The 54,412-nt window shown below is 72.3% G+C and carries 57 protein-coding genes and 1 pseudogene (2 of these 58 cut by a window edge); 27 read left to right on the forward strand and 31 right to left on the reverse strand.

Translation table 11 applies throughout. The annotated features are described in order from the left end of the window. Together ACZ6TI_RS15820 and ACZ6TI_RS15825 are read right to left on the reverse strand one after the other, a co-directional pair. Positions 1-449: the start of an ABC transporter ATP-binding protein gene (locus ACZ6TI_RS15820; protein ID WP_465345759.1), read on the reverse strand. The gene continues 1,261 nt to the left of window position 1, outside the view; the window shows 449 of its 1,710 coding nt (coding positions 1-449); the start codon lies at positions 447-449; the stop codon falls past the left edge of the window. Further along, positions 446-2,038, reverse strand: a complete 1,593-nt coding sequence (locus ACZ6TI_RS15825; protein ID WP_465345912.1) for an ABC transporter transmembrane domain-containing protein — start codon at positions 2,036-2,038, stop codon at positions 446-448. Before ACZ6TI_RS15825 ends, ACZ6TI_RS15820 begins: the two co-directional genes overlap by 4 nt. Positions 2,039-2,154: 116 nt before the next feature. Between ACZ6TI_RS15825 and folP the strand changes: the two genes are divergently transcribed. Beyond that, positions 2,155-3,006 (forward strand): dihydropteroate synthase, encoded by an 852-nt coding sequence (gene folP, locus ACZ6TI_RS15830; protein ID WP_465345760.1) that lies wholly within the window; start codon positions 2,155-2,157, stop codon positions 3,004-3,006. Here the strand turns inward: folP and ACZ6TI_RS15835 are convergent. After that, positions 3,003-3,572, reverse strand: a complete 570-nt coding sequence (locus ACZ6TI_RS15835) for a TetR/AcrR family transcriptional regulator (protein WP_465345761.1) — start codon at positions 3,570-3,572, stop codon at positions 3,003-3,005. The genes folP and ACZ6TI_RS15835 overlap by 4 nt on opposite strands. Positions 3,573-3,643: 71 nt before the next feature. Between ACZ6TI_RS15835 and ACZ6TI_RS15840 the strand changes: the two genes are divergently transcribed. Then, the gene (locus ACZ6TI_RS15840) at positions 3,644-5,065 is read left to right on the forward strand and encodes a DHA2 family efflux MFS transporter permease subunit (RefSeq protein WP_465345762.1); all 1,422 of its coding nucleotides are present in this window, start codon (positions 3,644-3,646) and stop codon (positions 5,063-5,065) included. Positions 5,066-5,125: 60 nt separating this feature from the next. Here the strand turns inward: ACZ6TI_RS15840 and ACZ6TI_RS15845 are convergent, their stop codons facing one another. The 3 genes from ACZ6TI_RS15845 to ACZ6TI_RS15855 all read right to left on the reverse strand — a co-directional run bounded on the left by ACZ6TI_RS15845 (position 5,126) and on the right by ACZ6TI_RS15855 (position 11,686). Continuing rightward, positions 5,126-6,907 (reverse strand): LamG domain-containing protein, encoded by a 1,782-nt coding sequence (locus ACZ6TI_RS15845; RefSeq protein WP_465345763.1) that lies wholly within the window; start codon positions 6,905-6,907, stop codon positions 5,126-5,128. Positions 6,908-7,031: 124 nt separating this feature from the next. Beyond that, the gene (locus ACZ6TI_RS15850) at positions 7,032-10,274 is read right to left on the reverse strand and encodes a hypothetical protein (RefSeq protein WP_465345764.1); all 3,243 of its coding nucleotides are present in this window, start codon (positions 10,272-10,274) and stop codon (positions 7,032-7,034) included. Beyond that, positions 10,271-11,686, reverse strand: coding sequence for a hypothetical protein (locus ACZ6TI_RS15855; protein ID WP_465345765.1), 1,416 nt, complete (start codon positions 11,684-11,686; stop codon positions 10,271-10,273). Before ACZ6TI_RS15855 ends, ACZ6TI_RS15850 begins: the two co-directional genes overlap by 4 nt. 198 nt (positions 11,687-11,884) lie before the next feature. On the opposite strand from ACZ6TI_RS15855, the gene ACZ6TI_RS15860 reads away from it, so the two are divergent. From ACZ6TI_RS15860 to ACZ6TI_RS15870, 3 genes and pseudogenes are all read left to right on the forward strand, one after another. Then, positions 11,885-12,877 (forward strand): LacI family DNA-binding transcriptional regulator, encoded by a 993-nt coding sequence (locus ACZ6TI_RS15860; RefSeq protein WP_465345766.1) that lies wholly within the window; start codon positions 11,885-11,887, stop codon positions 12,875-12,877. Continuing rightward, positions 12,865-13,071, forward strand: a pseudogene (locus tag ACZ6TI_RS15865) (GrpB family protein); the annotation flags it as partial. The gene ACZ6TI_RS15860 and the pseudogene ACZ6TI_RS15865, both read left to right, overlap by 13 nt. A 130-nt stretch (positions 13,072-13,201) precedes the next feature. Next, entirely contained in the window at positions 13,202-13,393 is a 192-nt protein-coding gene (locus ACZ6TI_RS15870; protein ID WP_465345913.1) for a GrpB family protein, read from the forward strand. A 4-nt stretch (positions 13,394-13,397) separates the two neighbouring features. Here the strand turns inward: ACZ6TI_RS15870 and ACZ6TI_RS15875 are convergent, their stop codons facing one another. Continuing rightward, complete coding sequence (locus ACZ6TI_RS15875) at positions 13,398-14,693, reverse strand: hypothetical protein (RefSeq protein ID WP_465345767.1); 1,296 nt, start codon at positions 14,691-14,693, stop codon at positions 13,398-13,400. 257 nt (positions 14,694-14,950) lie between these two features. Continuing rightward, positions 14,951-15,928: an alpha/beta hydrolase family protein gene (locus ACZ6TI_RS15880; RefSeq protein WP_465345768.1), complete on the reverse strand. Its 978-nt coding sequence runs from the start codon at positions 15,926-15,928 to the stop codon at positions 14,951-14,953. Between the two features lie 92 nt (positions 15,929-16,020). Between ACZ6TI_RS15880 and ACZ6TI_RS15885 the strand changes: the two genes are divergently transcribed. Beyond that, positions 16,021-16,797, forward strand: coding sequence for an LLM class F420-dependent oxidoreductase (locus tag ACZ6TI_RS15885; protein ID WP_465345769.1), 777 nt, complete (start codon positions 16,021-16,023; stop codon positions 16,795-16,797). On the opposite strand, the gene ACZ6TI_RS15890 is transcribed toward ACZ6TI_RS15885, so the two are convergent. After that, the gene (locus ACZ6TI_RS15890; RefSeq protein ID WP_465345770.1) at positions 16,798-18,357 is read right to left on the reverse strand and encodes a GntP family permease; all 1,560 of its coding nucleotides are present in this window, start codon (positions 18,355-18,357) and stop codon (positions 16,798-16,800) included. Beyond that, complete coding sequence (locus ACZ6TI_RS15895; protein ID WP_465345771.1) at positions 18,354-18,818, reverse strand: MarR family winged helix-turn-helix transcriptional regulator; 465 nt, start codon at positions 18,816-18,818, stop codon at positions 18,354-18,356. The genes ACZ6TI_RS15890 and ACZ6TI_RS15895 overlap by 4 nt, the downstream gene beginning before the upstream one ends. A gap of 88 nt (positions 18,819-18,906) precedes the next feature. On the opposite strand from ACZ6TI_RS15895, the gene ACZ6TI_RS15900 reads away from it, so the two are divergent. Next, entirely contained in the window at positions 18,907-19,527 is a 621-nt protein-coding gene (locus tag ACZ6TI_RS15900) for an FMN-dependent NADH-azoreductase (protein ID WP_465345772.1), read from the forward strand. On the opposite strand, the gene ACZ6TI_RS15905 is transcribed toward ACZ6TI_RS15900, so the two are convergent. Together ACZ6TI_RS15905 and ACZ6TI_RS15910 are read right to left on the reverse strand one after the other, a co-directional pair. Next, a complete protein-coding gene (locus ACZ6TI_RS15905; RefSeq protein WP_465345773.1) occupies positions 19,524-20,147 on the reverse strand; it encodes an acyl-CoA-like ligand-binding transcription factor in 624 nt (207 codons plus the stop codon). The genes ACZ6TI_RS15900 and ACZ6TI_RS15905 overlap by 4 nt on opposite strands. Beyond that, on the reverse strand, positions 20,116-21,627 hold the full coding sequence (locus tag ACZ6TI_RS15910; protein ID WP_465345774.1) for an MFS transporter: 1,512 nt from the start codon (positions 21,625-21,627) through the stop codon (positions 20,116-20,118). The genes ACZ6TI_RS15905 and ACZ6TI_RS15910 overlap by 32 nt, the downstream gene beginning before the upstream one ends. A gap of 64 nt (positions 21,628-21,691) precedes the next feature. On the opposite strand from ACZ6TI_RS15910, the gene ACZ6TI_RS15915 reads away from it, so the two are divergent. Genes ACZ6TI_RS15915 through ACZ6TI_RS15935 form a run of 5 tightly spaced genes read left to right on the forward strand, consistent with a single transcriptional unit; the run spans position 21,692 to position 24,768 of the window. Beyond that, a complete protein-coding gene (locus ACZ6TI_RS15915; RefSeq protein WP_465345775.1) occupies positions 21,692-22,573 on the forward strand; it encodes an amidohydrolase family protein in 882 nt (293 codons plus the stop codon). Positions 22,574-22,604: 31 nt separating this feature from the next. Then, complete coding sequence (locus ACZ6TI_RS15920) at positions 22,605-22,760, forward strand: hypothetical protein (RefSeq protein WP_465345776.1); 156 nt, start codon at positions 22,605-22,607, stop codon at positions 22,758-22,760. A 24-nt stretch (positions 22,761-22,784) separates the two neighbouring features. Next, positions 22,785-23,537: an SDR family NAD(P)-dependent oxidoreductase gene (locus ACZ6TI_RS15925; protein WP_465345777.1), complete on the forward strand. Its 753-nt coding sequence runs from the start codon at positions 22,785-22,787 to the stop codon at positions 23,535-23,537. After that, positions 23,534-24,358, forward strand: coding sequence for a PfkB family carbohydrate kinase (locus ACZ6TI_RS15930; protein ID WP_465345778.1), 825 nt, complete (start codon positions 23,534-23,536; stop codon positions 24,356-24,358). The genes ACZ6TI_RS15925 and ACZ6TI_RS15930 overlap by 4 nt, the downstream gene beginning before the upstream one ends. Further along, a complete protein-coding gene (locus ACZ6TI_RS15935; RefSeq protein WP_465345779.1) occupies positions 24,355-24,768 on the forward strand; it encodes a GNAT family N-acetyltransferase in 414 nt (137 codons plus the stop codon). The genes ACZ6TI_RS15930 and ACZ6TI_RS15935 overlap by 4 nt, the downstream gene beginning before the upstream one ends. Here the strand turns inward: ACZ6TI_RS15935 and ACZ6TI_RS15940 are convergent. Continuing rightward, entirely contained in the window at positions 24,765-25,547 is a 783-nt protein-coding gene (locus ACZ6TI_RS15940; protein WP_465345780.1) for a class I SAM-dependent methyltransferase, read from the reverse strand. The genes ACZ6TI_RS15935 and ACZ6TI_RS15940 overlap by 4 nt on opposite strands. A gap of 29 nt (positions 25,548-25,576) precedes the next feature. Between ACZ6TI_RS15940 and ACZ6TI_RS15945 the strand changes: the two genes are divergently transcribed. Then, positions 25,577-26,173, forward strand: a complete 597-nt coding sequence (locus tag ACZ6TI_RS15945; RefSeq protein ID WP_465345781.1) for a TetR/AcrR family transcriptional regulator — start codon at positions 25,577-25,579, stop codon at positions 26,171-26,173. On the opposite strand, the gene ACZ6TI_RS15950 is transcribed toward ACZ6TI_RS15945, so the two are convergent. Further along, the gene (locus ACZ6TI_RS15950) at positions 26,170-26,388 is read right to left on the reverse strand and encodes a hypothetical protein (protein ID WP_465345782.1); all 219 of its coding nucleotides are present in this window, start codon (positions 26,386-26,388) and stop codon (positions 26,170-26,172) included. The two genes, ACZ6TI_RS15945 and ACZ6TI_RS15950, sit on opposite strands and share 4 nt — an antisense overlap. Before the next feature lie 54 nt (positions 26,389-26,442). On the opposite strand from ACZ6TI_RS15950, the gene ACZ6TI_RS15955 reads away from it, so the two are divergent. The 3 genes from ACZ6TI_RS15955 (at position 26,443) to htpG (ending at position 29,175) form a co-directional block, all read left to right on the forward strand. After that, the gene (locus ACZ6TI_RS15955; protein ID WP_465345783.1) at positions 26,443-26,901 is read left to right on the forward strand and encodes a MarR family winged helix-turn-helix transcriptional regulator; all 459 of its coding nucleotides are present in this window, start codon (positions 26,443-26,445) and stop codon (positions 26,899-26,901) included. Further along, complete coding sequence (locus ACZ6TI_RS15960) at positions 26,898-27,101, forward strand: excalibur calcium-binding domain-containing protein (protein ID WP_465345914.1); 204 nt, start codon at positions 26,898-26,900, stop codon at positions 27,099-27,101. The genes ACZ6TI_RS15955 and ACZ6TI_RS15960 overlap by 4 nt, the downstream gene beginning before the upstream one ends. Before the next feature lie 232 nt (positions 27,102-27,333). After that, positions 27,334-29,175 (forward strand): molecular chaperone HtpG, encoded by a 1,842-nt coding sequence (gene htpG, locus ACZ6TI_RS15965; protein ID WP_465345784.1) that lies wholly within the window; start codon positions 27,334-27,336, stop codon positions 29,173-29,175. Between the two features lie 95 nt (positions 29,176-29,270). Here htpG and ACZ6TI_RS15970 read toward each other — a convergent pair whose 3' ends face one another. After that, positions 29,271-30,071, reverse strand: a complete 801-nt coding sequence (locus ACZ6TI_RS15970; protein WP_465345785.1) for a solute carrier family 23 protein — start codon at positions 30,069-30,071, stop codon at positions 29,271-29,273. 50 nt (positions 30,072-30,121) lie between these two features. Between ACZ6TI_RS15970 and ACZ6TI_RS15975 the strand changes: the two genes are divergently transcribed. Next, positions 30,122-30,571: a peptidoglycan-binding domain-containing protein gene (locus tag ACZ6TI_RS15975; protein WP_465345786.1), complete on the forward strand. Its 450-nt coding sequence runs from the start codon at positions 30,122-30,124 to the stop codon at positions 30,569-30,571. Here ACZ6TI_RS15975 and ACZ6TI_RS15980 read toward each other — a convergent pair. The 3 genes from ACZ6TI_RS15980 to ACZ6TI_RS15990 form a co-directional block, all read right to left on the reverse strand. Continuing rightward, positions 30,568-30,846: a hypothetical protein gene (locus ACZ6TI_RS15980; protein WP_465345787.1), complete on the reverse strand. Its 279-nt coding sequence runs from the start codon at positions 30,844-30,846 to the stop codon at positions 30,568-30,570. The two genes, ACZ6TI_RS15975 and ACZ6TI_RS15980, sit on opposite strands and share 4 nt — an antisense overlap. Positions 30,847-30,894: 48 nt before the next feature. Next, the gene (locus ACZ6TI_RS15985; protein WP_465345788.1) at positions 30,895-31,287 is read right to left on the reverse strand and encodes a hypothetical protein; all 393 of its coding nucleotides are present in this window, start codon (positions 31,285-31,287) and stop codon (positions 30,895-30,897) included. 64 nt (positions 31,288-31,351) lie between these two features. Beyond that, positions 31,352-32,305 (reverse strand): GlxA family transcriptional regulator, encoded by a 954-nt coding sequence (locus ACZ6TI_RS15990; protein ID WP_465345789.1) that lies wholly within the window; start codon positions 32,303-32,305, stop codon positions 31,352-31,354. Between the two features lie 70 nt (positions 32,306-32,375). Between ACZ6TI_RS15990 and ACZ6TI_RS15995 the strand changes: the two genes are divergently transcribed. From ACZ6TI_RS15995 to ACZ6TI_RS16005, 3 genes are all read left to right on the forward strand, one after another. Then, positions 32,376-33,269 carry an EamA family transporter gene (locus tag ACZ6TI_RS15995; RefSeq protein WP_465345790.1) on the forward strand — a complete coding sequence of 298 codons (894 nt, stop codon included), beginning with the start codon at positions 32,376-32,378 and terminating at the stop codon, positions 33,267-33,269. A gap of 32 nt (positions 33,270-33,301) precedes the next feature. Next, positions 33,302-33,862, forward strand: a complete 561-nt coding sequence (locus ACZ6TI_RS16000; protein WP_465345915.1) for a sigma-70 family RNA polymerase sigma factor — start codon at positions 33,302-33,304, stop codon at positions 33,860-33,862. Positions 33,863-33,973: 111 nt separating this feature from the next. Beyond that, a complete protein-coding gene (locus ACZ6TI_RS16005) occupies positions 33,974-34,810 on the forward strand; it encodes an alpha/beta fold hydrolase (RefSeq protein ID WP_465345791.1) in 837 nt (278 codons plus the stop codon). On the opposite strand, the gene ACZ6TI_RS16010 is transcribed toward ACZ6TI_RS16005, so the two are convergent. The 11 genes from ACZ6TI_RS16010 to ACZ6TI_RS16060 all read right to left on the reverse strand — a co-directional run bounded on the left by ACZ6TI_RS16010 (position 34,807) and on the right by ACZ6TI_RS16060 (position 46,034). Beyond that, positions 34,807-35,400 carry a hypothetical protein gene (locus tag ACZ6TI_RS16010; protein WP_465345792.1) on the reverse strand — a complete coding sequence of 198 codons (594 nt, stop codon included), beginning with the start codon at positions 35,398-35,400 and terminating at the stop codon, positions 34,807-34,809. The two genes, ACZ6TI_RS16005 and ACZ6TI_RS16010, sit on opposite strands and share 4 nt — an antisense overlap. Further along, entirely contained in the window at positions 35,393-36,154 is a 762-nt protein-coding gene (locus ACZ6TI_RS16015; protein WP_465345793.1) for a hypothetical protein, read from the reverse strand. Before ACZ6TI_RS16015 ends, ACZ6TI_RS16010 begins: the two co-directional genes overlap by 8 nt. A 34-nt stretch (positions 36,155-36,188) precedes the next feature. Further along, a complete protein-coding gene (locus ACZ6TI_RS16020) occupies positions 36,189-36,506 on the reverse strand; it encodes a type VII secretion target (RefSeq protein WP_465345794.1) in 318 nt (105 codons plus the stop codon). 14 nt (positions 36,507-36,520) lie between these two features. Beyond that, positions 36,521-37,108 carry a hypothetical protein gene (locus ACZ6TI_RS16025; protein WP_465345795.1) on the reverse strand — a complete coding sequence of 196 codons (588 nt, stop codon included), beginning with the start codon at positions 37,106-37,108 and terminating at the stop codon, positions 36,521-36,523. Between the two features lie 76 nt (positions 37,109-37,184). After that, the gene (locus ACZ6TI_RS16030) at positions 37,185-37,451 is read right to left on the reverse strand and encodes a transcriptional regulator (protein WP_465345796.1); all 267 of its coding nucleotides are present in this window, start codon (positions 37,449-37,451) and stop codon (positions 37,185-37,187) included. A gap of 28 nt (positions 37,452-37,479) precedes the next feature. Continuing rightward, the gene (locus tag ACZ6TI_RS16035) at positions 37,480-39,753 is read right to left on the reverse strand and encodes a putative bifunctional diguanylate cyclase/phosphodiesterase (RefSeq protein ID WP_465345797.1); all 2,274 of its coding nucleotides are present in this window, start codon (positions 39,751-39,753) and stop codon (positions 37,480-37,482) included. Positions 39,754-39,813: 60 nt separating this feature from the next. Continuing rightward, positions 39,814-41,874 carry a beta-galactosidase gene (locus ACZ6TI_RS16040; protein WP_465345798.1) on the reverse strand — a complete coding sequence of 687 codons (2,061 nt, stop codon included), beginning with the start codon at positions 41,872-41,874 and terminating at the stop codon, positions 39,814-39,816. Next, the gene (locus ACZ6TI_RS16045) at positions 41,871-42,719 is read right to left on the reverse strand and encodes a carbohydrate ABC transporter permease (RefSeq protein ID WP_465345799.1); all 849 of its coding nucleotides are present in this window, start codon (positions 42,717-42,719) and stop codon (positions 41,871-41,873) included. Before ACZ6TI_RS16045 ends, ACZ6TI_RS16040 begins: the two co-directional genes overlap by 4 nt. Next, a complete protein-coding gene (locus tag ACZ6TI_RS16050; protein WP_465345800.1) occupies positions 42,716-43,597 on the reverse strand; it encodes a carbohydrate ABC transporter permease in 882 nt (293 codons plus the stop codon). Before ACZ6TI_RS16050 ends, ACZ6TI_RS16045 begins: the two co-directional genes overlap by 4 nt. Beyond that, positions 43,594-44,961: an ABC transporter substrate-binding protein gene (locus ACZ6TI_RS16055; protein ID WP_465345801.1), complete on the reverse strand. Its 1,368-nt coding sequence runs from the start codon at positions 44,959-44,961 to the stop codon at positions 43,594-43,596. The genes ACZ6TI_RS16050 and ACZ6TI_RS16055 overlap by 4 nt, the downstream gene beginning before the upstream one ends. Before the next feature lie 38 nt (positions 44,962-44,999). Continuing rightward, the gene (locus tag ACZ6TI_RS16060; protein ID WP_465345802.1) at positions 45,000-46,034 is read right to left on the reverse strand and encodes a LacI family DNA-binding transcriptional regulator; all 1,035 of its coding nucleotides are present in this window, start codon (positions 46,032-46,034) and stop codon (positions 45,000-45,002) included. A 231-nt stretch (positions 46,035-46,265) separates the two neighbouring features. On the opposite strand from ACZ6TI_RS16060, the gene ACZ6TI_RS16065 reads away from it, so the two are divergent. Beyond that, positions 46,266-47,399 carry a M48 family metallopeptidase gene (locus ACZ6TI_RS16065; RefSeq protein ID WP_465345803.1) on the forward strand — a complete coding sequence of 378 codons (1,134 nt, stop codon included), beginning with the start codon at positions 46,266-46,268 and terminating at the stop codon, positions 47,397-47,399. Positions 47,400-47,532: 133 nt separating this feature from the next. Here ACZ6TI_RS16065 and ACZ6TI_RS16070 read toward each other — a convergent pair whose 3' ends face one another. Continuing rightward, the gene (locus tag ACZ6TI_RS16070; RefSeq protein WP_465345804.1) at positions 47,533-48,162 is read right to left on the reverse strand and encodes an HAAS signaling domain-containing protein; all 630 of its coding nucleotides are present in this window, start codon (positions 48,160-48,162) and stop codon (positions 47,533-47,535) included. Positions 48,163-48,312: 150 nt separating this feature from the next. Between ACZ6TI_RS16070 and ACZ6TI_RS16075 the strand changes: the two genes are divergently transcribed. Beyond that, positions 48,313-49,197, forward strand: a complete 885-nt coding sequence (locus tag ACZ6TI_RS16075) for an ABC transporter substrate-binding protein (protein ID WP_465345805.1) — start codon at positions 48,313-48,315, stop codon at positions 49,195-49,197. A 3-nt stretch (positions 49,198-49,200) separates the two neighbouring features. Here the strand turns inward: ACZ6TI_RS16075 and ACZ6TI_RS16080 are convergent, their stop codons facing one another. Beyond that, entirely contained in the window at positions 49,201-49,998 is a 798-nt protein-coding gene (locus ACZ6TI_RS16080) for a CDP-alcohol phosphatidyltransferase family protein (RefSeq protein WP_465345806.1), read from the reverse strand. A gap of 102 nt (positions 49,999-50,100) precedes the next feature. On the opposite strand from ACZ6TI_RS16080, the gene ACZ6TI_RS16085 reads away from it, so the two are divergent. The 5 genes in view from ACZ6TI_RS16085 to ACZ6TI_RS16105 are tightly spaced (at most 59 nt apart) and all read left to right on the forward strand, a layout consistent with a single transcriptional unit that may run on beyond the window. Further along, positions 50,101-51,075, forward strand: coding sequence for a zinc-dependent alcohol dehydrogenase (locus ACZ6TI_RS16085; RefSeq protein ID WP_465345807.1), 975 nt, complete (start codon positions 50,101-50,103; stop codon positions 51,073-51,075). A gap of 4 nt (positions 51,076-51,079) precedes the next feature. Next, positions 51,080-51,478: a 6-pyruvoyl trahydropterin synthase family protein gene (locus ACZ6TI_RS16090; protein ID WP_465345808.1), complete on the forward strand. Its 399-nt coding sequence runs from the start codon at positions 51,080-51,082 to the stop codon at positions 51,476-51,478. Then, complete coding sequence (locus ACZ6TI_RS16095; RefSeq protein WP_465345809.1) at positions 51,475-52,602, forward strand: glycosyltransferase family 4 protein; 1,128 nt, start codon at positions 51,475-51,477, stop codon at positions 52,600-52,602. The genes ACZ6TI_RS16090 and ACZ6TI_RS16095 overlap by 4 nt, the downstream gene beginning before the upstream one ends. Positions 52,603-52,631: 29 nt before the next feature. After that, a complete protein-coding gene (locus ACZ6TI_RS16100; protein ID WP_465345810.1) occupies positions 52,632-53,405 on the forward strand; it encodes a methyltransferase domain-containing protein in 774 nt (257 codons plus the stop codon). A 59-nt stretch (positions 53,406-53,464) separates the two neighbouring features. After that, on the forward strand, positions 53,465-54,412 hold the 5' portion of the coding sequence (locus ACZ6TI_RS16105; RefSeq protein ID WP_465345811.1) for a lysylphosphatidylglycerol synthase transmembrane domain-containing protein. The gene runs 120 nt beyond the window's last position; the window shows 948 of its 1,068 coding nt (coding positions 1-948); its start codon is at positions 53,465-53,467; its stop codon lies off the right edge, out of view.

Genomic DNA, 54,412 nt, shown 5'->3' on the forward strand with positions numbered 1-54,412 from the left:
GCGATGATCTCCGGCAGGATGTCGCGCAGCGTGCCCGCCACGGCGTCCACATCGGAGGTTCCACGGGCCGCCAGGTCGCCGGGGGGCACCCGTTCCACGACCGCGGCCGGCAACGCGAGCGACCGGTCCAGGAAACCCTCGCGGATCCGGGCGGCCGTGCGCTCCCCGAAGTTGTAGCCGACCACGAGCGCCTGCCGGAGCAGGAAGATCTGGGCGAGGGCGCAGCCGAGCACACCCAGCGCGAGCCGATCCACCCGGTCCGCGCCACCGCCCCCGGTGACCGCGTCGATGATCCGGCCGAGCAGGAAGGGCCCGCCCAGCCCGGCCAGCGCGGCGAGCGCGTTGAGGACGCCCAGCCAGACCACCGACCGGCGATCGGCGGCGATCAGGCGCAGCGCGGCCCGGCCCACCTCACGCGGGCTCGCGACGGGCAGGACGGCGGTGCTCACGCGTGCGCCTCCTCGTCGCCGAAGACCCGGGTGACCAGGGCCCGATAGCCCGCGCAGGTGGCCAGCAGCTCGCGGTGCGTGCCGCTGGCCGCGACCCGGCCGTCCGCCAGGTAGTGCACGACGTCGGCGCGGGCCAGCAGCACCGGCGACGTGGTGGCGAGCACGGTGCCGCGGCCGGTGCGCAGGTCGGTCAGCCGCTCGGCGATCGCGGCCTCGGTGTGCGCGTCCACCGCGGAGGTGGGCTCGGCGGCGAGCAGCATCTCCGGGTCGGCGTGCAGCGCGCGGGCCAGCCGGACCCGCTGCCCCTGGCCGCCGGAGAGGTTGCGGCCCTGCCACTCGACCGGGCGGCCCAGGTCGTCGGCGACATCGTGCGCGACGGCCGCGTCGACGGCCCGCCGCACCCGCTGGTCGTCGGGCTCGTCGGGCCCGGCGATCACCTCGCGCAGCGGCCCGGCGAACAGGAACGCGTCGTGCGGCGCGAACAGCACCCGGTCGCGCACGTCGGCCTGGGCGATCTCGGACAGCGGCCGGCCACCCCAGGTGGCGTCCGTCTCGCCGTAACGGCCGAGACGGTCCAGGATCACGGCGGCCTCGGCGGTGCGGGCGACGGCCAGCACGGTGAACCGGCCCGGCTCGGCGGTCACCCCCGACTCCGGGTCGTGCAGGGTGGCGGGCGCGGGCGGGCCGGGTTCGCCGTCCGGCGGCTCCTCGGGGACGCGCAGGAAGCCGACCACGCGACGGGCCGCGACCAGGCCACGGGTCACGTCGAAGCCGCAGAAGATGAAGACGTTGACCGGGATCGCGAGCATCGCGGTGTAGCCGTAGACCGCGATCAGCTCGCCGACGGTCAGCTCGCCGGCCGCGGTCAGCCGGGCGGCCAGCCAGGTGACGATGGCCAGGAACAGCACCGGCAGCCCGTTGCCGAGGGCGCCGACCCAGCTCGCCGTGCCGCCCACCCGGTAGCCCAGGTCGCGCAGTCCCGACGACTGCTGCCGGTAGCGGGCCAGGTGCGACTCCTTGCCGCCGAGGCCGTTCAGGATGCGCAGCCCGCCGAGCACGTCCACCAGGCGCCCGGCGAGCTCTCCCTGCCGCTCCCGATAGACCTGGCCGGCCGACTGCATGCGGTTCAGCAGAGGACCGACCACCAGACCCAAGACCGGTACGCCGGCCAGCACCACCACGGCCAGCGAGGGCGAGATCCGCAGCAGCAGGACGGCGATCACCGCGTACGCGATCGTGCTGGCCACCCCGACCCCGCCGACGTTCATCGCCCGGCCGACGATCCACACGTCCGAGATGCCGATGGTGACCACCTCGCCGGCGTTGATCCGGCGCGGCAGCGCCGCCCCGAGCCGGGTCGCGTGCGCCAGCACCAGGTCGGCGGTCTGCAGCCCGGCGGCCATCCGCAGCTTGGTCATCGAGCGGTGCCGCATGATGCCGAGGAAGGCGCCCGCCGCGCCCATCGCGAGCACGGCCGCGGCCCAGGCGAGCAGCGCGCCCGGGCGGCGCGCGGTCAGGCCGCGGTCGATGGCCTGCCCGATCAGGTACGGAGTGCTGGCCAGGCTGATGAACCACAGCGAGCCGAACATCGCGCCCATCGCCACCCGGCGCTTGTTCCGTGCTGCGAGCCAGATCAGGAATCGTGCGGGTCCCCGTGTCTCCACTCCGCCACTCTGCCCGATGACCGGCTGTTACGGTCGCCCCCATGCGACGGGTGATCGACGGCCGGGAGTTCGACTTCGCGCGCCGGGTGGCGGTGATGGCGATCGTCAACCGGACGCCGGACTCGTTCCACGACCGCGGCCGCACGTACGCGCTTGATCACGCTCTGGCGGCGGTCCGGGCCGCGGCCGCCGCCGGCGCCGACTGGATCGACGTGGGCGGAGTCCCGTTCGGGCCCGGCCCGGAGGTGACCCCGGCCGAGGAGATGGCCCGGGTGCTGCCGGTGGTCGAGGCGGCGCGCGAGCTCGCCGTGGTGTCGGTGGACACCTACCGGCCGGAGGTGGCGCGGGCGGCGATCAAGACGGGCGCCGGGGTGATCAACGACACGTCGGGGCTGCGCGACCCGGAGATGGCCGACGCGGTGGCCGGCACCGGGGCCGCGCTGGTGATCACGCACAGCCTGGCCGCGCCGCGGACGCCGTATCCGTCGCCGTCCTATGCGGACGTGACCGGCGAGGTGACCGCGTTCCTGCGGGCCCGGGTCGAGGTGGCGCTGGCCCGCGGCGTGACGCCGGAGCAGATCGTGGTCGACCCGGGACCCGACCTGAACAAGAACACGTTCCACTCGCTCGAGGTGACCCGGCGGCTGGACGAGATCGTGGCGCTGGGCTACCCGACGCTGGCCGCGGTGAGCAACAAGGACTTCATCGGCGAGACGCTGGACCGGCCGCAGCAGGACCGGCTGGCCGGCACGATCGCCGCGGTGGTCTTCTGCGTGCTGCGCGGCGCCCGCGTCGTGCGGGTGCACGACGTGCGGGCCACCGTCGACGCGGTCCGGATGACCGAGGCGATGCTCGGCTGGCGTGCGCCGGCCACGGCCCGGCACAACATCTAGGTGTTGGGCTCGCCGCAGGCCTTGGTCAGGTGCATGCTGCCGGCCAGCTCCATCATCCACGGCTCGGCGGGCACCGCGCCCGGCCCGAGCACCCGCAGCGAGGCGAGCACGGTGAGCAGCATGCCGTGGGCCAGGAAGTCGCGGGTCTCGTCCGCGCTGACCCCGGTCAATTCGCGGACCAGCGCGTAGATGACCCCGAAGGTCTGGCGGACCACCGGCCCGATCGCCGGGTCGGCGCCGGCCGCGAAACCGTGCAGCAGCACCGTGATCAGCTCGCGCTCGGCCAGCAGCTCGTCATAGGCCCCGCCCAGCGAGGCCAGCGTCGGCTCGACCGCCGCCGCGGCCCGGAACACCTGCTCGATCCGCTGCGCCGCGTGCTCCACCGTGGCGATGAAGAGCTGCTGCTTGGTGCCGAAGATCCGAATCACGTACGGCTGGGAGACACCGGCCAGCCGGGCCACCTGATCGGTCGTCGTGCCCGCGTAACCGCCGGTCGTGAACGCTGTGACGGCCGCCTCAATCAGCTGGTCATGGCGTTGCTCGGCGGTCAATCTCGTCCTCTTCACCTTGACAGGTTATCAGCTGATAACTAGCTTCGATCCTGTAGTTATCAGTGAATAACAACTAGGGAGCTTCGATGACCGCCCTCGCTCCATCCCGACCCGAGCCGGCCGTCGAGAAGCGGCCCCGCCCGCTGGCCGCCGTGCTCGCCGCGGTCGGCATCCCGATCTTCATGGTCACGCTGGACAACCTGGTGGTGACCACCGCGCTGCCGGTGATCCGGACCTCGCTGGGCGCCTCGATCACCGACCTGCAGTGGTTCGTGAACGCGTACACGCTGCCGTTCGCCGCCTTCCTGCTGACCGCGGCCGCGCTCGGCGACCGGATCGGCCGCAAGCGGATGTTCGTCGGCGGCATCGTGCTCTTCACCGTCGCCTCGGCGGCGGCCGCAATGGCCGCCGAGCCGTGGCAGCTCACCGCCGCCCGGGCCGTGCAGGGGCTGGCCGGCGCGGCCGTGGCGCCGCTGTCGCTGACCCTGCTCGCGGCGGCGGTGCCGGACCGGCTGCGCAACGCGTCGGTCGGCATCTGGGGCGGCATCAGCGGCCTCGGCGTCGCGGTCGGCCCGGTGGTCGGCGGCGCGGTCACCGAGGGCCTGGACTGGACCTGGATCTTCTGGCTGAACGTGCCGGTCGGCGTGATCGCGGTGGTGCTCGCCGGCACGGTGCTGCGCGAGTCCCGCGGTGGCGCGGTCAAGCTCGACCCGCTCGGCCTGCTGCTCTCCGCCGCCGGCACGCTGCTCGTGGTCTGGGGCGTGGTGGACGGGCCGGACCGCGGCTGGACCTCGGCCCGGGTGGTGTCGATGCTGGCCGGCGGCGCGGTGCTGCTGGCCGCGTTCATCGCGTGGCAGCGCCGGACGGCGTCGCCGATGATGCCGCTGCGGCTCTTCCGCTCGCGGGGCTTCTCGCTGGTCAACGTCGTCACGCTGACCTTCTCCGCGGGCACCTTCGGCGCGGTCTTCGTGCTCGCCCAGTTCTTCCAGGTGGTGCAGGGGCTGAGCCCGCTGGACGCCGGCATCCGCACGCTGCCCTGGACACTGGCGCCGATGGTGGTGGCGCCGCTGGCCGGCATCTTCGCGGACCGGATCGGGCTGCGGAACCTGATCGCGGCCGGGCAGGTGCTGCTCGCCGCGGGCATCCTCTGGATCGCGCTGGCGTCGTCGGCCGACGTGGCGTACGGCGACCTGGTGATCGCGTTCGTGCTGGCCGGCGTCGGCATGGGCCTGACCTTCGCGCCGATCAGCACGATGGCCCTGGCCAGCGTGCCGGCCGAGGATCGCGGGGTGGCCTCCGGCGCGAACAACACGATCCGCGAGCTCGGGGTCGCGACCGGGGTGGCCGTGCTGGCCTCGGTGTTCAGCTCGTACGGCAGCTACGCCACCCGGGAGACCTTCGTGGACGGTCTGGTCCCGGCGGTCACGGTCGGCGCGATCATCGTCGCGATCGGCGCCCTCGTCGCCTTCCGCCTCCCCGGCCGCCGCGCCGAAAAAGCCGGCGCGTAAAGCGAAAGTGGTAGCGCAGACGGGCATCCGCGGTGCGGATGCCCGTCGCGCCTACCACTTTCAGCCGACCTTGATCCAGACGTCGTCCAGCGATCCGTGGAACTGGTCGTTGTCCGCGCCGACGCCCTTGCCGCCCAGCGACAGCGGCTGCGTGGTGACCACGGACAGCCCGGCCGGGATCGCCACGTTCGTCTTGACGTGGTCGTCGACCACGATGCTCAGCGTCTCGCCGGCCCGGCGGCACTCGATCGAGTGCCACTCGCCGTCCGCGATCGAGTCCCGGCTGCGGGCGATGTGCACGACCGAGCCGGTCTTGTCGCCGATGCCGCAGCTCGGCTTGCCGGACACGCCGTCGACCTGCAGCTTGTACTGCCCGCCGCCGGTCGAGTAGCCCTTCTGCAGCACGTTCTCACCGGCGCCGGCCTCCTGCGGGCTGAGCAGCACGGCGGCGCCGTACCGCAGCGGGCCCGAGCCCGGGTTGAGGTCCGGGGTGTCAGCGGACTGCAGCACCAGCTTGGGGCAGTTCGGGCCGGAGCACTTCGTGGGGAAGGTCAGCGCCTGGCCGTTGCCGTGCGGCACCATCTTGACCGCGCCGCCGCCCCGGGTGACCGCCCGCAGCAGGTGCTTCTTGCCGGAGCCGTCGTCGAAGGTGCCGTCCGCGATCGTGGTGTCGAAGTTGTAGGACGCCACGTAGTCGGAGGCGGGCGCCGGGGTGTCCTCGGTCCGGTTGATCCGGAAGGACACGTAGCGCTTGCGGGAGGCGGCGCCGATCGTGGTGAAGTCGCCGACCGCGTGCACCGAGCCCAGGCCGGTCGAGGCGGTCATCGAGCGCACTCCGGCGACCCCGTTGGCCTGCGGCGCCCAGGCGAGCAGGTTGCCCTGGGCGTCGACCGCGGCCAGCTTCACCCGCGGCGCCGATCCGTCGGTGCACGTGCCCTGGGTGCCGTTGTTCGTCGTCGTGCAGGCCTTGTCGAAGTGCCCGCCGACGTACGTGACGCCGTCCAGCACCGTGATCGCCTGCGCGTCGCCGTCGAACACCCGGGTCCACCGCGTCGCCCCGGCCGGCGTGTACGAGATGGCCCGCCCGCCCTGCCCGCCGAGCGCCGCCCAGACCCCCGTGGTGTCCGCGGTCAGCGCGAACACCTGGGACACCGGCTTGGGCAGGAACGACTTGTCCAGCACGCCGGTCTGGCCGTCCACCGCGGTCAGCCGCAGCGTCGAGCTGACCCCGTTGGTCCGGTGGAAGCTTCCGCCGAGATAGACCCGCGACCCGGCCACCGCGACCGCGTTCACCACGTCGTCGGTGGTCGGCGCCCAGGCGTCCAGCGCGCCGGTGGCCAGCGTGAACGCGGCCAGGTTGGCCCGGGTCACGCCGTCGATCGCGGTGATCTTCCCGCCCAGGTAGAGCTTGCCGTTGCCGGCCGCGAGCGTGTTCGGCTGCCCGGTGACGGCGTGCTTGAGCGGAGTGAGCGCGCCGCTGACCGCGTCCATGCCGGCGATCGAGTCGCGGGCGGTGCCGGAGATCTTGTCGAAGTCACCGGCGGCGTAGACGACGTCGCCGTCCACCGCGAGAGCCCGCACGTTGGCGTCCGCCGCGGGAGCCCACGGCAGCAGCGTCCCGGTGCGCGCGTCGAACGCCGCGAGCCGCTGCCGGGCCTGCTGCTTGCCGTTGATCACGGCGTTGGTGAAGTTGCCGCCGACGTAGACGGTCTCGCCGCGGAGGGCGACCGCGTAGATCGGGCCGTCGAACGAGGGGGACGCGACCGGGTCGGACCCGACCACCTCGGCCAGCGCGACGCCACCGGCGGCGACCATGACGGTGGAGACACCGACGATCAGCATCCGGCGAACCGCGGCCTTTGCACGAATTCGGGTATTGAGCACGAGGCAAGATAGCTTGTCCGATTAGCGGCAATCGCCAGGCGCCGGTCCGGCGAACGGCTGACAAAACGGCCCGAAAGTGCCGTTACTGCTTCGTCATGTCGACCGCGAACGCCGCCTCGCGCACCTCGGGATCCGGGTGTCCGCGCAGGCCAACGAGCACGTCCCGCCAGGAGGGCGGCCAGCCGAGGCCGGCTCCGAGGCGGGTCAGCGCGAGCGCGAGCAGACCGCCGGGCAGATCCCCGCGGCCCGCGAGAGCCTGCGCGGCGGCACCGAGATTCGCCGGTTCGAGGGACTCGCGCTCGCGCCGGACCCGGTCCCCGAGACGCTCGGCGACCCGCGCGGCCAGCAGCGGCCGTGGCGTGATCAGCTCGAGCAGGCCGGGCAGCCGGATCTCGACCAGGTCGGCCAGCATGGTCGCCGCCACGGCCTCGAAGGCCGGCCGGCCGCCCAGCTCCCGGGCGGCGGCCAGGGCGGGCTCGCGGTCCGCCTCCGGCCCGGCGCGGCGGGCCCACTCCGCCGCCCCGGCGGCCAGGTGGGTGATCCGGCGCCGGGCCGGCCGATCCCGCACGGTGTCGCCGCCGGCGTCGTCCGCCTCGTCCTGCTCGGCCAGGCGCCGCAGCACCGCGCCGAACGCCCCGGCGCCGGGATGATCGAGCACCGCGCCGACCAGGGCGGAGACGTCCGGGGCGTGTGGATCGGTGAGCCGGGCGAGGACCAGGTCGTCGATCTCGGGCAGGTAGCGCAGCCACTGCCAGAGCCCCCGGAACGCGACCTCGGCCATGGTGGGGTCGGCACTCCGGCAGACCTCGGCGATCAGTGCGGCGTACCGCGGACGGTCCCGCAGGGCGAGCCCGGCCGGCGCGATGCGGAGCACCGCGGTCTGCTCGGCCCGGCCGCCGCGCGCGGCCTCGGTCAGAATCTCCCAGCTGATCTCGGACCGCGGCCGCATGCGGGCCGCCGCCACGATCGCCGCGCGCACATCCCGGTGCTGGTCCGCCTGCCGGTAGGCGAGCCGCAACGTCTCCATCGCGGCCGGCGGCCCCCACACCGCCAGCAGCCGGGCCGCCTCCTTGCGACTGGTCACCCGCCCGCCACCCAGCACGATCCCGCCGAGCATGGCGGGCAGCCGGGACGGTGGCTCGGCCCGGATCGCGTGCCCGGCGGCATAGAGCGCGACCCGGGCCCGGTCGGTGCCGGCCCGCTCGAGCAGCACCGGCAGCGCGTCCGGCGTGTACGCGAACGCGCCCAGCGCCGCCTCCGCCAGCGCCACGTCCTCCGCGTCGAGGAAACGCAGCACCAGCTCGCGCCCGCCGGCCCGGGCCGCCGCCGCCAGGGCGCCACCCCGGTCCCGGGGCGCGGCATCCCGATCGCCGGCCACCCGGGCCTGCAACGCCACGAACGCCTCCCGCTGCCGCGGCAGCCACCGCTCGGCGTGCCGCACCCCGGCCGGCACCCAGCGCATCTTCGACGGCAGGAACTGCCCGCGCGGCCCGCGCCCGCGCAGCACCCGGTCCAGCAGGTCGGTGCGGCGGGCGCAGAGCGTCTCCCAGACCGGCGGCACGACCACGGTGGACGAATCGCGGGCCAGCACCCGGGCCACCCGCTCGTCCCGGGTCGCCGGATCGTCCAGCCACAGCGTCACGGCGGTGCTGACCACGCCGGCGATGTTGCCGCGCTCGGTGGCCCGTTCCAGCAGCCGCTGCAGCTCGGGCAGCCGCCACGCCCGCCGGCCCAGCGAACGCGCGACGGCGAACAGCGGGAAGTACTGCCCGTGCTTCATCGCCGCCTCGACCCACCCGCGCAGCCGCTCGAACAGCTCGGCCTCCTGCCCGCGCGGCAGCCGGTCGAGCCGGCCCAGCACGGTCAGGTGACCGCGACGGGACACCACGTCGAACGTCTCCATCGCCCAGCCGGCCAGCGCGACGTCGGCGACGTGGTGGCGCAGCACGGCGACCGCCAGCTCGCGCAGCGCGCCGAAGGTCGCGCCGGACGCGTCCCGGGCCTCGGCGGCGTCCGCCACGATCCGGGTCAGCGCCGGGATCGACGCGGCGGTGATCAGCGGTGCGGCCCCGGCCAGCGCGGACAGGCCGGACCGGCGCACCGGGTCCTGCTCGTTGCGCAGCCGCAGCAGCTCCTCGACGGCGGCGGCCACCGCCCGCGGGTCCCGGCTGCGGCGGGCCGCATCGACCAGCAGGTCGTACGCCTGCGCGCGAATGCCCGCGTCGCTGCTGCGCACGGCCAGCCCGAGCGGCCCCCGGGCCCGTTCCCAGGGCAGGTAGGCGGTCCAGGCGAGCACCTGCGACTCGTCCCGGCGGATCGCGTCGAGGCCGAGCACCCGGTCGGCCTCCCGGGCGCGCCAGTCGTGCGGCAGCACCTCCATCACCCGCTTGCCGGGCAGCCGGGCGGCCGTGTTCACGCCGTCCCACGCGGCGTCGTGCAGCGGGCCGCGGCGGGCCGGCGGCAGCGCGGCGAGCAGCGCCGCGGACTCCCGCAGCCGCCGGGCGATCGGCGCCAGGGTCACGTCGTCCAGCGCGGCCAGCCGGCGGGCCAGGCGCGACGGCAGGACGAAATGGCGTTCCAGCCAGCTCGCCCGGCCCGGCGCGGCGAGCAGGCGGGCCACCCGGCCGGGGTCGAGCGCGGCCAGCCGGCCGTACCGGAAGGGCCGGCCGGGCAGGCGGTCGTCCGGCGCGAACTCCTCCAGCAGGTCGAGCACGCCGGCCGGGGCGGCCTGGAGGACGGCGTTGGCGAGACCGTTCCAGAGGCGGCGGCGCTGGGCGGGCGTGGCCGCGGTGAGCCGCTCGCGCGCATGGGCGAGGAGCGCATCGCCGCGGCGGCGGGCCAGGACGCCGAGGTTGGCGACGTGGTCCAGCTCGGGCAGCAGCCGCCGCACGGTGTCCGGGCCGCAGTTCGGCAGCAGCCGGGCCGCCTCCCGGTCGCCGTACCGGTCGCGGACGTCGTCGATCAGCGCGTCGGCGGCGTCCGGGCGGGCGTACCGGTAGATCAGCCGGCGCAGCATCGCCGGGGCGTCACCGGTCAGGGGCTTCAGCTCGTCGTCGGTGAGCCAGCCGGCGCGCAGGCACTGCTTGACCGCGGACGCGCGCAGGTGCGGGTCGGGGTCGCCGAGGAAGCCGGTCACCGCGGCCCGGTTGCCGGCCACGACGGCGGCGGTCAGGGCCAGAAACCGCTCGTACGACGAGCCGGCCCGCAGCTCCTCGATCACCCGGTCACGATCCGCGGCGGCGCGGGCCCACGCCGCGAGGGCCGCCATCCGCTCCGGATAGGACAGCGGTTCGAGCCGGGCGAGCAGTGCGGTGGTCGATGTCACCCCAAGACAGTAGAGGTCCGGGGCCCGTGCAGGGCGAGCAGCCGGGCGGCCTCGCGGCGGACCCCGGGTGCGGCGTCGCCCCGCATGATCGGGCCGAGCAGGGCCGGCAGCGTGGACGGCCGCGCCGATCGGACCGCTCGCGCGGCGGCGGACATCGCGGTCCCACCTCGCGGGGTGCCGGCATAGCCGAGCAGCACCGGGAGCGTGTCCGGGAGATGCGCGAGCGCCCGCAGGGCGGCGTCCGCCAGCCGCGGGTCCCGGTCGTCCAGATAGCGCAGAACCAGGTCGCGGCCGCCGGCCCGGGCGGCCATCGACAGGGCCCGCGTGCGATAGGCCGGATGCGTTTGCCGGGCGACGACCCGGGCCATCGTCCGGACGAAGGCCGCGCGCTGGTCCGGGCGCCAGCGCTCGGCGTGCCGCACCCGGAACGGGACCCACTCGACCGACCGGTCCCGCAGGTAGCGGCCGCGCGGGCGGCGGACGGACAGCACCACGTCGAGCAGGTCGGGGCGGCGGTCGCAGATGGTGTCCCAGACCTCGTCGATCGCCACGTTGGACCGGTCCCAGGCCAGCACCCGCTCGACCCGCTCGGCGCGCGTCGCGGGGTCGGACAGCCAATATCGTGCGGCCCGGGCGGGCAGCCACGGCGTGCGTTCGTGCCGGATGACGTCCTCGAGCATCCGCTGCAGGGCGGGCAGCCGCCGGGCGCGCCGGCCCAGCGCGTGGGCCACGGTGAGCAGCCGGATCGGGTCGGCCGACGCCCAGGTGCACAGCGGTTCGAGGAGTTCGGTCTCGCCGGTTCGGGTCAGGCCGTGGTCGAGGCGGCCGTACCAGCCCGCGCCGGCCGGGCCGCCGGGGATCAGGTAGCCGGGCAGGGCCCAGGAGAACAGGTCGACGTCGGTGACGTGGCGGCGCAGGACGGCGGTCTCCAGCCGGCGCCAGGCGGTGCCGAGATCTTCGGACTCCGCCTCCGCCCGGATCCGGGTCAGCGTGGGCACCGCCGCGGCGGTGATCAGCCGCGCGTTGCGGGTGAGGGCGGTCAGCGTGGCGACCCGGTCCGCGGGGCGGCTCTCGAGCAGCGCGAGAGCCTCTGCCAGGTCGCTGATCTGCGGGACCGGGAGGGGTGCCGGCGGGACGTAGGGCCGGGTCGGCCGGGCGAGGATCGGGCGCAACCGGGCGACTGTTTCCGGGCTGCAGCGCGGCAACAGCCGGGCCGCCTCGCGGTCGCCCCAGAGGCGGCGGACCTCGTCGATCAGGGCGTCGCCGTCCGCGTGGCGGTAGATCACCCGGCGCAGGTCGGCCGGGGCGTCCGCGATCAGGGCGCGCAGCTCGGGTGCTCCGAGCCGGCCGGCCCGGAGACTCTGCTTGACCGCGGACGCGCGTACCAGAGGGTTGGGGTCCTGATCGGTCATTGCGTGACGATAAAGCTCCGGCTCGTTCCGGTGAAGGCGGTTGTCCGGGTCAGGCCGGTGGCGTTGCCACACCGGACAGGTCGCCGAGGAGGATGGATATTCGCCGATGTCTTGCCACTGGCTCACACCGCCCGGCCTGGAGATGGAATACTTTCGGAAACTTCCGGGGAGGGGCGCGGCGGGGTGGACGGCAGGCGGGTGACCATCGCGGAGATCGCCGCGGAGGCGGGGGTTTCGGTGCCCACGGTCTCACGGGTGCTGAACGGCCGCACCGACGTGGCGCCACAGACCCGGGAACGGGTCGAGGACCTTCTCAACACACATGGGTACGTGCGCCGCGCGTCCCGGCAGCGGGCCGGCGGCGCGGCGCTGATCGACCTGGTCTTCAACGACATCGACAGCCCGTGGGCGGTCGAGGTGCTGCGCGGCGTCGAGGAGGCCACCCACGCCGCCGGGGTGGGCATGGTGGTGTCCGCGGTGCACAAGCGCCCGGCGTCCACCCGGCAGTGGCTGCAGAACCTGCGGGCCCGCACCTCGGACGGCGTCATCTTCGTGCTCTGCGGCCCCGGCCAGACCCACACCGAGCTGCAGCGGCTCGGCATCCCGGTGGTGATCGTCGACCCGGCCGGCAACGCCAGCGCGGAGACACCGACGATCGGCGCGACGAACTACGCGGGCGGCCGCAACGCCACCGAGCACCTGGTGAAGCTCGGTCACCGCCGGATCGCGCTGATCGCCGGCCCGCGCGACCTGCTCTGCAGCCGGGCCCGGCTGGACGGATACCGTGCGGCGCTCGACGAGGCGGACATCGGCGAGGAGATGATCGTGCAGGGCGACTTCCAGCACCAGTCCGGTTTCACCGGGGTGGGCCGGCTGCTCGACCTGCCGGAGCCGCCGACCGCGGTCTTCGCGGCCAGCGACACGATGGCCCTGGGCGCCTATGAGGCGGCCCGGCTGCGCGGCGTGCGCATCCCGGACGACCTGAGCATCGTCGGCTTCGACGACCTGCCGGAGTCGCGCTGGGCGGCGCCCCCGCTGACCACGATCCGCCAGCCCATCGTCGAGATGGGCGGCCTCGCGGCCCGCACGGTCCTGCGCCTCGCCCGAGGCGAGCCGATCGAGGTGCCCCGCGTCGAACTGGTCACCGAGCTGATCGTCCGGGACAGCACCGCCCCGCCGTGCTTGACTTGACCCGCCGGGACCCGATCGTCATCCGGCCCTACGACCCGGCGTGGCCGGCCGCCTTCGAGCACGAACGCGCCCGGGTCGAGCGGGCCCTGCGCCCGTGGCTGTCGCGCGGGGTCGAACACATCGGCAGCACCGCGGTGCCCGGCCTGCCGGCCAAGCCGATCATCGACATGCTCGCCCTGATCCCGGACCAGGACGCCGTGGCCGGCCTGCCCGAGGCCCTGACCGCCATCGGGCTGGGCCGCCGCCCCGGAACCCGGCGACGCCGCCCGCCGGCGCGGGTCGTTCTGCTTCCCGGACCCGGCCCACCGCACCCACCACCTGCACATTTGGGAACACGCGTCGCCCGACTGGCCGGCCCTGTTGGCCTTCCGCGACCACCTGCGCACCCACCCGTCCGACGCGGCCGATTACGCCCGCGTCAAGACGGAGCTGGCCGCGGCCGACAGCGCGGACCGGGTCGCCTACCGTGCCGGCAAGGCCCCCTTCATCGAGTCCCTCCTGGGCCGCGTCCGGTGACCGATCAGACGATCGTGGCGGGATCGATCGCCAGGTAGACGTCGGCCGTGGCCGCTTCGAGGCGGCGGGACGGCCCCGCGACCTCGATCCGCGGCTCCCGCCCGGTGATCTCGAGCCAGTCCCGGTGTTCAGCGGCGCGGAAGGCGTCCCGCACCGCGGCCATCAGGCGCGGCCGCTCGGCCGCTTCGAGCCGCCCGTGGATGCGGCGCTCGCGTTCCGCCGCCACGCCCGCGGGTGACACCCACTGGGGCAGACCGAACCGGGGTTCGCCGGCCTCGATCGCCCGCTGCACCCAGTGGGACCGATCCACCTCCAGGTTGGCGAACGGTGGGACGCCCTCGCCCGCCTCGTCCGCCAACTCGTCCTCGGCCCGCCATTCGGCTTCCCGCGCGAGCCTTCGCTCTGCCGCCAGGACGACCTCGCACGCCGCGAAGAGCCGGCGCGAAAGCCCAACCGTGAGTCCGGCGCCGGGCACCGTCGTGGTCAGCATGTCGACGCCGCTGTCCGAGAGGATCCCGGTCCGGTCCGAGGGGGTCATCCGCAGGCGTTGCCGCAGCACCGCTGTCGACGGATCGTCTTCCAGGAGGGTGACCGCACCCGACGCCACCGTCGCCGCTCCGGCACCGACCGGCACCGAGGTCGCTTCGTCCGCGCCGCGCAGCGCCAGATGGATGAGCATGCTCGCCCGAGCCAACCGGTAGAGCTCCTCGTCGCCGACCTCCTGGCCGGGCCCGGGCGCGGAGCTCGCGTCGGCCGGCCCGGCGTGCCGCGTGTCCACGTCGACGGTCATGAACACGCGGTCCTCGATGCTGGTGCCGCAGAGGACGCGCCGGTGCGGGCCGTCGACCAGGCCATCGAGCCTGAGCTGGATCGCGCCCTCTCGGAGCTTGGCGGCGCTCAGTCGCCGTTCCGCCTTCGCCTCGATCAGCCAGTGGTGCGGCTGAGCCGGGTGGACTCCGGCCAGGTCCGGCCTGTTGCGGCGCCGCTCCCATGCGCCGGGATCAACACCGGGCGGGCACATCGATTCGGCATGCGTGCTGTTGCTCATGCCCAGATATCCCCAGCACAGCCACTCCGCCATCGTCATGCCGAGGCGATAGCTGAAGGCGGCCTTCGCGGTGGCCTCCGTACCCCGCAGGTAGATCTCGTTGGCCACGAGCGCGTGCGGCGGATCGGTCGGGTAGCCCGCGACCGGGACGCGACGCAGGTAGGCCTGCAGTGGGGCACATCGCGCCTGAAGCTCACGAACCGCCAGCCGGGGCACGTCAGTGAGCCACGGCGCCGGGTCGCGGCCGACCATGATGGCAGCGAGCAGGACCGCCCGCCATGACGTTCGAATCCGATAGCGACCAGTCGGCGGCACAAGACGGCCCGGCCACTGGGTAGCGGCCTCCGCGACGGCAGCGGGCCTAGGTCTGCCCCGAGTTCGCATCGGGCTGCTGTGTCGGAGAAACACTGGGATATCGAGGGCATCAGCAGAATTGATCGGGTCATCAACCGCGCCTGCTTCGGGATGCACGCGTCAGTTTCGCACGTCGTGCCGCTCGGGTCCGGTTGTCAGAGTTGGTTTTCGAGGGTGGCCACCTCGTTGACCGCGGCGGCGGCCGGGATCGCGGCCCTGGCGGACTCGTCGCCGTAGAGGGTCCAGCGCCAGAACTCCGTGCTGGTGCGGGTGATGGGCTCGAAGGAGTCGCTCTCGATGACGTGGCCTCCGCCGTTGATCGTCAACATCGCGCGGGACCACGGGACGGCCTCGAAGACCGTGTGGCCGGCCGGGTACGCGACCGTGTCGTCGTCGGTGCCGTGCACGAAGAGCAGGCCGGCCGGCGGGCCGGTGAACGGCGTGCCCTGGAAGTCGGTGCCGGCGATCACCAGCCCGGCCTTCAGGCGGTCGTCGCGCTGGGCGCTGAACAGGCCCACCGTGGTGATGGCGCCGCCGGAGTGGCCGGCCGCGGCGATCCGGTCGCGGTCGACGATCGCGCGCAGCGGGTCGCCGGCCCGGCCGAGCACCTGGTCGAGCACGTAGCGCACGTCGGCGGGCTGGTTCACGATGTCGCCCGCGTCGAAGTCCTCGACGCCATAGGCGGTGTGCGGGAACGTCGGGCCGGCGACCACGAACCCGGCCTGCGCCCAGCGGGACAGCAGGGCGTCGAAGTCGTTCGGCGACGACGTCAATCCGTGGCTGAAAACGATCAGCGGAAACGAGCCGGTCGCCGGGGTCGCGCCGTCCACGGCCGCGGGCACGGCCGGCACCGCGCCCTCGGCCGGATACCAGACGCGGGTCGGCAGCGGGCGGTCCGTACCCCTCTCGAAGGGGAAGTCCCGGCGGCCGACCGCGAAGGCCCGAGCCGGCGCGGAGCCCACCGCGGGACGATAGGGGGTCACGCTCTGTGCTGACAGGCTGGAGGCGGTGGTCGACCCCAGAATCGGCGCGCTCGACGTGCTCGAACCGGTCAGGCTGCCCAGATCGGGACCGGTGCAGGCGGACAGACCGCCGGCGGCCAGCAGGCTGAAGAGCAGGGTTCGTCTACGCATGGTGACCATTCTGAAGCGGGTTCCTGTGCTGACCTTGAGAATCTCCGGACTGCCCGCGAGCCGAAGATCACAACCCGTCGTAAGGTTCGGACATGACGACCAGAAAGATCCGGATCGGTGTGCAGATCCAGCCCCAGCGGGCCGACTACGCCGCGATCCGTCGCGCCGCCGCGGAGGCCGAGGACATCGGTGCGGACATCCTGTTCAATTGGGATCATTTCTATCCGCTCTACGACGACCCCGACGGCAAGCACTTCGAGTGCTGGACCATGCTCGGCGCCTGGGCGGAGGCGACCTCCCGGGCCGAGATCGGCGCGCTGGTCACCTGCAACAGCTACCGCAATCCCGACCTGCTCGCGGACATGGCCCGCACGGTCGACCACATCAGCGACGGCCGGCTCATCCTCGGCATCGGGTCCGGCTGGTTCGAGAAGGACTACCAGCGGTACGGGTACGAGTTCGGCACCGCGGGCGGCCGGCTGGACGTCCTGGCCGAGTCACTCCCCCGCATCGAGCAGCGCTGGGCCGAGCTGAACCCGCCGCCGACCCGCAAGATCCCGGTGCTGATCGGCGGCGGCGGCGAGAAGAAGACGCTCAAGCTGGTGGCCCGGCACGCGGACATCTGGCACACGTTCAGCGACGCGGAGAAGCTCGCGCACAAGCTGGGCGTGCTCGAGCAGCACTGCGCCGACGCCGGCCGCGACCCGGCCGAGATCGAGGTCTCGACCGCGGTGAGCGGCGAGCCGGAGCAGGTGGCGCCGGCCCTGCTCGAGCTCGGCGCCACGCTGTTCACGGTGAGCACCGGCGGCCCGGACTACGACATGGCCGGCCTGCGCCGCTGGGTCGCCTGGCGGGACGCGCAGCAGTAGCTAGACGAAGATGTCGAGGATCATCACGCAGGCGAAGCCGACCACCGAGATGATCGTCTCCATCACCGACCAGGTCTTGATGGTCTGTCCCACGGTCATCCCGAAGTACTCCTTGACCAGCCAGAACCCGGCGTCGTTGACGTGTGAGAAGAACAGCGACCCGGCGCCGATGGCGAGCGCGAGCAGCGACACCTCCGGGGTGCTGAGCGTGCTCGCCAGCGGCGCCACGATGCCGGCGGCGGCGATCGTGGCGACGGTGGCCGACCCGGTGGCCACCCGGATGCCGACCGCGACGAGGAAGCCGAGAACCAGCGCGGAGATGTTCGCGTCCTGCGCGGCGTTCGCGATCACGGTGCCGACGCCGGCGTCCACCAGCACCTGCTTGAAGCCGCCACCCGCGGCCACGATCAGCAGGATCCCGGCGATCGGGGGCAGCGAGCCGCCGATCACCGCGGACGTCTGGGCCCGGTCGAACCCGGCCCGCTTGCCCAGCGTCCACATGGCCAGCAGCACGCCGGCCAGCAGCGCGACGACCGGGTCACCGGCCACCTCGAAGGCCGAGCGCAGCCCGTTGCCGTCGGCCAGGGTCAGCTCGGCGACGGCCCGCAGCAGCATCAGCACGATCGGCAGCAGCACGGTCAGCACGGCCGGCCAGAAGCCGGGGATCCGGCGGTCGGCCGGCAGCTTCTCGTCGACCAGCTCGTCCGGGTCGCCGGCGCCCGGATTCACCAGGTCGCCGCGATCGACGAAGTCGTCCCCGCCGACCGGGCCGGAGCCGGACGGACGGTCGCCGGCCAGGCCGGAGCCGGACGGACGGTCGCCGGCCAGGCCGGAGCCGGACGGGCGGTCCGCGGTCTCCACGGCCCGATCGCCCCCACCGCCGGCCAGGGACAGCGCCGGAACCGGCACGTCGACCCGCTTGGCGATGAAGTTGGCGAAGACCGGACCGGCGATGATCACCGTCGGGATCGCGCAGATCAGGCCGAACGCGAGCGTCAGACCGAGGTTCGCGCCGAGGCTGGAGACCGCGACCAGTGGGCCCGGGTGCGGCGGCACCAGCCCGTGCAGCACGGACAAGCCGGCCAGCGCGGGGATGCCGATCTGCAGCAGCGGCACCGAGGTGCGGCGCGCGACCAGCAGCACGATCGGCACCAGCAGCACCACGCCGACCTCGAAGAACAGCGGCAGGCCGATGAGCGCGGCGACCCCGGCCATGGCCCAGGGCAGCGCGCTGCCGGAGAACTTGGTGACGATCTTGCGGACGATGCCGTCGGCGCCGCCGGACTCGGCCAGCAGCGCGCCGATCATCGAGCCGAGCGCGATCAGCAACCCGACGCCGCCGACCGTCGTGCCGACCCCGGTGGTGAAGGACTTGACCACCGACTCGGGCGCGGCGCCGGCCACGATGCCCAGCGCCGCGGCGCCGAGCACCAGGGCCATGAACGGATGCCACTTCGCCCAGGTGATCAGCAGGATGACGACCACGATGCCGAGCACCGCGGCGAGCACTAGTTGGGTCGAGCCGGCGTCGGTGATGGCCTCAGCGGCATACGCGGTCATCCGCCCCGCGTACCCGGTGGTGAAGTCTTTGAATCTCCGGCGAGGACCTTCTCCAGCGCGGCGGCGACCGTGCGCGCCTCGGTGGCGGTCATCCGCGACGTGAAGTGCCGGCGGATGCCCTCGAGATAGATCGGCGCGGCGGCCCGGAGGCGGTTGCGGCCGGCCTCGGTGATGGTCGCGTACGCCGAGCGCCGGTCCTCCAGGTTCGCCTCGCGCGTCACCAGCCCGTCCGCGGCGAGCTGATCGACCACCCGGCTGACCCGGGTCCGGCTGACCACGGCCTTCTCCCCGAGCTCGCCCATGCTCAGCTTGCGGCCCGGCGCGGCGTTCAGTTCGAGCAGGACGTCGTACCAGGTCAGCGGCAGCCCGCAGGCGCTCTGCAGCTCGCGGTCGAGCAGCGGGACGAGGGCGGCGTGCACGCGCAGCAGGGCGGCCCAGGCGGCGGTGTCGGTGTCGTCCATCACGGCAGCCTATCCAACTCTTGTGCGTGCGCACACATCAGAGTAACAATGTGCGTGCGCACACATCCTTGAGCACTGGAGTAGGACGATGTCCCAGCTGTTGCACATCTCAGCCTCACCCCGCGGCGCCGAGTCCGAGTCGCTCGCGATCGCGGACACCTTCCTCGCCGCGTTCCGCGACTCCCATCCGGACGTGCCGGTGGAGACCTTCGACCTGTGGGACGGCTCGCTCCCCGCGTTCGGGCCGGACGCGGTGGCCGCCAAGATGGCCGTCTTCGCCGGCGCCGAGCCGCAGGGCTCCGGCTGGGCCGACGCGGTCGCCACCTTCCGTCGCTTCGACGCCGCCGACCACTACCTGTTCAGCGTCCCGATGTGGAACCACGGGGTGCCGTACGTCCTGAAGCAGTTCATCGACGTGATCAGCCAGCCGGGCCTGGTGTTCGGCTTCGACCCGGCGGCCGGGTACACCGGCCTGCTCACCGGGAAGAAGGCCACGGTGATCTACACCAGCGCGGTCTACGGCGACGGTCGCGGACCCGGGTTCGGCACCGACTTCCAGGCGCCGTATTTCGGGGACTGGCTGCGCTGGGCCGGCATCGCGGAGGTCGAGGAGATCCACTTCCGGCCGAACCTGGCGACCAACGACGCCGAGCCGGCCCGGCAGTCCGCCCACGCCCGGGCGCGGGAGCTGGCCAAACGGTTCGCCTAAGAGGCCTGGAGCGGCAGACCGGCTTCCAGCAGGACGAGGGCCCGGTCCAGCCGGTCGAGGTCGGCGCGGTCGAACACCCCGGTCGCGCCGTGCGGCAGGGCGGCCAGCGCGGCGCCGATCACCGCGCCGGCCACCACCCGCGACTCGAGGTCGTCCGCCGGGCGGCCGGCCCGCTCGGCGACCGTGGCGCCGAGCAGCGCGACCGTGTCGGTCATCTGCTGCATCGCCCGGGCCCGCAGCTCGGGCGTTGCCCGGAACATCCGCATCCGCGCCTGCTCGCGTTCCCAGTCCTCGGCCGAGACCCCCTCGACCACCACGTGGATCGCGTTGCGGATGGCGGCGACCGGCGGCACCTCGGGCGGCTGGGCACGCAACGCGGCGACGATCAGCGGATCCAGGTCGTCGGCGAGGACCACGTCCTCCTTGGTCGGGAAGTAGCGGAAGAAGGTGCTCTGCGAGACCTCGGCCGCCTCCGCGATCTGGTCGACCGTGGTCGCCGAATATCCCTGCTCCACGAACAGCCGCATGGCGTGCTCGCGGATCGCGGCCCGGGTGCGCGCCTTCTTCCGCTCACGCAGGCCGGATGTCTCACGCAGGCCGGTCGGCGGGGACGAGGTCATGCGGCGATTCTGCCAGCACCGGGGTCTGGCGAGCGGGCAGGAACACCACGGCGAGCACCGCGCCCACCAGAGCCACGGCGGCCGCGACCAGCAGCGACCGGGTCATTCCGTCGGCGAACGCGGCCCGCACCGCGGCGAGCAGGTCCGCCGAGCCGAGCCGTCCGGCCACCGCCACCCCGCCCGTGACGCTGTCCCGCACGGATTCATCGGCGCCGGGCAGCGCGTCGCGGTAGCCGGCGTTCAGTGCCGCGCCGAGCACCGCCACCCCGATCGCGCTGCCGAGCTGCCGCATCGCCTGGATCAGCGCCGACCCGACCCCGCTGCGGCCGGGCGAGAGGGCGCTCATCGCCGCGTTCATGGCGGGCGGCATGGTCAGCCCGAGGCCCAGGCCGGCCACCGAGATCCAGGCGGCGACCCAGCCGTACCCGGTGTCGGCGTCGGCGAGCGCGCCCACCGCCATGGCCGCCGCCATCAGCACCAGGCCGGCCGCCACCACGATCTTCGCGCCGAGCGGCGCGATCAGCCGGCCGGCCACCCGGGCGCCGACCATCAGCCCGCCGATCACCGGGAGCAGCCGCAGGCCGGTGCCCAGCGCGTCGGCGCCCTGCACCGCCTGGAACAGCTGCGGCAGGGAGAAGAGCAGCCCGAACATCGCGAAACTGGCCACCGTCGACAGGATCGCGCCCCAGGTGAACCCGGCCGAGGAGAACAACGCCAGGTCGACCAGCGGCGCGGCCGCCCGGCGCTGCCACCCGGCGAAGACCGCGAACAGCACGATCCCGGCGACGATCAGGGCGAGCGGCCGGCCGGCGGTCCAGCCGCGCGACCCGGCGTCGATGATCCCGTAGATCAGCGCGACCATCGCCGCGGTGGAGAGCAGCACGCCGAGCGGGTCGAAGCGGCGGTCCCGATCGCCGTGCGACTCCGGCATCAGGAACACCACCGCGGCCGCGGCGAGCAGCACCAGCGGGACGTTGATCAGGAACACCGAGCCCCACCAGAAGTGGTCCAGCAGCCACCCGCCGACCAGCGGGCCGAGCGGGATGCCCAGCGCGTTCGCGGTGACCCAGACGGTCAATGCGCGCGGGCGCTCGTCGTGGTCGAACAGCACGGTCAGCACGGCCGCGGTGAGCGGCATCAGGATCGCCGCGCCCAGGCCGAGCGCCGCCCGCGCGACGACGAGCTGGCCGGTGGTCGTCGCATAGGCACAGCCGATCGACGCCGCGCCGAACATGCCCAGGGCGATCAGCAGCATCCGTTTGCGGCCGAACCGGTCGCCGAGCATGCCGGCCGGCAGCAGCGCCGCGCCCAGCACGAGCAGATAGACCGTGGTGAACCACTGCAGGTCGCTGGTGGTGGCGCCGAGGTCGCCGGCCAGGGTGGGCAGCGCGACGCTGAGCACCGTCCCGTCGAGCCCGACCGTCAGGGTGCTGAGGGCGAGCGCGGCGAGCGCCCACCACCTTGCGTTCGAGGAAGCCATAAAAGTGAGGGTAGCTGTCAAAAGCTAGCTGCCGTCAGTTTGTGAGATGGGTCATCATCGACGGGTGATCGACGACGAGGTGCCCGCCTTCTGGCGTGGGCTCGGCCTGCCCGGCCTGGCCGACGTGCATACCCACTTCCTGCCGGAGCGGATGCAGCGCCGGGTCTCTGCCCACTTCGACGAGGCCGGCGCGCTGGTCGGCCGGCCCTGGCCGATCCGCTACCGCGCCTCGGTCGAGGACCGGATCGCGACTCTGCGCCGGCTGGGCGTCCGGTCCTTCTCCGCCCTCGCGTACGCGCACCTGCCCGGCATGGCCGCCTCCCTGAACGACTGGACCCTCGACTTCGCCGCCCGGACCCCCGGCTGCCTGCCCAGCGCGACGTTCTTCCCGGAGGAGGGAGCGGCGGCGGTCGTCACCGGCGCGCTCGACCGGGGTGCCCGGATCTTCAAGCTGCACCTGCAGGTCGGCGGCTTCGACCCGCGCTCTCCGCTGCTCGACGAGGCCTGGGGCGTGCTGGCCGCCAGCGGCACGCCGATCGTGGTGCACGCCGGCTCCGGACCGGTCGCGAACGGCTTCACCGGCCCCGAGGCGATCGGCGACGTGCTGGCCCGGCACCCCCGGCTCACGGTGATCTTCGCCCACCTGGGCGCACCCGAATACGAGGGCTTCCTCGACCTGACCGCCAGGTACGAGCGGACCGCGCTGGACACCACCATGGCGCTGACCGACTTCTTCGAACAGATGGCGCCGTTCCCGCCGGGGCGCCTGGGGCAGCTGCGCGAGCTGGGCCTGGCCGGCAAGGTCCTGCTCGGCAGCGACTTCCCGAACATCCCCTACCCCTACGGGCATCAACTCGAGTCACTGGCAAGAATCGATCTTGGTGAGCCGTGGCTGCGGGCGGTGTGCTGGGAGAACGCGGCGGCCCTCTTCGGCCTGTCGGCCTGATTTCGTTGCGGCCACGTGCCACGATCAACACATGAAGAAGGTTCTGGGCTGGGGTCTGCTGATCCTGCTGATCTTCTATATCGGCACCAATCCCGGTCCCGCGTCGGACATCGCGCAGGGCCTCGGCGACGGGGTCGCCAACGTGTTCCGCAACATCGGCACCTTCTTCTCCGAGCTCGCCTCGTGAGCCGCGCCTCGTAGTCTGGGCCGCATGGCAAAGATCTTCGTCACCGGCTCGGCCGACGGTCTCGGATTCGCCGCGGGTGAGCGGCTCGCCCGCATGGGACACGACGTCACCCTGCACGCCCGCAGTGAGCGACGCGCCGCCGAGGTGCGGGCGGCGGCCCCCTGGGCGGGTGCCATCCTGACCGGCGACCTGGCGAGCATCGAGCAGACCCGGGCGCTGGCCGAGGCCGCCGGACAGTTCGACGCGGTGATCCACAACGCCGGCATCGGATACACGGCGGCGCGGCGCGAGACGACCGTGGACGGGCTGGAGCGGCACTTCGCGGTCAACGTGCTCGCGCCGTACCTGCTGACGGCGCTGATGCCGGAGCCGGAGCGGCTGGTCTACCTGAGCTCGGGCATGCACGAGAGCGGACATGCGGCGCTGGACGATCCGCAGTGGGAGCGGCGGCGGTGGAGCGGGTCCGGCGCGTACAGCGACACCAAGCTGTGGGACGTCGTGCTGGCCTTCGCGGTCGCCCGGCACCGGCCGGACGTGTTCGCCAACGCGGTGGATCCCGGCTGGATCGCCACCCGGATGGGCGGTCGCGGCGCGCCCGGCGGGCTCGACGAGGGCACCGACACGCAGATCTGGCTGGCCACCGAGGCGAAGGTGACCGGGAAGTACTTCTACCGCCGCAAGGTGCACCGGACCGCGGCGGGCACCGAGCGGGTCGACCTGCAGGAGGAACTGCTCGACTACTGCGCCTCGCTGACCGGCACGCCGCTCGGGGCATGAGGCTCACCTGCGTCGGTCTGTCCACCGTGGACCTGGTCTACCGGGTGCCGCGGATCCCCGGCGCGGACGCGAAGGCGCAGGCCACGTCGATGGAGGTCGCGGCCGGTGGGCCTGCGCTCAATGCCGCCGTCACGGCCGCGGCGCTGGGCGCCACGGTCACTCTGGTCACGGCGGTCGGCGCGCATCCGCTGGGCGTGTTCATCAAAGACGACCTGCTCCGGTACGGGGTGCGCCTCGTCGACGCCGCCCCCGGCTTCGAGGGGCCGCCGCCCGTCTCGGCGATCACCGTCGAGGAGGGGTCGGGACGGCGGACCATCGTCAGCCGCAACGCGGGGGACGTCGCGGTGGCCGTACCCGAGGACGTTGATTTCGGCGGGGTCGTCCTGGCCGACGGGCATCACCCGCGGCTGGCCATGGCCGCCGCCCGGTCCGCGGGCATGCTGGTGGTCGACGCCGGGCACTGGCGGCCGGTGTTCGCGACGCTGCTGCCGCTGGCCTCGGTGGTCGCCTGCTCGGCGGGCTTCCGGCTGCCGTCCGGTGAACTGTCCACGATGGCCCCGCACGTCGCCGTGACCGACGGCCCGGCCCCGGTGCGCTGGTGGTCCGGCCCGGCCTCCGGATCGCTCGAGGTGCCGGAGGTCGACGCGGTGGACACCTCCGGCGCGGGCGACGCGTTCCACGGCGCGCTGGCCGTCGCCCTGGCATCGGGACTTGATTTCACCGCGGCGCTCTCCGCAGCGATCCGGGTCGCCGCCATCCGGGTCACCCACGAAGGACCCCGGTCCTGGCTCACCGACCCTCGCCTACACTCCCCCGGGTGATCGTGCGAAGAGCCGGCCTGGCGGACGTGGCGGCGCTCGCCGAGTTGCGCGACATCGCCGGGCCCTCATGCGAGGAGTTCGCCGGCTGGGTGGCCGCCCACGCGGAGACGCACCTGCCGTTCGTCGCCGAGATCGACGGGCAGGTGGTCGGCTGCGCCTGGCTGCACGTCGCGGAACGGGTGCCCGGCAACGGTTCGCCCGACCGGTGGTACGGCGACGTCCAGTCCGTCATGGTGCGCGCGGAGCACCGCGGACACGGCGTCGGGAGCGCGCTGATGGCGGCGATCCTGACCGAGGCCGATGCGCGTGGGCTGTTGCACGTGACCGTGCACTCCGGGCGCCGCGCGGTCGACTTCTATCTGCGCAACGGCTTCCGCCACCACCGCCAGATCCTGCTCTGGGAGCCCTAGAGGCGCAGCGCGGTCGCGACGACGGTCGTGTAATGCATGGTGAAGGCGCCGCCCAGGGCGTCGAGCGCCGTGCCGGTGGCGTCGAGCATCTCCCGCTGCCGGGCCGGTGGGATGCGGCTCCAGCCGCCGCTGGTCGGCATCCAGTCCAGCCACTCGTCCCGGGTGTAGTCGCGCTGCCAGGGGAAACGCCACCGGTCGGGCTCGGCGAAGGCAGCCTGGCGGATCCCCTCGGCCGCGCGGTCGGCCATGCTCTCGTAACCCTGGACCACCGGCTTGGACCACATGTCCGGCGCTTCCGGCAGGATCCGGGACTGCACGTCGGCGAAGGCCCCGGCCACCTCGGGCGGAGGCTGGAACGCGTTCCAGAAGATCGCCAGCCGGCCGCCGGGACGCAGCACCTCCGCGGCCTTGGCGGCGCCCACGATCGGGTCGACCCAGTGCCAGACCTGGCCCGCGACCACCGCGTCGAAGGTGCGCCCGGCCGGATCCCAGTCCTCGAACTTCGCGACCTCGGCGTCGATGCCGCTCTGCCGGGCGACGGCGGCCATCCGCGGGTCCGCGTCGACGCCGAGCACCCGGAGCCCCGCGTCGCGGAGCTGGCGGGCGACGATGCCGGTGCCGCAGCCGGCGTCGAGCGCGTCCGGGCCCGGGCTGCCCTGGACGATCGCGTCGATAAGCTCGCGTGGGTAGCTTGGGCGGGCCCGGTCGTATCGCTCGGCGTCCGTCCCGAAGGACTCCGCGGCCTGCCTGTCGTGGTGTGGCGCCGGAATAGTGGGCATGCGCCCACTCTATCTCTGAAGGAGCGAGCTTGCCGACCGGTGTAGCCCTGCGCGATGTGCGGCGCCAGCTGTTCGACGCGGCCGAGCGGGTGCTGCTGCGGGACGGTGCTCAGGCGCTGACCAGCCGGGCCGTGACCACCGAGGCGGGCGTCGCGAAGGGCGTGCTGCACCGGCACTTCGCCGACTTCGACGCGTTCCTGGCCGAGCTGGTGCTCGATCGGATCGCCGGGGTGCGGTCGCTGTCCGAGGCGCTGCGCGCGCTGGCCGGCGAGGGTGACGTCGTCGGCAACCTGACCGCCGCGCTCACCGACGTGTTCAGCTCGGTGGCGGTGGCCGTGGTCGGCCTGATCAGCTTCCGCGACGACGTGCGCGCCCGGCTGCGTGCGGCGCGACCGGGCGGCATTCCGCTGCTGGCCGAGGCCACCGAGATGGTCAAGGACTATCTGAGTGCCGAGAAGTCCGCCGGCCGGCTCGCCCCGGACGCCGACGTCGAGACCCTCGCCATGATGCTGATCGGCGGCGCGCACCTGCTCTTCGCCGGCCGCTCCCCCGGCACCTCCCCGGACGAGGCCGCGGTCACGAAGGTGGTCACCTCTGTGCTGGCGCCCGCCCTTCCCCGCAGCTAGCGATCGAGGGCATCCGGTCCTGAGCGGGCCCGCTTGAGCTCGCGCTGCTCGCGGGTGTGGCGCTTGCGGTTCGCCAGGTCGCGCTTCCACTGCTCGCGGGCCGCGTGGTCGGCGCCGTGCACGGCGTTCTTCGTCTGGGCCGGGCCGATCAGCGCCCGGAACCACCAGTCGTGGAAGGTCTCGTGGAACCACCGCCGGAAACGCACCGCCGCCACACCCTTTCCTTGGTGCACCAATTGTTGGTGCACCAACGATGCTAGCCTGACCGCGTGAGCAGCGGAACAGCGAGTGACCGACACGACCCTCTGGCCCTGGAGCAGCAGGTCTGCTTCGCCCTGTCGGTGGCCGCACGGGGCGTCGTCGCGGTCTACCGCCCGCTGCTCGAGCCGATGGGCCTGACCCACCCGCAATACCTGGTGATGCTGGCGCTGTGGCAGCAAGCGCCGCTGTCGGTGCGCGACCTCAGCGCGCTGCTGCAGCTCGACCCTGGCACGTTGTCACCGTTGCTGAAGAGGCTCGAGTCGATCGGTTATCTGCGCCGTGAGCGGGACCGGTCGGACGAGCGCAGCCTGGCCATCACGCTCACCCCGTCCGGCCGCGCGCTGCGCCGCCAGGCCGAGCAGATCCCGCCGGCCGTCGTCGAGCGCCTGGGCCTGCCGATCGAAGACCTCGAACGCCTGCACGCCGCCCTGACCCGGGTGATCGCCGCCGCCAAGCCCCCCGCCTGACCACCGTTGCAACCGCTCGCAACGATGCCGGACCGGTTCGGGGACCAGCCGGCGGCGCCCACGACGACCGAGCCGACGGTCACGACCGAGCCCACCGACAGCGCCGAAACCGCCGAGCCGAAGCCGAAGCCCACGAAGACGGCGACCCTGGCTACAGCCGCAAGCTCGACCGGGACGGCGACGGCGTGGCGTGCGAGTAGGGGCTTGCCGCGCGCAGCGTGGCGGAGGGTGACCACTCACGCAGCCTGAAGGGGAGCGCCAGCGAGCCGGCCCGGCGGGAGCTGCGGCCCGCACCACCGACCCAGGCACGAGATCCTGCTCTAGACCTTGAAGTTCTTGCCTGGCCCGAGCCTCCGGGTGGACCCGGTTCGAAGCGCGGCGGGGCGCGGAATACCATCGGCGAGTCAGGTCACGAGTGCGGAGAGCGAGACTATGAGCGCGGAAACGTTGGAGTTTCAGGCCGAGGCGCGGCAGTTGCTGCAGTTGATGGTCCACTCGATCTATTCGAATAAGGACATCTTCCTGCGGGAGCTCATCTCCAACGCGTCGGACGCGCTGGACAAGTTGCGGCTCGCGGCGCTCCGGGACGGGCTCGAGGCGGATACGAGTGATCTGCACATCCGGGTCGTGGCCGACAAGGAGGCGCGCACGCTGACCGTCACCGACAACGGCATCGGGATGACGCGGGACGAGGTCGTCTCGCTGATCGGCACGATCGCCAAGTCGGGGACCGCGGAGATGCTGCGGCAGCTCAAGGAGTCCGGGGACGCCAAGGAGCTGATCGGGCAGTTCGGCGTCGGGTTCTATTCGACGTTCATGGTGGCGGACAACGTCACGCTGGTGAGCCGCAAGGCCGGCACCGACGAGGGCACGCGATGGGAGTCCGGGGGCGAGGGCACCTACACGATCGCGTCGGAAAGCGACGCCCCGGTCGGCACCTCGGTCACCGTGCACCTGCGGCCGGCCGACGAGGAGGACCAGCTCTTCGACTACACCGACGAATGGAAGATCAAGGGGATCGTCAAGAAGTTCTCGGACTTCATCGCGTTCCCGATCCGCTTCAACGACTCCGCCGACCCGATCAACTCGATGAAGGCGCTCTGGGCGCGGCCGCGCTCGGACGTCAAGGACGAGGAATACCACGAGTTCTACCGGCACATCAGCCACGACTGGACCGACCCGCTCGAGATCATCAACATGCGGGCCGAGGGCACCTTCGAATACGAGGCGCTGCTGTTCATCCCGTCGCGGGCGCCGCACGATCTGTTCCAGCGCGACGGCAAGCGCGGGCTGCAGCTCTATGTGAAGCGCGTGTTCATCATGGACGACAGCCGCGAGCTGATGCCCGACTACCTGCGCTTCGTCAAGGGCGTGGTGGACGCCGCCGACCTGTCGCTGAACATCTCCCGCGAGATCCTCCAGCAGGACCGCCACATCCAGATGATCCGCCGGCGCCTGGTCAAGAAGGTGCTGTCCACGATCAAGGACCTGATGGCGAACGCGCCGGAGAAATACGCGACGCTGTGGCGCGAGTTCGGCCGGGCGATCAAGGAGGGCCTGCTCGCCGAGCCGGACAACCACAAGCCGATCCTCGACATCGCCTCGTTCGCGTCGACCTTCTCGGCCGAGCCGACGACGCTGGCCGGCTATGTGGAGCGGATGAAGGAAGGCCAGGAGGAGATCTACTACCTGACCGGCGAGACGCGGTCCCAGGTGGAGAACTCCCCGCACATGGAGGCGTTCCAGGCGCAGGGCTACGAGGTGCTGATCCTGACCGACCCGGTGGACGAGATCTGGGTCGAGGCGGTGCCGGAATACGAGGGCAAGAAGCTGCAGTCGGTGGCCCGCGGCTCGGTGGATCTGCCCTCCTCGGACACCGAGAAGCCGGAGCAGACCGAAGGCTTCGACCCGCTGCTCGGCTTCCTCAAGGGCGCACTCGAGGAGCAGGTCAAGGAGGTGCGCCTCTCGCACCGCCTGACCACGTCACCGGCCTGCCTGGTCAGCGACGCCGACGACATCACGCCGACGCTGGAGAAGATGTACCGCGCGATGGGCCAGGAGGTGCCGCACGTCAAGCGGATCCTCGAGCTGAACCCGTCGCACGCGCTCGTCGAGGGCCTGCGCACGGCCCACGAGGGCAACGCGGGCGACCCGGCGCTCAAGGAGACGGCCGAGCTGCTCTACGGCACGGCCCTGCTGGCCGAGGGCGGCGACCTGGACGATCCGGCGCGCTTCGCGAAGCTGCTCGCCGATCGGCTGGCCCGAACCCTTTGAGACGATGTCGTGGCCCGGTGGGTGGTGACGGACCGTCGCTCCCACCTGGCCGCCGGGCTGGCACTTCGATCCGGACGCGCCGAAGACCTTGACGCTCAAACCTGCTCCGTGATGGCCGCGCGGCGGGTGAAGTCGCGGCCCGCGGCCGCTTCTCCGGTGGTGCCGACGGAGACCTCGGGGAGAAGGGCTCCGGGAGAAACGGCCGCGGGACGATTCAGGGGCGGGCATCCTCCGCGGTGGCCGCCTTGTCCGCGGCCCGCGCGGCATCCGCCGGCGGCTCGGTGTCCCGCCGGTGGCGGAGCCGGTGGTGCGGCGGGTTCCGCAGCGGGCGGCAGGGCCGGTGCGGATTCCTCGCGGCGCCACTTCAGGTGGTTGAAGAGCAGGTTCAGCAGGAAGACGATGACCACCGTGGTGGTGACCTGGACCAGGCCGACGTTCTGGGCGAACGCGGTGTCCAGGAACGAGTTGAACGTGCCGGCCAGGATGCCGGAGACGCCGTTCGCGGCGAGGCCCCGGGCCACGTCGTTCTCGGTCAGCTCCTTGTCCACCAGCTGACCGACCGCCAGCATGTCCGCGGTGGACCCGACATAGATCACCAGCATCACGATGCACATCGAGATGACCGCGGCGGGCGGGAACTCCGGTGCGCATGACCGTGATGACGGTGCCGGTGACCAGCGGCACGGCGACGCAACCGGCGTACATGACCAGCACGTGCTGCAGACCCAGCACGATGAGCCGCCCGAACGACAGCACCTGATCGACAGGGTGTTCGGTGTCCTGCGGCTCGGCGGACATGCGGCCGATTGTTCGCCGCTCGATGGTTCTCGATGATTGTCCCGATGTTGCGTTCCTGTGAACGCGCTGAGTGTCGCCCGGCTGACTGAGCGTCGCATTCACGTCACCGCGGCCGGAGGATGAGGGCCTGGGCGCACGAGCCGAGGAGATGATCGACGTGGCGCAGCCATGGCCGGTGCTGACGCATGGCGACAAGGCCCACCCGGTGCCGGCGCTGCAATACCTGTTACGGGAACAGGGCGCCGACCTGCTCGTGGACGGCGACTTCGGGCCCCGCACCGAGCAGGCCGTCCGCGAGATCCAGGAGGACGGCGACGGCATCGTCGGGCCGGCCACCTGGGCGTCGATCACGCCGACCCGGCGGCGCGGCGATCACGGCGAGGCGGTACGCGCCGTCCAGGAGGAGTTCCAGTTCCGCAACCTGTCCGGAGACCCGGACCGGGCCCCGCGCATCGACGGCGTGTTCGGCCCGATCACGGACGGCGCGGTGCGCACCTTCCAGTTCGCCCTGCGCGCCGACGACCCGTCGGTGGTCGTGGACGGCGTCGTCGGCCCGGTGACGTGGCGGGCGCTGGTCAGCGGTCGGCTGTCGTTCTAGACGGTCGCGCACCCCGGCCCGGCGGCGACACCGTCCTCGATCCGGTACGCCGAGAGGTCCCCCTGCACGTAGGGCCCCAGCTCGGTGACCGACCGCGCCGTGTCTCCGGTGAGCGACGCGTAGGCCACGATCGCCTGGTTCACCGCGCGGCACGTGGCCTGGTCGGCGACGGTCTCCGCGCGATCCGTCATGACGTCCGGGTTGAACGCAACGTAAGACAACCCGGCAACACTGACGGTGATCGCTGCCGCCATGGCGACCTCACTGATATGCACGTCCTGACCCTAACCCAAGTGACGCTGAGTGACCAGTGGTGAGAGCGGTCACACAGGGTCAGCGGCGAACCGGGCGGTGAGAGCGGGGAAGAACGCGTCCGCGAGGCGGGTGAAGTCGCTCTCGGTGAGGGCGATCGCGTCGCCCTCGGCGTACCCCAGGATCGAGGCTTCGGGCTTGAGTTTGAGTGCCTTGCCGTCGACCATCCGGCCCTCGTTGGTGAGCAGCGAGAGAGCGATCAGCCGCACCTCGTTGACCGGGTTGCCGTCCTTGCCCTCGTCCTTGCGGAGCCGGTGCACGAAGGCCAGTTCGAGGATCAGCACGAGGTCGTTGTAGAGCGCCGGCGGCGTCTCGCTGAGCTTGCGGTAGGACGCCATCCGGGCGTCGATCCCGGAGCGGACGGACTCGATGTACTCGCGGGTGTACTTCGTGATCGCCAGCATGATGATCTCCTCTTTTGAAGTAGCCGTCACCTTCCTGACGGATGGCCACGCGGAAGTGTGACGGCTATGCCGGACCGAAAGCCGCGCGATAGTGCTCGGGGCTCACGCCGCGGGCCCGGCGGAACTGCCGGCGCAACGTGTCCGCGCTGCCGAAGCCGCACCGGCGGGCCACCGTCGCGACCGTGGCGTCGCCGCGTTCCAGCAGCTCCTCGGCCCGCCGCACGCGCTGCTCGCGCACCCAGGCGGCCGGCGTGGCGCCGGTCGCGTCGCCGAACTGCCGAGCGAACGTGCGCGGCGACATCGACGCCCGCACCGCCAGCGCCGGCACCGTCAGGTCGTGGTCGAGATGCGCCACCGCCCAGTCGAGCACCCCGGCCAGCCCGGGCGACGACGGCGCGGCGGCCACCGGCGTGCGGACGAACTGGGCCTGGCCGCCGCTGCGGTGCGCGGGCACCACCAGTTCGCGGGCCACCCGGTTGGCGACGTCGCTGCCATGCGCCGATCGGATCAGGTGCAGGCAGAGATCCAGCGCGGCGGACGAGCCGGCGCTGGTGGCGAACGGGCCGTCGACCACATAGATGGTGTCCGGGTCGACGGTCACCTTGGGGAAGTCGGCCGCGAGCCGGTCCGCGAACGCCCAGTGCGTGGTGGCCTTGCGCCCGTCCAGCAGCCCGGCCGCGGCCAGCGTGAACGCGCCGGTGCAGACCGCGGCCATGGTGGCGCCCCGGGCGGCGGCCCGGCGCAGCGCCGCGACCAACGCGGGCGAGGGAACGTCGATCGGCGGCGCGGCGCCGGTGACCACGATCAGGTCGGCGGACGCCAGCTTGCGCAGCCCGTGCGTCGGGGTGATGGCGAAGCCGGTCGAGCTCGGCAGCGGCCCGCGTCCGTCGGCGCAGACGGCGAAGCGGTAGCGCGGCAGCGACGGGTCGAGCCGCGGTAGGCCGAACACCTCGCTCACGATGCCCAGCTCGAACGCCGGCACCGGAGCGGTCACCACCGCCACGACCTCACCGAGCATCGGGCAAGTGTGGCAGAGAATGCCGGAAAAGTGACATGCCTGCCATGCCACGATCGGGCAGGGTGGAGGTATGCCGCTCATCGGCCCGCTCCTGATCGTCTACGTGGTGTGGGGCTCGACGTACCTGGCCATGAAGGTCGCCGTCGGGCACCTGCCGCCGCTGACCCTGAACGCCGTCCGGTTCCTCACCGCCGGCCTGATCCTCTACGCCTGGTGCGCGTGGCGTCGCCGTCGTCGTCCCGACCAGCGCTGGCGCCGCCCGACCGGCAGGGAGTGGCGGGCCGGCGCGATCCAGGGCCTGCTGCTGCCTGCCGCGGGCACCGGCGGCGCGACCTGGGCCGAGCAGGAGCTGTCCTCCGGGGTGGCCGCGCTGCTGCTGGCCACCATCCCGCTCTGGATCGTGCTGGGCGCCCGGGTGGTGGAGAAGGAGCGGATCAGCCTGCCGGTCGGCGCGGGTCTGCTGGCCGGCGTCGCCGGCGTCGCGGTCCTGGTCAACCCCTTCTCGAGCGATCGGCCGGACCCGCTCTCCGTGACGGTCGCGCTGGGCGGCGCGCTCTGCTGGGGTCTCGGATCCGTGTACGCCCGCCACGCCCCGCACCCCGATCAACCGCTGCTGGCCAGCGCCGTGGAGATGGTGTGTGCCGGCGTGATCCTGGCGGTGCTCGGCGGCATCGGCGGCGAGTTCGGCCGCGTCGACCTGTCCGGCGACGTGCTCGGCTCGCTGCTCGCGGTGGCCTACCTGATCGTGTTCGGCAGCCTGATCGCCTACACCGCCTACGAGTGGCTGCTGCGCCACGCTCCCCCGCGGATCACCGGCACGTACGCGTTCGTGAACCCGGTGGTCGCGGTGCTGCTCGGCTGGTGGCTGCTGGACGAGGAGGTCGGCGTGCGCACGCTGGCGGCGGGGCTGATCATCGCGGGCGCCGTGGCAATGATCGTCCTGCCTCAACGGAAGGTGACGTGAACCTTTCGGCCGCCGCGCACGTACCCCCGCGCATGGCCGACATCACCGCCCTGGCGCTGGCCGCCGGGCGAGGCGACCGCACTGCCGCCACCGATTTCATCCGGGCGACCCAGGCGGACGTCATGCGCTTCCTGTCGCCGCTCACCTCGCCGGCCGACGTCGAGGACCTGACCCAGGAGACGTTCATCCGGGCGCTGCGAGGCCTGCCCGAGTTCGCCGGCCGGTCGTCCGCGCGCACCTGGCTCTTCGCGATCGCGCGCCGGGTCGCCGCCGACCACGTGCGCACCGCCCAGCGCCGGCCCCGGCTGGCCGCCCTGCCGGACTGGCAGGCGACCGCGGACACGGCCGGGGCGACCGCGCTGCCCCGGTTCGACGAGCAGTACGCCCTCACCGACCTGCTCGCCACGCTGAACGAGGACCGGCGCGAGGCGTTCGTCGCCACCCAGCTGGCCGGATTGTCGTATGCCGAGGCGGCCGAGGTGTGCGACTGCCCGGTCGGCACGATCCGCTCGCGCGTGGCCCGCGCCCGCGAGGACCTGGTGGCGGCCATGAACGAGGGACGGGCTACGCGGCCCCCGGCAGCCACGGGGTGACCTTCTGTAGGCGCTGTAGACCTGATTCACGGAAGACTCGGCGGTGCCCGGCGCGGAGCTCAGGGCTGTGGCGTTCAAGCAATTTCCAGGATCACGGTGAACAATGCGGCCATGACGGGCGAGTTCATGGTGCCGGCGAACGGCGCGGACCTGTGTGCGGAGACCTTCGGGGAGCCGTCCGACCCGCCGCTGCTGCTGATCGCCGGCGGCGCGTCGTCGATGGACTGGTGGGACGACGAGTTCTGCCGGCGGCTCGCGGCCGGCGGCCGGCACGTGATCCGATATGACCACCGCGACACCGGCCGCTCCACGTCATATCCGGAGGGCGCGCCGGGCTACTCGATCGTCGACCTGGCCGGGGACGCGCTCGGCCTGCTCGACGCGCTGGGCGAGCGACAGGCGCACGTGGTCGGGCTGTCGATGGGCGGCGGCCTGGCCCAGTGGATCGCCGTCAACCACCCCGAGCGGCTGCACACGCTGACCCTGATGTCGACCAGTCCCGGATCGTCGGAGGACGAGCCCGCCGAGGACGGCGAGCCGGCGGCGGACGCGGGAGAGCGCTTCGACTGGTCGGACCGCAAGGCCGCGGTGGACCGGATGGTCGCCGACGTGCAGTCCGCCGGCGGGCCGTTCACTGCGGACGAGGACCAGTTGCGGCGCCTCGCCGAGCGCGTCTTCGACCGCACCACCGACATGGCCGCCACCCAGACCAACCACTGGGCCGCCGACTTCCCGCCGTCGCACCGCCACCTGCTCGGCACGATCACCGTGCCCACGCTGGTGATGCACGGGACGCTGGACCATTTCATCCCGATGGCCGACGCCGAGGCGCTGGCCCGCGAGATCCCCGGCGCCCGGCTCGTGCCGCTGGAGGGCGTCGGGCACGAGTTCCCGCCGCAGGCGCTCTGGCGTCAGGTGATCGACGAGATCCTGAAGCACACCGCCTAGGACAGCGCGGGGCGCAGCACCCGGCTCAGGGTGCGGATGAGCAGCACGACGGCGGCGTTCATGACCACGAACCAGGCGGCGTAATAGAACGTGCCGGCGTCGGTCAGCGGGGATGCGAAGGACGCGTCGAAGGTGGGCATCCAGGACTGCCGCGGGAGGTCGGCGCGCACCGACTGGCCGTGCAGCAGCAGGCCCGCGAACCCGAGGAAGAGCAGGACCGTGACGACCAGCTGGACCACCCACGCGACGCCGAGCAGCCGCCCGGCGGCGCGCGACCGGGCGGTCAGCAGAGCGGCCGTGGCGATCACCAGCAGCACCACGTCGGCCACCGTGATCAGCCAGGCGGTGCCGCGGACCACGGTGGCGACGTCGTCCAGGGCGGAGAGCTGCGCGCCCAGATGCGCGGTCGCGTCCGGCGCGCACCCCGGCGTGTCGGCGCAATTGGACAGCGCGAGACGCTGCTCGGCGGCGTCCGGCTCGAACGCGATGCGGGCGTAGGACGACGCGGTCAGCCAGGCGTAGACGACCGCGTAGCCGATCACCGCGAGCCAGGCCGCGGCGATCAGCAGGCGGGGCGAGCGGCTAGACATTGACCGCCTGCGGCCAGGTGCCCGCGGGTGGACCGGGCAGATTGGCCAGGTTGTTCATCGACGCGTTCGCGTCGCGCATGTTCTTCAGGCCGTCGACCAGCTGGTTGGCGATGTCGAAGAGCATGTTCAGCGCGTTCTCCACCAGCGAGCCGACCGCGCCGGCCAGCGTGTTCACCGCCTCCAGCAGGGTCAGCACGCCGGCCGCGTCGATCGCCGCCTGGGCGAGCTCGCCGACCAGCATGGAGATGTTCTCGGCCAGCTTCACCGCGTATTCCACATTCGCCTTGGCGATGGTGAACAGCCAGGTGCTGATGAAGTCGGCCTTGGTGGCCATGTCGTTGGACGCGTTCTGCTGGAACGGGACCTTGTTGTTGTATGCGTCCGACGCCTGGCCCTTCCAGTAGACGAGCATGTCGCCCTTGACCGGGATCTGGCCCGCCGTGGCGGAGGCCGGCTTCTGCACCATGGTCAGCCACTTGAAGGACGTGATGATCAGCGACGGCACGCCGCCGGCGTGCTCGACCACCCACTGCGCCTTCTCCAGCAGCTTCGACGTGGCCTCGCGGACGTCGTCGAGCTTGTTCTTGATCCACCACATCGCCGCGGCGCCGAGCACCCAGCGCCACTTGTTGATGTTGCCGACCAGGTTGGTGAACTCATCCTGCGCGCGCTGGATGCATTCCTTGATCTTGTCGACGGCCTTCTGGAACTCGCCGCTCATGCCCTCGGGGCTCACCCCGGGATCCGGTGCCACTGCTCGCCACGCTCCCCGTGTCGGGGCTGATCGCTCAGCCGCCGTAGATCTTCTGCAGGGTCTCCGCCGAGACCTCGTCACTGCCGTCGTATTCGTCCGCGGCCCTCTTCAGCGCCTCGGAGATCTGGTCGAACTCCTGGAAGCCCTCGGCGCAGCGGTCCCGCACGAAGGTGCGGAACTCCTCGTAGATCGGCTGCATGGCCAGGCTGACCGGGGTGCCGCACCAGAACGCCGTGACCTCGAGGTTGAGCCCCTCGACGTTCTTGGCCACGCCCTCCATCCGGTCGGCCAGCGCGACCCACTTCGACGCCTCTTCGCGCAGCGCCTCGGTGACGACCTTGACCTCACCCATGACCGCTCCCCCGTTCAGCGCACTGCCTGGAACGCCGCGAGGGCGTCGGCGGCAAGGGCGGACGGCGACCGCTCCAGAGCCGCGTGGACATCGATCTCGGCGGTCGTCACGGTGCCGCCGGAGGCGCGCAGCCGGACCAGGCCGGCCGGGCCGGAGACCACCCGCTCGGGCGGCCCCTCGCGGACCAGGCGATCGGCCCGCTCCAGATTTTCCTCGACGCGGTCGTTGCCGCGCCGGATCGCCTCGAACCACTCGGCGTCGTCGAGCCCGGGCTCGATCGGCTGCACCGGTGCGAACGACGACGCGGGCGCGTCCTCCGGCAGGCGCCCGGTCATCGCGGACAGGGTCTGCGTCACGGCGTCGCGGTAGGCGTCGATCAGCGCCGCGGGCAGCTCCGACGGCGACAGCTCCTCGCGCCACCAGACGCTGATCGCCACGTCGGCGACGCGGCCGGACGGATCCATCCGCACGGTCACCGCGCGGGTCCCGTCGCGACCCTCGGCCTCCGCGTGCGGATCCGGCGGGCCGGCCTCGCGGGCCGCCGCGGACAGCTCCTCGTCGCTGCCGAGCGTCTCGAGCGACACCAGCATCGGCTCGGTCATGCACACCCCTCCCCGTTAGCGGGCCGGGCCCGCGGCACCGAATCCTAGCGACCCCGGATCCGGCGCGGCGCCCCGCTCATTGCAGGGGCCGGCGGCGCACGATCGCGCACACCACATTGCTGTCCGTGAAGTTGCTGATGTTCACCAGCTCCCAGCCGTACGGCATGAGGAACTCGGCCGCGGACATCGCGTAGGCCACCCGCTCGCTGCCGGTGCCGCGCAGGTTGGTGATGGTGAGCAGCTGGAACGGATAACTGGAGAGGTCGGCGCGGCCTTCGAGCAGGTTCTCCGCCTTGACCGAGCGGGTCCGGAGGATCATCTCGGCCGTTTCCACATTCGCCATGCCGCACACCCTAAGGTGCGGCTCGGCGTCAGTAGGACGCGGTGACCAGGGCCGGGCTCTCCCAGAGCAGGCGCTGGAAGGACAGCGGCGGCACCGGCGGGCTGATCAGGTAACCCTGGATCGCCGGGCAGCCGGCCGCGGCCAGCGCCTGCCAGTCGTCCTGCTCCTCCACGCCCTCGGCGACCACGCTCATGTTCAGCGAGGTGGCCAGGCCGAGCACGGCCGCGATGATGGACGACTTGCGCACGTCGGCGGCCAGCCCGGAGACGAACGAGCGGTCCAGCTTGACCACGTCGGCCGGCACGGACTGCAGCCAGGTGAGCGAGCTGTAGCCGGTGCCGAAGTCGTCCAGCGCGATCCGCACGCCGAGGCGCTTGACCGCGGTCAGCCGCTCCGACAGGTCGTCGGAGAGGGCCAGCACGGCGGTCTCGGTGATCTCCAGAACCAGGCGGGACGGGTCGTCCACACCGGACTCCTCGAGCAGCCGGGCCAGGGTGGGCAGGAAGTCCGGCTCGGACAGCTGGCGCGGGCTCACGTTGACCGACACGTAGCCCAGCTCGAGCCGCCAGTTCTGCAGCCAGCGCAACGCCGTCGCCAGCACGTGCTCGCCCAGCGGCACGACCAGGCCGGTCTCCTCGGCGGCCGGGATGAAGTGGCCGGGGGCGACGATCCGGCCGTCCGGCGTACGCATCCGGACCAGCGCCTCGGCCCCGATGATCCGGCCGCTCGCCGACGACGCGATGGGCTGGAACCAGACCGGCAACGTGACGTCCCGGTCGCCGTCGAGTGCCTCGCGCAGCTGGGCCTCGGCGGTGATCCGCTGCTGCACGGCGACGCGCATCCGGTCGCTGAATACCTCGACCCGGTTGCCGCCGGCGCGCTTGGCGGCGTACATCGCGGTGTCCGCGGCCAGCACCGCATGCTCGGCCTGGTGCGGGCCGTCGGCCGGCGCCACCCCGACGCTGACCGAGATCCGGGTGGAGTTGCCGGCCACCGCCAGCGGCACCCGGAACGCGTCCAGCACGGCGTGTGCGACGGCGGTGGTCCGCTCGATCGGGCCGGGCAGGGCGACCACGAACTCGTCGCCGCCGAGCCGGGCGAGCAGCGAGTGGGCCGGCACCACCACGCGCAGCCGATCGGCGACCGCGCGCAGCACGTTGTCGCCGGCCGCGTGCCCGGCGCCGTCGTTGATCGACTTGAACCGGTCGACGTCCAGATAGATGACCCCGGCCGGGCCGGCCGAGCCGGCCGGCAGGCCGGTCAGCAGGCCGGTCAGGTCGCGCTCGAACGCGTGCCGGGAGAGCAGGCCGGTGAGCGCGTCGATCCGGATCTGCCGCTGCAGCTCGGCCTTGTGCTCCTGCTGCTCGGTGACGTCCAGGCAGTGCACGAAGATCAGCCGCAGCTTGCCGCTCTTGTCCCGCAGCCCGTTGCTGTGGATCTCGACGTGCATCACGGAGCCGTCGTCCTGCCGCCGGTACGAGCGCGTCAAGGTGACCGCCTCGCCCTTCGACAGCAGCTCGCTGAAGATGTCGTCCTCGCTGCCGGGCAACGGGCTGATCGGCAGGTCACGAATCCGGAAGCCGTCCGGCAGCGGGCTGGGCACCCGCAACCAGGCGTGGTACGCCGCGTTCGTCCGCAGGATCCGGCCGTCCAGCGAGAACATCGCCATCGGCACCGGCGTCTCGTCGAACGCCATCGTCATCTGGGCCTGGCTCTCGTCCAGGTTCTCCTGGGCGCGGCGCTCCTCGGTCTCGCTCAGCCGCCACTGCACGACCTGGAAGGTCGCCGCCGCCAGCACCCCGAGCCCGTGCAGCAGCGCCCACCGCAGCGGGTGGTGCATGGCCGCGTTGTGGTCGAAGGTGCGGTCGCTGAAGACACCGCCGATGATCGCGTGGTGCAGCACCGTGACGATCAGGAACGCACCGAACGGCGCCCAGTCGCGATAGACGGCGAGCGCGGCCACCGCCACGAAGAAGGTGAAGTGCGCCTCGGTCAGGCCGTGGTTCATCGCGACGAAGCCCGCGCAGGCCACCGCGAAACCCACCGAGACCAGCACCGACGGCACCCGGCGGGTGCGGATCAGGGCGGACGCCAGCACGCACGGCAGGATCAGCCCGATGGTGATGGCCCAGGTGCCGTCCAGGCCGTCCCGGGTGGCGCCGATGTAGGTGAGCACCGGGATGCTCGCCGCCAGCAGCAGCGTGAGGAGCCGGTGGCGGCGCAGCCAGTCCTCGTCGCGCAGGCCGCCGCCGGACGGCAACCACGCTGCCAGTCCGTGCCACAGCCGCGTCACCAGTCCCACCCGTCGCCCCTCTCCGAGTTCGTTACCGTTCCATCGGCGAGGGGCGACCGGTTCTGAGAGTTACTCCTCCACCAGCACGCGGACGTCCCAGGGGCCCAGTGACAGGTCTCCGCGCAGGTCGGCGCCGGTCAGGGCGTCGCTGACCGAGCCCGGCAGGGCGAGCGCCACCGGCTCCCAGGACCAGTTGTGCACGAAGCGCACCCGGCGCCCGTCGGACGCGGTGGCCGAGGTGACCGTGACGCTCGGCGGGGTGTCCCGCCAGTCGTCCGCGGCCTCGGGCACCAGCCACTGGAAGAGCGCGTCCGCGAGGGTGCGGTCCGGGATCGTCCCGGCGACCGTGATCCGGCCCCGGCCGTGCGCCCGGGTGGTGACCGCCGGGAACTGCCCGAAGTGCGGGTGCTCGTAGCGGGCCAGCACCTCGGCGCCGTCCGCCTCGAGGCCGTCGATCCACCGGGTGGCGGCCGCCGTCGCGGGCAGGTCGAACCCCTCGTGCGTGGAGACCACCGGCACCGGGCGGGAGACGTTGCTGAACTCGTCGTACTTCACCCCGGCGGGACCGCCGAGGACCGCGGGGGCGGGCTCGGCCCGCGCGCGGGCCTCCTCGTCGGCATATCCGGTACGCGGCCCGAGCACCAGATGCCCGCCGGCGTCCGCATAGGCCAGCAGCCAGGCCAGCGTCGCGTCGTCGGCGATGTAGAACCCCGACGCCACCAGCACCGGATGCCGCCGCGCCACCTCGCCCGGGGTGTCCAGCCGCCCGGCGTGCAGGATCCGCACCTGCAGCCCGGCGTCGAACGCGCCGCGGTAGAACGGGTCGAACAGCCCCTGATAGGCGCGCTCGTCCGGCTTCAGGTCGTCCGGCGACAGTGCCGGGAACCGCTGCATCAGCCACTTGCTGGGGTTGGAGTAGAGCATCGCCACCTGGGCGTCCGGGGTGAGGCCGGCGACCAGCGCGCCGGCCGCCTCGAGGTCGGCGCCGATCCGGGCGATCTCGCGGTAGACCCGGCCCGGCCGGCCGCTGTGCGGGAGCACGCCACCCCAGTAGGTCTCCGCCCCGAAGTGCAGCGTGTGCCAGTGCCAGTACTCGATCATCTTGGCGCCCCGGGCGATCAGCGCCCAGGCCGCCTGCCGCCATTGGCCGTCGTAGGCCGGGCGGTTGTTCCACGGGAAGCCGATCGACTGCGCGTTCGTCTCGGTGACCAGGAACGGCTCCTGGCGCGAGGCGAACATCCGGTCGGCGCTCAGATAGAGGGCCCAGGTGCCGGTGGAGGTCCAGTACTGCGGCTGGTCGCCCGGATCGGGCAGGGCCAGGCCGTCCTGCATCGCGTAGTACGGGTTCCCGGCGGTGACGTCGAGCTCGCGCATCAGCGCCACGTCGTCCAGGGCCGGCCGCTCGTAGGACAGGCAGGTGGTGACGAACTGGTCGGGGCGCGCGTACTCCCGCACGATGGCCGCCTGCCAGGCGATGAACTCGGTGGTCTGCAACGCCTGGAAGCGCCGCCAGGCCAGATGATATTGCGGCTGCACATTGCCGTCCGGAGTCCACAGGTCGGCCCAGGTGGACAGCCGGTGCGACCAGTAGACCAGCCCCCACGCCTTGTTCAGCGTCTCCACGTCGCCGTACTCGTGCCGCAGGTGGTCCACGAAGCGCTGGAAGACGCCGTGGTTGTGCAGCAGCTCGTTGCCCGGCTCGTTGTCCACCTGGAAGCCGATCACCGCCGGGTGGCTCGCGTAGCGCTCCATGATCCGGCGGATGATCCGCTCAGCGTGGAAGCGGAACGCCGGATGGGTGAAGTCGGCCTCCTGGCGGGCGCCCCACGGGATGCGCCCGCCGGTGGACCGCTCCCCCGCGATCTCCGGGTACTGCCGGGCCAGCCAGGGCGGGACGGCGTAGGTCGGCGTGCCGAGCAGCACCGAGATGCCGCGCTCGTCGGCGCCGTCCAGCACCGGTTGCAGCCACTCCAAGTCGAAGCGGCCGTTCTCCGGCTCCCAGGTCGACCAGACCGACTCGCCGACCCGGATCACCGTGAAGTGCGCCTCGGCCATCAGGTCCAGGTCGGTCTTCAAGCGTTCGTACGGCTGGTATTCGTGGTAGTACGCGGCGCCGAAAAGCACCCTCATCCCTTCACACTCCCCGCGGACAGTCCGGACTCCCAATAGCGTTGCAACAGCAGGAACGCGGCGATCAGCGGCACGATCGACAGCAGCGACCCGGTGACCACCAGGGCCAGCAGCTCACCGGTCGACCCGCCGCCGCCGACCGACTGGGACGACCAGGCGGCCAGCCCGACGGTGATCGGATAGAGGTCGGGATCGTTCAGCATGATCAGTGGCAGGAAATAGTTGTTCCACGTCGCCACCAGGGTGAACAGCAGCACGGTGACGATCCCGGGGGCGAGCGAGCGCAGCACGATCTTGAAGAAGATGCCCATCTCGCTGGCGCCGTCGATGCGGCCGGCCTCGATCAGCGTGTCCGGGATCGCGTCCTGGGCATAGATCCGCATCAGGTAGAGCCCGAACGGGCTGACCAGCGACGGCAGGATGATCGCCCACGGCGTGTTGACCAGCCCGATCTTGCTGAACAGCAGGTAGGTCGGAATGGCCAGCGCGGTGGTCGGCACCATCACCGACACCAGCACCATGCCGAAGAGGGCGTTGTTGCCGCGGAACCGGAACTTCGCGAAGCCGTACCCGCCGACGGCTGCCAGGAACGCCGCGCCGCCCGCGCTGACCAGGGAGTAGAACAGCGTGTTGAGCAGCCAGCGGCCGTAGACGCCGTCGCCGTAGGTGAACGTGTCGCCGATGTTGCTCAGCAGCGAGAAGCTGTCCGAGAACCACAGGCCGAAGCTGGCGAACAGGTCGCCGGTGGTCTTGGTGGAGGCCACGATCAGCCAGAACAACGGCAGCAGGAAATAGATCAGCAGCGCCAGCATGCCGATGGTGAGCAGGTTGCTGCGTCTGTTCATGCGCGGTTCCTCCGGTTGCCGGCGAGGAGCACGAGCGACGACACGATGACGATCACCAGGCCGAGCAGGAACGAGACCGCCGCGGCGTAGTTCACCTCCTGGCCGGTGAAGGCCAGGGTGTAGGCGTAGAGGTTGGGTGTGTACGCGCTGTCGATCACGCTGGGCGCCAGCCGCTGCAGCAGTTGCGGCTCGGCGAACAGCTGGAAGCTCCCGATCACCGAGAAGATCAGGCAGAGCAGCAGGGCCGGGCGCAGCGCCGGGAGCTTGATGCTCCAGGCGACCCGCCACGCGCCGGCCCCGTCCACCGCGGCCGCCTCGTAGAGATCCGGGGAGATGCCGCGCAGGGCGGCGTACAGGATGATCATGTTGTAGCCGACGAACTCCCAGGTCACGATGTTCGCCATCGACCCGAGCATCCCGCCCTCGGAGAGGAACCGCGGGTCCGGCAGCCCGAGCTTGTCGGCCAGCTGCGCGAACGGCCCGAAGTCCGGCCCGTAGAGGTAGCCCCACATCAGGGTGGCGACCACCGCCGGCACCGCGTACGGCACGAAGATGCCCAGCCGGAACACCTTCGAGAAGCGCAGCAGCCCGCTGTCGATGGCGAGCGCGGCGGCCGTGGACAGCACCAGCATGATCGGCACCTGGAGCAGGAAGAACCGGACCACCCGGAGCACGCCGCCGACCAGCCGGTCGTCGCTGACCGCCCGGGTGTAGTTGTCCAGCCCGGCGAAGACCGTGCCACCGATGAGCTGTTCGCGGAACAGGCTCAGGTAGGCCGCGTAGAGCAACGGCAGCACGAGCATCGCGAGGAACACGATCAGAAAGGGCAGGACGAACAGGTAACCGGCGTTCGCGTGACTCTGTCTGCGCGCCGTCACGACCCGACCTTGAAGCCCTGGTTCTTGGCGTAGTCGCTGACCCGGGTCTGCCACTGGTCGAGGGCGGCGCCGGTGTCGGACTTGTCGGCGAACGACTTGCCCACCGTCTCGTCCCAGTCGTTGACCGCCTGGTCCAGGAACGGCGGCCACTGGAACTGGGTATCGACCGTGGCACTGATGTCGGAGAACACCTGGTTCACCGTCTGCCCGCCGTAGAACTCCGGCTTCTGCCCGGTGAACGACGCGTCCTCGAGCAGCGACTTGGTCGCCGGGAAGAGGAACTGCTCGGTGGCGAACTTCTTGGTCGACTCGGGGTCGGTGTTGAGCCACTCGGCGAACTTGGCGGCCGCGATCGGGTTCTTGGTGCCGGTCACCACCGCGCTGGTCGAGCCACCCCAGTTGCCGGAGACCTGCTTGGCGGCGTCCCACTGCGGCAGCGGCGCGGCCCGCCACTTGCCCTTGGTGGAGGCGGCGCTGCTCTGCAGGAACACCGGTCCCCAGGCGGCGGTCAGCCAGGTGGCGTACTTGCCGCGGTTGAGCGCCTGGTACCAGGCGTCGGTGAAGTCCGGGTCGGCGGAGACCGCGCCCTCCTTGATCAGGCCACCCCAGTAGTTGCCGACCTTCTTGGACAGTTCGTCGTTCAGGTTGACGGTGACCGACTCCGGGCCGGTGTTGGTGAACGGCTTGGCGCCGGCCTGCCAGAGCAGACCCATCCAGGTGCCGTTCTGGTTGGACGCCAGGTTGGTCAGATAGACGTTCGGGTCGGCGGTGTGCAGCTTGCGGGCCGCGGCGGCGAAGTCGTCCCAGGTCTTCGGCACCTCGATGCCGTACTTCTCGAACAGGTCGGCGCGGTAGAGCATGCCCATCGGGCCGGTGTCCTGCGGGTAGCCCCAGATCTCGCCGTTCTGCCCCTTCACCTGGTTCCAGGTCCAGTCGACGAACTTGTCCTTGGTCGCCTCGGCGCCGTAGGGCCGCAGGTCCACCAGGCTCTTGGTGAGCGAGAACGTCGGGATGTACTGGAACTCGATCTGCGCCACGTCCGGCGCGCCGGTGCCGGCCTTCAACGCGGTCCGCAGCTTCGTGTACTGCGGCTCGCCCTGCCCGGCGTTGACCACCTTGACCTTGATGGCCGGGTACTTCGCCTGGAACAGGTCGACCTCCTTCTGGATGTCCGGCACCCAGGTCCAGAAGGTCAGCTCGGTGGGCGTCTGCATCGCCTTGTCGATGTCGGCCTGGGCGGCCGGCGGCGCGGCGGACCCGCCGCCGTCGGAGGCGTCGTCGTCACCGCTGCAGGCGGCGAGGGTCAGGCTCGCCACGAAGGCGAGGGCCAGGGAGGCAGCCTTGAAACGTTTAAGAGCAGGCATGGGTACGACTCCTCGTGAGGGATTCGGGTGGTCGTGACTCAGCGGACTAAAGGTGCGCGGGTGGAGCGACGCACGATCAGCGAGAGCGGCTCGGACGCGTCCGGCTCCCCTTGATCGTCGCCTGGCGCCTCGATGCGGCTCACGAGGCTTTCCAGACCGTTGCGGACCAGGGCGACGAAGTCCTGGCGCACGGTGGTGAGCGGCGGCGCCTGATACGCCGCCACCGGGATGTCGTCGAGCCCGATGACGCTGACGTCCTCGGGCACCCGGCGGCCGGCCTCGGCGAGCGCGGACATGACACCGATCGCCATGTCGTCGTTCGCCGCGAAGATCGCGGTGACGTCCGGGTTGCGGGCCAGCCGGCGGCCGGCCGCGTGGCCCGAGGCGGGCGACCAGTCGCCTTCGATCCAGGGTGGACACGGCGCCCGGCCGGCCCGCAGCGCCTGCTGCCAGCCGTCCAGGCGGTCACGGGCGGACCACCAGCGCTGCGGTCCGGCCACGTGCCAGACCGTCGCGTGGCCGAGCTCGAGCAGATGCCGGGTGGCGATCCGCCCGCCGTCCGCGCCGTCGCCGCCGCTGCTCAACACGTTCGTGCCGGTGAGACCGGGAAACCGGCCCAGGCTCAGCACCGGCAGATCCACGTCGACGTGCACGTTCTCGCCCTCGTCGATCGGCTCCGAGAGCACGATGCCGTCCACCCCCTCGGCCAGCAGGGACTCGATGGCGCCGTGCACGCCGGCCGGGTCCCCCTCGAAGGTGGTGACGACGCTGAGCGAATATCCGGTGCTGCGGGCCGCGCGCTCCAGCTCGATCAGCATGGTGGCGGGACCGTAGAGCGGACTGCCCAGCGAGACCACGCCGATCCGCCAGGTGCGCCCCGAGGTCAGCGTGCGGGCCGCGTTGTTGCGCCGGTAACCCAGCTCCTGCGCGGCCTGCAGGACCCGGAGCCGCACCTCTTCTTTGACGTACGGCTCGCCGTTGAGCACCCGGGACACCGTCTTCTGCGAGACCCCGGCCCGGGTGGCCACGTCCGTGCTCACCGGGCGGCGGCGGGGCTCGCGATTCGCGGCCATGTCGCCTCCTCGAGGATGTGGCGAATATCTCTGACTTCGTAGTCATATTCATCGTCCGGGCCTAGAAAGTCAACGCCTTCTTGCCGACCTGTTACGCGTCCGTTTCCCGGGCCGGGGTCGGCCGAAAGTCGCAGTTCCGGACCCGCCGAAGTCCGGCTCCGAGCCGATGCGCCGCGTGCCCGCGAGGCGAGAGGCTGCCTATCCGGAGCAGACCATCGCGAAAGGAATCGAATGACCACCGATGACGAGAACCGGCCGGCCCGGAATCGCGTGACGCTGACCGGGATCAGCTCACGCGCCTGGGAGCACCCGGCCGATCGAGGGGCCCTCACCGCCCTGCGCGAGCTGCGCGGCTTCGACGACGTGGTGAAGGCGTTCTTCGGCATGTGGAACGAGCGGGCGTTCCGGCTGTCGTATCTGGCCGGCGCGATCCGGGTGGACCACCGGCAGTACCCGCGGGTGCACCGGCTCTTCGCCGAGGCGGCCACCACGCTCGACGTGGCCGAGCTGCCCGGCCTGTTCGTCGAGCAGTCCCCGATGATCCACGGCCAGGCGATCGGCATGGACAAGCCGTTCATCGTGATCACCACGGCCGCGGTGGACCGGCTCGACGACGAGGAGCTGCGCACACTGCTCGGCCACGAGATCGGGCACGTCCGCAGCGGCCACGCGGTCTACAAGACGATCATGATGATCCTGACGAAGTGGGCGGCCAACGTCAGCTGGCTGCCGATCGGGTCGATCGCCCTGCGGGCCATCATCGCCGCCATGTACGAGTGGTGGCGCAAGGCCGAGCTCTCTGCCGACCGGGCCGGCCTGCTCGCCTGCCAGGACCCGGCCGCGTCGCTCCGGCTGCTGATGAAGATCGCCGGCGGCGGGGACCTGTCCCAGATCGACACCGCCGCGTTTCTCGAGCAGGCGGCGGACTACCAGGGCGGCGGCGATCTGCGGGACAGCGTCCTGAAGATCGGCATGACCGCGTGGAGCAGCCACCCGGTGCCGGTCGCCCGAGCGGCCGAGCTGAACAAGTGGGTCGAGTCCGGCGAGTACACCCGCATCGTCGGCGGCGACTACCCGGGCCGGGACGGCGACGGCAACGCGTCGGTCGCCGGGGACGTCAAGGCGGCCGCGGCGCACTACCGGGACTCGTTCCAGACGTCGCCCGACCCGCTGGTCAACCTGGCCCGCCGGGTCTCCGACGGCGCGGCCGACATCGGCGGCTGGGCCGGCACCCAGGCCGGCCGGGCCCGGGCGTGGGCGGGCACCGCGGCCGGTGCGGCGGCTCGTGCGGCCCGCGGCGAGCGTCCCGAGGGCGACGGCGACCAGCCGCCGCCCGCGGACGGCGACGGCGCACCCACCACCTGACCGCACCGCCTGACCGAGCTCGAAGGCCGGGTATCGGGAGCCGCCACTCCCGATACCCGGCCTTCGTCTGCGCAGTCCCCGGCACGACAAAAGGGCGGGACGCGCATCGCGTCCCGCCCTGGAGAAGCAGAGGTCAGGTGCGGCGGCTCATCGCCGGCATCAGCGTGACCCCGGCGATCGTCGACCCGGCCACTGCCACCAGATAGGCCAGCACCATCGCCGGGAACGACTCGTAGAACGCGGCCAGCACGATCAGCGAGAGAACGAAGCCGCCGAACAGCGATCCGAGCACCAGCGTCCAGGCGGCGACCTTCTGCGAGACGGTCCAGCGCGGCGACGCGGACACCATCGCCATCGCCGCGATCGGGCTGATCACCGGCAGCACGAAGCCACCGCCCATCAGCAGCGCGATCGCCGCCGGGTCGGAGGCCGCGCGGTCCGGCATCGAGGTCGGCGCGGGCCGGTGCACGGGCACCGGCGGCGTGAGCGGCATCCTCAGGTGTGCGGGCATCCGGCCCCGCCGGACCGCGCCGACCAGCGCCTCCGGCGGGCCGAGGCGTCCGACGATCTGCTCCGGGTCGGAGAGCGGGTCGGAGACCGAGGTCCGGCGCATCGCGATGTAGTCGGCGACCGTGGTCATCAGCTCGTCGCGCAACTCCGGCGACAGGTCCTCGCTCTCCGCCCACAGCGCGGCGAGGTAGTCCAGGACGATGACGTCCGCGTGTGCCAGCGGCGCGGTGTCCTGGTTCGAGACGGAGGTCATACGTTTCCCCCAACGGGTCCGGTGGTGACGGTCGCGTCAGCATGTCGCGCACCGCGATCACCGCACATCCGCCCGCGGGCGGGCACGCCACGAGCCCGGATACGACTTTCGGCCGGGTCGTCGACGGGCATCGAAGGCAGGATGGCAGGCATGCGCATCGTCTCCCTGCTGCCCTCGGCCACCGAGATCGTCTACGCCCTCGGGCTCGGCGACGACCTGGCCGGGGTGACCTTCGAGTGCGACGAGCCGGTTTCGGCGCGAGCCGAGAAGGTGGTCGTCGTGGGCGGACGCGACACCCGCGGCATGACCGCGGCCGACATCGACGGGTACGTGAAACAGCAGCTCGCCGAAGGCCGAGACCTCTACACCCTGCACGCCGGCGCGCTGGCCGCCCTGGATCCCGAGCTGATCCTCACGCAGGACCTGTGCCGGGTCTGCGCCCTGCCGTCCGGCCACGTCACCGACGCCCTGGACCACCTGGGTTGCCGTGCCGACGTGGTCTCCCTCGACCCGTACTCGTTGGACCAGGTCCTGGACACCTTCGCCGACGTCGCGCACGCCGCCGGCGTGCCGGACCGTGGCGCCGCGCTGATCGGTGGCCTGCGCGAGCGGCTCGACCGGGTGCGCGCGGCGGTGGCCGGCCGGCCGCGTCCGCGGGTGGCGATCGTGGAGTGGGTGGATCCGCCCTTCACCGCCGGCCACTGGGTGCCGGATCTGGTGGTCGCGGCGGGCGGCGAGCCGGTGGCCGCGCGGCCCGGGCAGCGGTCGGTGGAGACGACCTGGGCGGCGCTGGCCGCCGCGGACCCGGAGGTCGTCCTGGTCACGCCGTGCGGCTTCCACCTGGACGGTTCGGCGGAACAGGCCGAACGGGTGGCGCCGCACTTCCCGGGCGCCGCGGTGTGGGCGATCGACGGCGACGGCCTGGTGGTGCGGCCCGGCCCGCGGCTCGTCGACGGCGTCGAGGCGATCGCCGCGATCCTGCACCCGGACGCGGTGCCCGCGGCGCCGGCGGACGCGATCCGGCGGGTGGCCTAGGACCTAGCCGACCGGCGCGGGCTCGCGGACCAGGCGGCGCCGGAGCGGCGCGATCGGCAACGACTCGCGGTTCGCGGTCGCCCGGCGCAGCCGCTCGGCCCGCCACAGCCACTGGATGTCCCGGCCGAACGACCAGGTCAGCGACCCCAGCGCCAGGACCAGCGCGGCCAGCGCGAGCGGCGCGGGCAGCAGGTGCGCGGTGACCACCACGAGCGCCACGCCCTGGGTGGCGGCGACGACCTTGCGGGAGAACTTGGGCGGCAGCGCGGCGGTCAGCCAGGGCGCGGCCCAGGAGGCGGCCACGAAGAGGTAGCGGTAGGCGCCGATGGCGACCGTCCACCAGCCGAACTCACCGGCCACGAAGACGCTGAGCACCAGGATCAGGAACGCGTCGATCTCCATGTCGAATCGGGCGCCCAGCGGCGACGACGAGTTGGTGCGGCGGGCCACCTGGCCGTCCACGCCGTCCAGCGCGAGTGCCACGCCGACCAGGGTGACCAGCGCGACCAGGTGCACCGGCCGGGTGAACGAGGACACCACCATCGCGGTCACCCCGCCGACCATCAGCGCCCGCGCGAACGTCACCACGTTCGCCGGACCCATCGCGCTCATGCCGGCCCGGCGCAGACCAAGACCGAGCAGACCACAAAGCACGATTCCGTACGCGGCGCCGGCGAGCCACCCGCCGGCCGACAGACCCACCGTCGCGGCGAGGGCGGCCAGCAGACTGCCCTGGACGACCAGCCCGATCACCGGACCCCGAGCCGCAGGGGTGGTAATCGTGTCGGTACTGAAAGTCACCGTGCCTCCAAGTGGCAAGATCGGTTGCCGCGTATGGTTGCCGCTGTCCCCCTGGAACACGCTTCGCGAGCGTGTTCGGTTCAGCCGGTCGAGGAGTTCCCCATGACGGGTGCGGCGCGCGCCTTCTGGATAGCTGCCCCTGGCGCCGGGGAAATACGCTTTGCGGCCGTGCCTCATCCAGCGGAGGACGAAGTGCTGGTCCGGACGCTGCACTCGGGTGTGAGCCGCGGCACGGAGACGCTGGTGTTCCGCGGTGGTGTCCCGGACAGCCAACACGACACCATGCGCGCGCCCTATCAGGAAGGCGACTTCCCGGCCCCGGTGAAATACGGCTATCTGAACGTCGGCGTGGTCGAGCAGGGCCCGCCCGAGCTGACCGGCCGCACGGTCTTCTGCCTCTACCCGCACCAGACCCGGTACGTGGTGCCGGCCACCGCGGTGACCGTGGTGCCCGACGGCGTGCCCGCCGCCCGCGCGGTGCTGGCCGGCACGGTGGAGACCGCGGTGAACGCCGTGTGGGACGCGGCGCCGCTGGTGGGCGATCGGATCGCGGTGGTCGGCGGCGGCATGGTCGGCTGCTCGGTCGCGGGGGTGCTCGCCGGGTTTCCGGGCGCGCGGGTGCAGCTGGTGGACTCCGATCGGTCCCGCGCCGCGGTGGCGTCCGCGCTGGGCGTCGGGTTCGCCACGCCGGAGGAGGCCGCGGGCGACTGTGACCTGGTGATCCACGCGAGCGCGACGCCGGCCGGGCTGGCCCGTTCGCTCGAACTGCTGGCACCGGACGCGACCGTGATCGAACTCAGCTGGTACGGCGACCGGCCGGTGCCGGTGCCGCTGGGCGAACACTTCCACTCGCGCCGGCTCACCCTGAAGAGCAGCCAGGTCGGCGGCATCCCGCCCGGGCGCCGGCGCACGTACGGTGAGCGTCTCGGTCTTGCTCTTGATCTGCTGTCGGACCAGCGGTTCGACGCGCTGATCACCGGGCACTCCGACTTCGAGGAGCTGCCGGAAATCCTGCCCCGGCTGGCCTCCGGCGCCCTGCCCGCCCTGTGTCACCTGGTGAATTACCGAGGAGAGTGAGCATTTGTTCAGCGTCACCGTCCGCGACCACATCATGATCGCGCACAGCTTCCGCGGCGAGGTCTTCGGCCCGGCGCAGAAGCTGCACGGCGCCACCTTCGTGGTGGACGCGACCTTCAAGCGGCCGGACCTGGACGCGGACAACATCGTGGTCGACATCGGCCTGGCGAGCGAGCAGCTCAAGGACGTGTGCGGCGCGCTGAGCTACCGCAATCTGGACGACGAACCCGATTTCGCCGGGGTGAACACGTCGACCGAATTCCTCGCCAAGCTGATCGCCGATCGCCTGGCCGACCGGATCGCGGCCGGCTCGCTCGGCCCCGGCGCGACCGGCCTGACCGGCCTCACCGTGACTCTGCACGAGTCGCACATCGCGTGGGCGGGATACGAGCGGGAGCTGTGACGACGCACTTCGTGCTGCCCGGCGGCGTGGACGATCCCGCGTCGCCGAGCGGCGGCAACCGCTATGACCGCGCGGTCTGCTCCCGGCTCCCGTCGGTCTGCGAGATCGCGATCTCGGGCTCCTGGCCCCGCCCCGCTCCCCCGGCACTCCGGGCACTGCGGTCGGCCCTGGCCGACATTCCCGACATGTCCACAGTGGTGATCGACGGCCTGGTGGGCTGCGGCGTGCCATCACTCATCGAGGAAGCCGCCACCCGCCTGCGCATCGTGATGCTGGTCCACCTCCCCCTGGGCGACGAGTCCCCGGCCGCCGCCGACCTCATCCCCCTGGAACGCCGCTCCCTGCACGCCGCGGACGCCGTCGTCGTGACCAGCACATCGGCGGCCTCGCGGGTCATCACCCTGCACGACCTGCCGCCGGCAAAAGTGCACGTGGCACCCCCCGGCGTCGACCCGGCGCCGCCGGCCACCCCCACGCCCGGCGGCACCCGCCTGCTCTGCGTGGCGGCGATCACCCCGCGCAAGGGCCAGGACGTCCTCCTGACCGCCTTGGCCGACCTCGACGACCTCGCCTGGCGCTGCACCTTCGTCGGCGCCGGCGTCCCACCGGACATCCCTCCCGACCGCTATGGACCTGAGTCTTCGGTGAATCGCGGTGACCCGGCAGGTGACTCGGCGCCGGGCGACTCGGCGGCGGGTGATTCATCTGTGAATCAGGTCTACAGCGGCCGCGGTGGGACCGCCGGGCCGGGGCGCGTGCGCTTCGTCGGGCCGAAGGCCGGGGCTGATCTGGACGCCGCCTATGCGGACGCGGACCTTCTGGTGCTGCCGTCGCGGGCCGAGACCTACGGCATGGTGGTGACCGAGGCGCTCGCCCGCGGACTGCCGGTGATCGGCACGCAGGTCAGCGGCGTGCCGGAGGCACTCGGCTCGGCGCCCGGCGGCGTTGTTCCCGGTCTGCTGGTTCCGCCGGGCGAGGCGGAACCGCTCGCCGCCGCGCTGCGCGCCTGGCTGACCGACGCCGACCTGCGGGAACGCTGGCGCGACGCGGCCCGGGCCCGGCGCGAGTCGCTGCCCGGCTGGGATGAGACAACCGACCGCCTGCGCGCGGTACTGAACCAGTGATCGGGCGGGCCAACGATGGGAGATCAGGGATGACCGGGGAATTCAGCTCGGACTGGCTGGGGCTGCGGGAACCCGCCGACGCCGCGGCACGCGACGTCGGGCTGGCGGACGCCCTGGCCGAGAGCCTGACGCCGCCACTGACGGTCCGGGACCTCGGCTGCGGGACCGGGTCGATGGGCCGCTGGCTGGCGCCGCGGCTGCCCGGCCCGCAGCACTGGGTGCTGATGGACCGCGACCCGGCGCTGCTCACCCACGCCGGCACGCACCTGCCGGACGCGGTCACCGTGGAAACCCGCCAGGGTGACGTGACCGCCCTCACCGGCGACGATCTGGCCGGCACCGGGCTGGTCACGTGTTCGGCGTTGCTCGACCTGCTCACTTCGGACGAAGTGGACAGTCTGGTGGAGGCGTGCCGGGCCAACCGGACGGCCGCGCTGTTCACGCTGTCGGTGACCGGCGAGGTGGCGTTCGACCCGGCGGACCCGCTGGACGACGAGATCGAGGCCGCGTTCAACGCGCATCAGCGCCGGGAGATCGGCGGGCGCCGGTTGCTCGGGCCGGACGCCGCGGAGATCGCCGCGGCGGCCTTCGAGAAGGCCGGGGCCACGGTGAGTGTCCGTCCCACGCCGTGGCGTCTCGGATCCGACAGTGCGCCGCTCGCCGCCGAATGGTTGGCTGGCTGGGCGGGCGCCGCTCGGGAGCAGCGCCCCGACCTGCGCCTCGAGGAATACCTCGCACGCCGGCGCGCGGACGGGTTCACCGCGACCGTCGGACATCGAGACCTCCTGGCGAGATTCGATTGAACTGTTTCCGGGCAGCCCGGCGTACAGGTGTGTGACGGGCTACCGAGGGGAACATCATCGTGACGCGATCGGTCTGGGCATGGGCACGCCTCATCGGCGGGGCGGGCATCATCGCTCTGCTGATGTGGCGGCTGGGCACCGGCGCCTTTCTCGACGGGATCCGCGTGATCGACGGGGGCACCCTGCTCACGGCGTTCCTGATCGGGGTCACGACCACGGTGTTCAGCGCATGGCGATGGTGCCTGGTGGCCCGCGGCGTCGGCCTCCGGCTGCCGCTGGGCGCGGCGATCGCCGATTACTACAAGGCGCTCTTCCTGAACGCGGCCCTGCCCGGCGGCGTGCTCGGCGATGTCGACCGGGCGGTCAAGCACGGCCGCGACGAGGGTGACGTGGCTCGCGGCGTGCGCGCGGTGGTGCTGGAACGGACCGCGGGTCAGATCGTGTTGATCGCGGTGGGCGTGACGGTGCTGCTGACCGTACCGTCGCCGGTTCTGACCGTTCTGGAGACCCACGGAGCCGCCGCCGCGGCGATCGGCTCGGCCGTCGTCCTGGCCGGCGCGATCGTGGTCCTCGCCACCCGCCGCCTGCGCAGCGGCACCTCGAAGATCGCGAAGGCGGCCCGCACCGGGCTCGCCGAGATCCGCACCGGGCTGCTGTCCCGCCGCAACTGGCCGGGCATCGTGCTCGCCTCGACGATCGTGCTGGTCGGTCACCTGGCGACGTTCGTGGTGGCCGCCCGGGCCGCCGGGTCGACCGCCTCCCTGCTGCGCCTGGCCCCGCTGATGCTGCTCGCGCTGCTGGCCATGACGCTGCCGCTGAACGTCGGCGGCTGGGGACCGCGCGAGGGCGTGACCGCGTGGGCCTTCGCCGCCGCCGGGATGAGCGCCACCCAGGGCCTGACCATCGCGGTGGTCTACGGACTCTTCGCCTTCGTGGCGGCGCTGCCCGGCGCGGTGGTCCTGGTCACCCGCGGCGTGATCAAGATGCGCGCGGCGCGGATCGCCCGG

Source organism: Actinoplanes sp. NPDC051388 (genome assembly GCF_055586225.1).

Coding starts and splice junctions, on each gene's coding strand:
- ACZ6TI_RS15825 (WP_465345912.1), bottom strand. CDS start 2,038: ATGTTCGGCTCGCTGTGGTTCATCAGCCTGGCCAGCACTCCGTACCTG.
- folP (WP_465345760.1), top strand. CDS start 2,155: ATGCGACGGGTGATCGACGGCCGGGAGTTCGACTTCGCGCGCCGGGTG.
- ACZ6TI_RS15840 (WP_465345762.1), top strand. CDS start 3,644: ATGACCGCCCTCGCTCCATCCCGACCCGAGCCGGCCGTCGAGAAGCGG.
- ACZ6TI_RS15845 (WP_465345763.1), bottom strand. CDS start 6,907: ATGCTGATCGTCGGTGTCTCCACCGTCATGGTCGCCGCCGGTGGCGTC.
- ACZ6TI_RS15855 (WP_465345765.1), bottom strand. CDS start 11,686: ATGACCGATCAGGACCCCAACCCTCTGGTACGCGCGTCCGCGGTCAAG.
- ACZ6TI_RS15875 (WP_465345767.1), bottom strand. CDS start 14,693: ATGGTCGGCCGCGACCCGGCGCCGTGGCTCACTGACGTGCCCCGGCTG.
- ACZ6TI_RS15880 (WP_465345768.1), bottom strand. CDS start 15,928: ATGCGTAGACGAACCCTGCTCTTCAGCCTGCTGGCCGCCGGCGGTCTG.
- ACZ6TI_RS15885 (WP_465345769.1), top strand. CDS start 16,021: ATGACGACCAGAAAGATCCGGATCGGTGTGCAGATCCAGCCCCAGCGG.
- ACZ6TI_RS15890 (WP_465345770.1), bottom strand. CDS start 18,357: ATGACCGCGTATGCCGCTGAGGCCATCACCGACGCCGGCTCGACCCAA.
- ACZ6TI_RS15895 (WP_465345771.1), bottom strand. CDS start 18,818: ATGGACGACACCGACACCGCCGCCTGGGCCGCCCTGCTGCGCGTGCAC.
- ACZ6TI_RS15900 (WP_465345772.1), top strand. CDS start 18,907: ATGTCCCAGCTGTTGCACATCTCAGCCTCACCCCGCGGCGCCGAGTCC.
- ACZ6TI_RS15905 (WP_465345773.1), bottom strand. CDS start 20,147: ATGACCTCGTCCCCGCCGACCGGCCTGCGTGAGACATCCGGCCTGCGT.
- ACZ6TI_RS15910 (WP_465345774.1), bottom strand. CDS start 21,627: ATGGCTTCCTCGAACGCAAGGTGGTGGGCGCTCGCCGCGCTCGCCCTC.
- ACZ6TI_RS15920 (WP_465345776.1), top strand. CDS start 22,605: ATGAAGAAGGTTCTGGGCTGGGGTCTGCTGATCCTGCTGATCTTCTAT.
- ACZ6TI_RS15925 (WP_465345777.1), top strand. CDS start 22,785: ATGGCAAAGATCTTCGTCACCGGCTCGGCCGACGGTCTCGGATTCGCC.
- ACZ6TI_RS15930 (WP_465345778.1), top strand. CDS start 23,534: ATGAGGCTCACCTGCGTCGGTCTGTCCACCGTGGACCTGGTCTACCGG.
- ACZ6TI_RS15940 (WP_465345780.1), bottom strand. CDS start 25,547: ATGCCCACTATTCCGGCGCCACACCACGACAGGCAGGCCGCGGAGTCC.
- htpG (WP_465345784.1), top strand. CDS start 27,334: ATGAGCGCGGAAACGTTGGAGTTTCAGGCCGAGGCGCGGCAGTTGCTG.
- ACZ6TI_RS15970 (WP_465345785.1), bottom strand. CDS start 30,071: ATGCGACGCTCAGTCAGCCGGGCGACACTCAGCGCGTTCACAGGAACG.
- ACZ6TI_RS15975 (WP_465345786.1), top strand. CDS start 30,122: ATGATCGACGTGGCGCAGCCATGGCCGGTGCTGACGCATGGCGACAAG.
- ACZ6TI_RS15985 (WP_465345788.1), bottom strand. CDS start 31,287: ATGCTGGCGATCACGAAGTACACCCGCGAGTACATCGAGTCCGTCCGC.
- ACZ6TI_RS15990 (WP_465345789.1), bottom strand. CDS start 32,305: ATGCTCGGTGAGGTCGTGGCGGTGGTGACCGCTCCGGTGCCGGCGTTC.
- ACZ6TI_RS15995 (WP_465345790.1), top strand. CDS start 32,376: ATGCCGCTCATCGGCCCGCTCCTGATCGTCTACGTGGTGTGGGGCTCG.
- ACZ6TI_RS16000 (WP_465345915.1), top strand. CDS start 33,302: ATGGCCGACATCACCGCCCTGGCGCTGGCCGCCGGGCGAGGCGACCGC.
- ACZ6TI_RS16005 (WP_465345791.1), top strand. CDS start 33,974: ATGACGGGCGAGTTCATGGTGCCGGCGAACGGCGCGGACCTGTGTGCG.
- ACZ6TI_RS16010 (WP_465345792.1), bottom strand. CDS start 35,400: ATGTCTAGCCGCTCGCCCCGCCTGCTGATCGCCGCGGCCTGGCTCGCG.
- ACZ6TI_RS16020 (WP_465345794.1), bottom strand. CDS start 36,506: ATGGGTGAGGTCAAGGTCGTCACCGAGGCGCTGCGCGAAGAGGCGTCG.
- ACZ6TI_RS16025 (WP_465345795.1), bottom strand. CDS start 37,108: ATGACCGAGCCGATGCTGGTGTCGCTCGAGACGCTCGGCAGCGACGAG.
- ACZ6TI_RS16030 (WP_465345796.1), bottom strand. CDS start 37,451: ATGGCGAATGTGGAAACGGCCGAGATGATCCTCCGGACCCGCTCGGTC.
- ACZ6TI_RS16040 (WP_465345798.1), bottom strand. CDS start 41,874: ATGAGGGTGCTTTTCGGCGCCGCGTACTACCACGAATACCAGCCGTAC.
- ACZ6TI_RS16045 (WP_465345799.1), bottom strand. CDS start 42,719: ATGAACAGACGCAGCAACCTGCTCACCATCGGCATGCTGGCGCTGCTG.
- ACZ6TI_RS16055 (WP_465345801.1), bottom strand. CDS start 44,961: ATGCCTGCTCTTAAACGTTTCAAGGCTGCCTCCCTGGCCCTCGCCTTC.
- ACZ6TI_RS16060 (WP_465345802.1), bottom strand. CDS start 46,034: ATGGCCGCGAATCGCGAGCCCCGCCGCCGCCCGGTGAGCACGGACGTG.
- ACZ6TI_RS16065 (WP_465345803.1), top strand. CDS start 46,266: ATGACCACCGATGACGAGAACCGGCCGGCCCGGAATCGCGTGACGCTG.
- ACZ6TI_RS16070 (WP_465345804.1), bottom strand. CDS start 48,162: ATGACCTCCGTCTCGAACCAGGACACCGCGCCGCTGGCACACGCGGAC.
- ACZ6TI_RS16075 (WP_465345805.1), top strand. CDS start 48,313: ATGCGCATCGTCTCCCTGCTGCCCTCGGCCACCGAGATCGTCTACGCC.
- ACZ6TI_RS16085 (WP_465345807.1), top strand. CDS start 50,101: ATGACGGGTGCGGCGCGCGCCTTCTGGATAGCTGCCCCTGGCGCCGGG.
- ACZ6TI_RS16100 (WP_465345810.1), top strand. CDS start 52,632: ATGACCGGGGAATTCAGCTCGGACTGGCTGGGGCTGCGGGAACCCGCC.